This window comes from Pseudomonas fluorescens group sp. (assembly GCF_020093335.1).
Classification (GTDB): Bacteria; Pseudomonadota; Gammaproteobacteria; order Pseudomonadales; family Pseudomonadaceae; genus Aquipseudomonas; species Aquipseudomonas petroselini.
On record NZ_JAIOKW010000047.1, the window covers coordinates 1 to 43926 of the forward strand.

Annotated in this window: 41 protein-coding genes; 27 read left to right on the forward strand and 14 right to left on the reverse strand. The window is 61.6% G+C overall.

All coding sequences use genetic code 11. The annotated features are described in order from the left end of the window. Window positions 1–355: 355 nt before the first annotated feature. Window positions 356–1849, reverse strand: coding sequence for a CoA-acylating methylmalonate-semialdehyde dehydrogenase (locus tag K7431_RS27680; protein WP_012722054.1), 1494 nt, complete (start codon window positions 1847–1849; stop codon window positions 356–358). A gap of 39 nt (window positions 1850–1888) precedes the next feature. Then, a complete protein-coding gene (locus K7431_RS27685) occupies window positions 1889–3238 on the reverse strand; it encodes an aspartate aminotransferase family protein (protein WP_012722053.1) in 1350 nt (449 codons plus the stop codon). Between the two features lie 126 nt (window positions 3239–3364). On the opposite strand from K7431_RS27685, the gene K7431_RS27690 reads away from it, so the two are divergent. The 6 genes from K7431_RS27690 (at window position 3365) to K7431_RS27715 (ending at window position 9397) form a co-directional block, all read left to right on the forward strand. Continuing rightward, the gene (locus tag K7431_RS27690; protein WP_012722052.1) at window positions 3365–4285 is read left to right on the forward strand and encodes a LysR family transcriptional regulator; all 921 of its coding nucleotides are present in this window, start codon (window positions 3365–3367) and stop codon (window positions 4283–4285) included. Between the two features lie 88 nt (window positions 4286–4373). Continuing rightward, window positions 4374–5768 (forward strand): uracil-xanthine permease family protein, encoded by a 1395-nt coding sequence (locus K7431_RS27695; RefSeq protein WP_012722051.1) that lies wholly within the window; start codon window positions 4374–4376, stop codon window positions 5766–5768. Window positions 5769–5855: 87 nt separating this feature from the next. After that, window positions 5856–6515: a TetR/AcrR family transcriptional regulator gene (locus K7431_RS27700; protein WP_012722050.1), complete on the forward strand. Its 660-nt coding sequence runs from the start codon at window positions 5856–5858 to the stop codon at window positions 6513–6515. 12 nt (window positions 6516–6527) lie between these two features. Beyond that, on the forward strand, window positions 6528–7109 hold the full coding sequence (locus tag K7431_RS27705) for an IMPACT family protein (protein ID WP_012722049.1): 582 nt from the start codon (window positions 6528–6530) through the stop codon (window positions 7107–7109). A 49-nt stretch (window positions 7110–7158) separates the two neighbouring features. Next, a complete protein-coding gene (locus tag K7431_RS27710) occupies window positions 7159–7845 on the forward strand; it encodes an SDR family oxidoreductase (RefSeq protein ID WP_012722048.1) in 687 nt (228 codons plus the stop codon). A 193-nt stretch (window positions 7846–8038) separates the two neighbouring features. Beyond that, window positions 8039–9397 (forward strand): 8-oxoguanine deaminase, encoded by a 1359-nt coding sequence (locus tag K7431_RS27715; protein ID WP_012722047.1) that lies wholly within the window; start codon window positions 8039–8041, stop codon window positions 9395–9397. Between the two features lie 137 nt (window positions 9398–9534). Here the strand turns inward: K7431_RS27715 and K7431_RS27720 are convergent, their stop codons facing one another. Continuing rightward, window positions 9535–10626 (reverse strand): calcium:proton antiporter, encoded by a 1092-nt coding sequence (locus tag K7431_RS27720; RefSeq protein WP_012722046.1) that lies wholly within the window; start codon window positions 10624–10626, stop codon window positions 9535–9537. 194 nt (window positions 10627–10820) lie between these two features. On the opposite strand from K7431_RS27720, the gene K7431_RS27725 reads away from it, so the two are divergent. Further along, entirely contained in the window at window positions 10821–11774 is a 954-nt protein-coding gene (locus K7431_RS27725; protein WP_012722045.1) for an adenosine deaminase, read from the forward strand. Between the two features lie 102 nt (window positions 11775–11876). Here K7431_RS27725 and K7431_RS27730 read toward each other — a convergent pair whose 3' ends face one another. Both K7431_RS27730 and K7431_RS27735 read right to left on the reverse strand, forming a co-directional pair. Next, window positions 11877–12566, reverse strand: a complete 690-nt coding sequence (locus K7431_RS27730) for an ArsR/SmtB family transcription factor (RefSeq protein ID WP_012722044.1) — start codon at window positions 12564–12566, stop codon at window positions 11877–11879. 136 nt (window positions 12567–12702) lie between these two features. Beyond that, on the reverse strand, window positions 12703–13629 hold the full coding sequence (locus K7431_RS27735; RefSeq protein ID WP_012722043.1) for a LysR family transcriptional regulator: 927 nt from the start codon (window positions 13627–13629) through the stop codon (window positions 12703–12705). Between the two features lie 117 nt (window positions 13630–13746). Between K7431_RS27735 and K7431_RS27740 the strand changes: the two genes are divergently transcribed. From K7431_RS27740 to K7431_RS27750, 3 genes are all read left to right on the forward strand, one after another. Then, window positions 13747–14040: a putative quinol monooxygenase gene (locus K7431_RS27740; RefSeq protein WP_012722042.1), complete on the forward strand. Its 294-nt coding sequence runs from the start codon at window positions 13747–13749 to the stop codon at window positions 14038–14040. Between the two features lie 24 nt (window positions 14041–14064). Then, window positions 14065–15078 carry a zinc-binding alcohol dehydrogenase family protein gene (locus tag K7431_RS27745; protein ID WP_012722041.1) on the forward strand — a complete coding sequence of 338 codons (1014 nt, stop codon included), beginning with the start codon at window positions 14065–14067 and terminating at the stop codon, window positions 15076–15078. A gap of 146 nt (window positions 15079–15224) precedes the next feature. Then, the gene (locus K7431_RS27750; protein WP_010213424.1) at window positions 15225–15407 is read left to right on the forward strand and encodes a hypothetical protein; all 183 of its coding nucleotides are present in this window, start codon (window positions 15225–15227) and stop codon (window positions 15405–15407) included. A gap of 8 nt (window positions 15408–15415) precedes the next feature. Here the strand turns inward: K7431_RS27750 and K7431_RS27755 are convergent, their stop codons facing one another. Further along, entirely contained in the window at window positions 15416–16609 is a 1194-nt protein-coding gene (locus K7431_RS27755; RefSeq protein WP_012722040.1) for a multidrug effflux MFS transporter, read from the reverse strand. Between the two features lie 85 nt (window positions 16610–16694). After that, on the reverse strand, window positions 16695–16892 hold the full coding sequence (locus K7431_RS27760) for a heavy-metal-associated domain-containing protein (RefSeq protein WP_012722039.1): 198 nt from the start codon (window positions 16890–16892) through the stop codon (window positions 16695–16697). A 147-nt stretch (window positions 16893–17039) separates the two neighbouring features. Here K7431_RS27760 and K7431_RS27765 point away from each other — a divergent pair, with 147 nt between their 5' ends. The 3 genes from K7431_RS27765 to cueR all read left to right on the forward strand — a co-directional run bounded on the left by K7431_RS27765 (window position 17040) and on the right by cueR (window position 20086). Beyond that, complete coding sequence (locus K7431_RS27765) at window positions 17040–17420, forward strand: hypothetical protein (RefSeq protein ID WP_012722038.1); 381 nt, start codon at window positions 17040–17042, stop codon at window positions 17418–17420. A 66-nt stretch (window positions 17421–17486) separates the two neighbouring features. Further along, window positions 17487–19688, forward strand: a complete 2202-nt coding sequence (locus K7431_RS27770) for a heavy metal translocating P-type ATPase (RefSeq protein ID WP_012722037.1) — start codon at window positions 17487–17489, stop codon at window positions 19686–19688. Next, on the forward strand, window positions 19685–20086 hold the full coding sequence (gene cueR, locus K7431_RS27775; RefSeq protein ID WP_012722036.1) for a Cu(I)-responsive transcriptional regulator: 402 nt from the start codon (window positions 19685–19687) through the stop codon (window positions 20084–20086). Before K7431_RS27770 ends, cueR begins: the two co-directional genes overlap by 4 nt. 145 nt (window positions 20087–20231) lie before the next feature. On the opposite strand, the gene K7431_RS27780 is transcribed toward cueR, so the two are convergent. Then, complete coding sequence (locus tag K7431_RS27780) at window positions 20232–21131, reverse strand: PA4780 family RIO1-like protein kinase (RefSeq protein ID WP_012722035.1); 900 nt, start codon at window positions 21129–21131, stop codon at window positions 20232–20234. 134 nt (window positions 21132–21265) lie between these two features. Further along, window positions 21266–22543, reverse strand: coding sequence for an acetyl-CoA C-acetyltransferase (locus K7431_RS27785; protein ID WP_012722034.1), 1278 nt, complete (start codon window positions 22541–22543; stop codon window positions 21266–21268). A 114-nt stretch (window positions 22544–22657) separates the two neighbouring features. Here K7431_RS27785 and K7431_RS27790 point away from each other — a divergent pair, with 114 nt between their 5' ends. The 4 genes from K7431_RS27790 to K7431_RS27805 all read left to right on the forward strand — a co-directional run bounded on the left by K7431_RS27790 (window position 22658) and on the right by K7431_RS27805 (window position 28509). Next, window positions 22658–24001: a 3-oxoacyl-ACP reductase gene (locus tag K7431_RS27790; RefSeq protein ID WP_012722033.1), complete on the forward strand. Its 1344-nt coding sequence runs from the start codon at window positions 22658–22660 to the stop codon at window positions 23999–24001. A 2-nt stretch (window positions 24002–24003) separates the two neighbouring features. Next, window positions 24004–24852 carry a MaoC family dehydratase gene (locus K7431_RS27795; RefSeq protein ID WP_012722032.1) on the forward strand — a complete coding sequence of 283 codons (849 nt, stop codon included), beginning with the start codon at window positions 24004–24006 and terminating at the stop codon, window positions 24850–24852. A gap of 303 nt (window positions 24853–25155) precedes the next feature. Then, the gene (locus K7431_RS27800; protein WP_012722031.1) at window positions 25156–26640 is read left to right on the forward strand and encodes a collagen-like triple helix repeat-containing protein; all 1485 of its coding nucleotides are present in this window, start codon (window positions 25156–25158) and stop codon (window positions 26638–26640) included. 186 nt (window positions 26641–26826) lie between these two features. Further along, a complete protein-coding gene (locus K7431_RS27805) occupies window positions 26827–28509 on the forward strand; it encodes a ShlB/FhaC/HecB family hemolysin secretion/activation protein (RefSeq protein ID WP_043204732.1) in 1683 nt (560 codons plus the stop codon). Window positions 28510–28729: 220 nt separating this feature from the next. On the opposite strand, the gene K7431_RS27810 is transcribed toward K7431_RS27805, so the two are convergent. Together K7431_RS27810 and K7431_RS27815 are read right to left on the reverse strand one after the other, a co-directional pair. Continuing rightward, window positions 28730–29146: a response regulator gene (locus K7431_RS27810; protein WP_012722029.1), complete on the reverse strand. Its 417-nt coding sequence runs from the start codon at window positions 29144–29146 to the stop codon at window positions 28730–28732. A gap of 58 nt (window positions 29147–29204) precedes the next feature. Next, complete coding sequence (locus tag K7431_RS27815) at window positions 29205–29396, reverse strand: Flp family type IVb pilin (protein WP_012722028.1); 192 nt, start codon at window positions 29394–29396, stop codon at window positions 29205–29207. A 342-nt stretch (window positions 29397–29738) separates the two neighbouring features. On the opposite strand from K7431_RS27815, the gene cpaB reads away from it, so the two are divergent. From cpaB to K7431_RS27855, 8 genes are read left to right on the forward strand one after another with little or no spacing between them, the layout of a single operon-like run. Next, on the forward strand, window positions 29739–30680 hold the full coding sequence (cpaB, locus tag K7431_RS27820; RefSeq protein WP_012722027.1) for a Flp pilus assembly protein CpaB: 942 nt from the start codon (window positions 29739–29741) through the stop codon (window positions 30678–30680). Window positions 30681–30699: 19 nt separating this feature from the next. Then, a complete protein-coding gene (locus K7431_RS27825; protein WP_012722026.1) occupies window positions 30700–31917 on the forward strand; it encodes a type II and III secretion system protein family protein in 1218 nt (405 codons plus the stop codon). Beyond that, window positions 31914–33107 (forward strand): hypothetical protein, encoded by a 1194-nt coding sequence (locus K7431_RS27830; protein ID WP_012722025.1) that lies wholly within the window; start codon window positions 31914–31916, stop codon window positions 33105–33107. Before K7431_RS27825 ends, K7431_RS27830 begins: the two co-directional genes overlap by 4 nt. Further along, the gene (locus tag K7431_RS27835) at window positions 33104–34375 is read left to right on the forward strand and encodes a CpaF family protein (protein ID WP_012722024.1); all 1272 of its coding nucleotides are present in this window, start codon (window positions 33104–33106) and stop codon (window positions 34373–34375) included. The genes K7431_RS27830 and K7431_RS27835 overlap by 4 nt, the downstream gene beginning before the upstream one ends. 10 nt (window positions 34376–34385) lie before the next feature. Further along, window positions 34386–35267: a type II secretion system F family protein gene (locus K7431_RS27840; RefSeq protein WP_043204730.1), complete on the forward strand. Its 882-nt coding sequence runs from the start codon at window positions 34386–34388 to the stop codon at window positions 35265–35267. Between the two features lies 1 nt (window position 35268). Then, a complete protein-coding gene (locus tag K7431_RS27845) occupies window positions 35269–36156 on the forward strand; it encodes a type II secretion system F family protein (protein ID WP_043204728.1) in 888 nt (295 codons plus the stop codon). A gap of 10 nt (window positions 36157–36166) precedes the next feature. Continuing rightward, on the forward strand, window positions 36167–36907 hold the full coding sequence (locus tag K7431_RS27850) for a tetratricopeptide repeat protein (protein WP_043204726.1): 741 nt from the start codon (window positions 36167–36169) through the stop codon (window positions 36905–36907). A gap of 3 nt (window positions 36908–36910) precedes the next feature. Next, window positions 36911–37180 carry a DUF3613 domain-containing protein gene (locus K7431_RS27855; protein ID WP_012722020.1) on the forward strand — a complete coding sequence of 90 codons (270 nt, stop codon included), beginning with the start codon at window positions 36911–36913 and terminating at the stop codon, window positions 37178–37180. A gap of 12 nt (window positions 37181–37192) precedes the next feature. Here the strand turns inward: K7431_RS27855 and K7431_RS27860 are convergent, their stop codons facing one another. Both K7431_RS27860 and K7431_RS27865 read right to left on the reverse strand, forming a co-directional pair. Beyond that, window positions 37193–37981, reverse strand: coding sequence for a response regulator transcription factor (locus K7431_RS27860; RefSeq protein WP_012722019.1), 789 nt, complete (start codon window positions 37979–37981; stop codon window positions 37193–37195). A gap of 126 nt (window positions 37982–38107) precedes the next feature. Further along, a complete protein-coding gene (locus K7431_RS27865; RefSeq protein WP_012722018.1) occupies window positions 38108–38557 on the reverse strand; it encodes a prepilin peptidase in 450 nt (149 codons plus the stop codon). Window positions 38558–38629: 72 nt separating this feature from the next. Between K7431_RS27865 and K7431_RS27870 the strand changes: the two genes are divergently transcribed. Together K7431_RS27870 and K7431_RS27875 are read left to right on the forward strand one after the other, a co-directional pair. Next, window positions 38630–39073: a TadE/TadG family type IV pilus assembly protein gene (locus K7431_RS27870; RefSeq protein WP_012722017.1), complete on the forward strand. Its 444-nt coding sequence runs from the start codon at window positions 38630–38632 to the stop codon at window positions 39071–39073. After that, window positions 39070–41808, forward strand: coding sequence for a PAS domain-containing sensor histidine kinase (locus K7431_RS27875; RefSeq protein ID WP_012722016.1), 2739 nt, complete (start codon window positions 39070–39072; stop codon window positions 41806–41808). The genes K7431_RS27870 and K7431_RS27875 overlap by 4 nt, the downstream gene beginning before the upstream one ends. Here the strand turns inward: K7431_RS27875 and K7431_RS27880 are convergent. After that, window positions 41793–43748, reverse strand: coding sequence for a pilus assembly protein TadG-related protein (locus K7431_RS27880; protein ID WP_012722015.1), 1956 nt, complete (start codon window positions 43746–43748; stop codon window positions 41793–41795). The genes K7431_RS27875 and K7431_RS27880 overlap by 16 nt on opposite strands. Window positions 43749–43926: the final 178 nt, after the last annotated feature.

A 43926-nucleotide genomic window follows, 5' to 3' on the forward strand; every position in this document is an offset into this window, starting at 1 on the left:
CACTTGCGCTTCCGATCTCTCGTTAGCGGGAGGCGAATTCTACAGCGTTACACGCTGCTGTCAACACCTCTTTTTCTCCGCTTTCGACCGAGAGGATCGAAACGTTAATAGAGCCAAACAACACTGCCCTACCAACTCCTTCTGGGCTTCGATGAACTGAAGCAACTCGCTGTCGAATCCTGCGTAACTCTTTGTTTACCAAGGAGTTTTCCGTTTCGACTGCGCCGGAAGTGGGGCGAATTATAGACTTCCAGAATCTGCCGTCAACACCTTTTTTCACATTTCTGTCATATCGGTCAAAAAGCGCTCAAAAACGCAAAAGCCGGCCCCCAAGGGGCCGGCTTTCTAGCTCACCTTATAGGCTAGGGAAGGCAAACTGCGACGCTTCATGGCTGGCCCGTTGCGGCCAACGCTGGGTAATCGCCTTGCGACGGGTATAGAAACGCACCCCATCCGGCCCATAGGCATGCAGGTCGCCGAACAGCGAACGCTTCCAGCCACCAAAGCTGTGATACGCCACCGGCACCGGTAGTGGAACGTTAACGCCCACCATGCCCACTTCAATCTCATCGCAGAATAGACGCGCCGCTTCACCATCACGGGTGAAGATACACGTACCGTTACCGTATTCATGGTCGTTGATCAGTTGCATCGCCGCTTCCAGGCTAGCCACCCGCACCACGCACAGCACCGGCCCAAAGATCTCTTCTTTGTAGATACGCATTTCAGGCGTCACATGATCAAACAGACTGCCCCCCAGGAAGAACCCCTCTTCATGGCCCGCAACACTCAGCCCACGGCCATCCACCACCAACTTGGCGCCCGAAGAAACACCGTCTTCTATATAGCCACTGACTTTGTCACGCGCCTGACCGGTCACCAGCGGCCCCATATCCAGGCCACAAGAGGTGCCCGCACCGATCTTCAACGCCTTGACCTGCGGCACCAGCTTGGCGATTAACGCGTCCGCCACCTGGTCACCCACGCACACGGCCACCGAGATCGCCATGCAACGCTCGCCGCAGGAACCGTACGCCGCGCCCATCAAAGCACTGACGGCGTTATCCAGGTCCGCATCCGGCATCAGTACCGCGTGGTTCTTCGCGCCACCCAGTGCCTGTACGCGCTTACCGCGTTTGGTCGCTTCGGAATAGATGTACTCGGCAATCGGCGTCGAGCCCACGAAGCTCAGCGCTTTCACTTCCGGCGCTTCGATCAGCGCATCCACAGCGCCCTTGTCACCGTGTACCACGCTCAGCACGCCTTTAGGCAGACCCGCCTCCTGCAGCAGCTGTGCGATCAAGAGCGTCGAACTCGGATCACGCTCCGAGGGTTTCAGGATGAAACAGTTACCGCAGACAATGGCCAGCGGGTACATCCACAACGGCACCATCGCCGGGAAGTTGAACGGCGTGATACCAGCCACTACCCCCAGCGGCTGGAAATCCGACCACGCATCAATGTTCGGCCCTACGTTACGGCTGTACTCGCCCTTCAGAATCTCCGGCGCCGAGCACGCGTACTCAACGTTTTCGATCCCACGCTTCAGCTCACCGGCGGCGTCTTCCAGCGTCTTACCATGCTCTTCGCTGATCAACTGCGAGATACGCGCTTCGTTCTGCTCCAGCAATTGCTTGAAACGGAACATCACCTGAGCACGTTTGGCGGGCGGGGTATTACGCCAAGCCGGGAACGCCGCCTTGGCCGAGTCGATCGCCTGTTGAATGGTTTCACGGCTGGCCAACGGCACCTGGTGGATCACCTGCCCGGTGGACGGGTTATACACGTCGGCACTGCGACCGCTGTCGTTGACCAACTCGCCGTTGATCAAATGCTGGATAAGGCTCATGCAGGGCTCCTGAAAAGTTGTTCTATATAGAAGGAGAAATCAGTCGATCTTGTTCAGCACTTCGCCGACCGCATCGAACAGGCGATCCAGGTCCTGCGGCTTGCTGTTGAAGGTTGGCCCGAACTGCAGGGTGTCGCCACCAAAACGCACGTAGAAACCGGCTTTCCACAAGGCCATGCCGGCCTCAAAGGGGCGCACGATCGCATCACCGTCACGCGGGGCAATCTGGATAGCGCCCGCAAGCCCGTAGTTGCGGATGTCGATGACGTTCTTGCTGCCCTTCAGGCCATGCAGCGCATTCTCAAAGTGCGGGGCGACTTCGGCGACGCTCTGCACCAGGTTTTCCTTCTGCAACAGCTCCAATGCAGCCAGGCCGGCGGCGCAGGCTACCGGGTGCGCCGAATAGGTGTAGCCGTGCGGAAACTCAACTGCGTACTCCGGCGTCGCCTGGTTCATGAACGTCTGATAGATCTCGCTGCTGGCGATCACCGCGCCCATCGGGATGGCGCCGTTGGTGACTTGCTTGGCGATGCACATCAGGTCCGGGGTCACGCCGAAGCTGTCGGCACCGAACATCGAGCCAGTACGGCCGAAACCGGTGATCACTTCATCGAACACCAGCAGGATGTTGTGTTGATCGCAGATCTCACGCAGGCGCTTGAGGTAACCCTGAGGCGGCACCAGCACGCCAGCGGAACCCGCCATCGGCTCGACAAACACCGCAGCGATGTTCGACGCATCGTGCAATTCAATCAGCTTGAGCAGCTCATCGGCCAACGCGATACCGCCCTGCTCCGGCATGCCGCGGGAGAAGGCATTGCTTGCCAGCAACGTGTGCGGCAGATGGTCAACGTCCATCAAGCCCTGGCCAAATAACTTACGGTTACCGTTGACGCCACCCAGGCTGGTACCGGCGATGTTCACACCGTGATAACCACGGGCGCGACCGATCATCTTGGTCTTGGTGGCCTGGCCTTTGAGGCGCCAGTACGCACGCACCATTTTCACCGCGGTATCGGCGCACTCGGAGCCGGAATCGGTGAAGAACACATGATTCAGGTTGCCAGGGGTCAGGTCGGTGATCTTTTCCGCCAATTGGAAGGACAACGGATGACCGTACTGGAAGCCCGGCGAGTAGTCCAAAGTCCCCAGTTGCTTGGCGACCGCTTCCTGGATCTCCTTACGCGTGTGCCCGGCGCCGCAGGTCCACAGGCCCGACAACGAGTCATACACCTTGCGCCCCTTGTCATCAATCAACCAACTACCTTCAGCCGCCACGATCAGGCGCGGGTCTCGCTGAAAGTTACGGTTGGCCGTGTACGGCATCCAGTGAGCGTCCAGCTTCAATTGGCTGGCCAGGGACGATGGGGCGTTTTCGGGCATGTTCATCAGCAAAACCTCGCAAGGCAAAAGGCAGCGTCGGGATTGAAAAAGCGTTGTTGCAGCTAAATTGCCACGGCGATAAAGTCGGTGAAATCCAACTCTTCTAACCTTCAGTCAGGCCTTTACTAAACTATGAGCAGCCGTCGACCCGATCCCCTGGCGCAAGTCAGCGACTTTGATATCCGCCTGCTGCGCATCTTTCGCAGCGTGGTGGAGTGCGGGGGCTTTTCGGCGGCGGAAACCGTGCTGGGCATCGGGCGTTCGGCGATCAGCCAGCAAATGAGCGATCTTGAGCAACGGCTCGGATTAAGACTGTGCCAACGCGGCCGCGCCGGGTTTTCCCTGACCGAAGAGGGTCGCGAGGTCTACCAATCGGCCCTGCAACTATTAAGTGCCTTGGAAAGCTTTCGCACCGAGGTCAACGGCCTGCACCAGCATCTGCGCGGGGAACTGATCATCGGCCTCACCGACAACCTCGTCACTCTGCCCCATATGCGCATCACCCACGCGCTCGCGCAATTGAAGGAGCGCGGCCCGGACGTGCAGATCCAGATCCGTATGATCGCCCCCAACGAAGTTGAACAAGGCGTACTCGACGGCCGCCTGCATGTCGGCGTGGTGCCCCAGGCCAGCGCCCTGTCGGGGTTGGAATACCAGCCGCTGTACAGCGAGCGTTCACTGCTCTACTGCGCGGTGGGCCATCCGTTGTTCTATGCCGAAGACAAGCAGCTGGACGATGCACGCATCGATGCCCAGGACGCCATCGCCCCGACCTTCCGCCTGCCCGCCGAGATCCAGGCCCATTACCAAGTCCTCAACTGCACCGCCAGCGCCTCCGACCGCGAAGGCATGGCCTTCCTGATCCTCACCGGTCGCTACATCGGCTACTTGCCCGATCACTACGCCAGCCTGTGGGTACAACAAGGCCGACTGCGTGCGCTGAAACCGGCTACACGTTTTTACGATTTGAGCCTCGCATCGGTCACGCGCAAGGGCCGTCGCCCCCATTTGGTGCTGGAAAGCTTCCTCGAAAGCCTGGCCGCAACGCGCTAACCCAGGTCTTTTGTGAAAAGCTGAGCAACTGGACAGCTTTTTGCAAGCGCACAAGGACCTAGAACCGTCCGACTCGAGTTTGCCCGCCATGCCACCAGAAACCTCCAGCCCCAGCGACCTTATCTACGGCCTCAACGACCGGCCGAAACCTGCCCCGGCCTTCCTCGCTGCACTGCAACACGTGCTCGCCGCCTTTGTTGGCATCATCACCCCACCGCTGATTATCGGTTCTACCTTGGGACTCACCGCGCATTTACCGTACCTGATCAGCATGGCGTTGATGGTTTCCGGTGTGGGCACCTTCATCCAGGCGCGTAGGCCATTTGGTATCGGCGCCGGGATGATCTGCCTGCAAGGCACCAGCTTCGCCTTCCTCGGCGCAGTGCTGTCGGCGGGCTTCCTGGTGAAGCAACGCGGCGGCAGCCCGGAAGACATCATGGCGATGATCTTTGGCGTGTGCTTTTTCGGCGCCGCGGTGCAGATCGTGCTGAGCCAATTCATCGGTCAACTGCGTCGGGTCATCACGCCGCTGGTGACCGGGATTGTCATCACCCTGATCGGCATCAGCTTGATCAAGGTCGGCATCACTGACCTTGGCGGCGGTTTCAACGCCCCCGACTTCGGCGCACCCACCAACCTGGCGCTGGGTCTGTTCGTGGTGTTGACGATCATACTGCTCAACCGCTCCAACACGCCGTGGGTACGCCTCTCGGCCATCATCATCGGCCTGGCCCTAGGCAGCCTGGCCGCCTGGTTCAGCGGCAAACTCGTGCCCCAAGCCCTGCCCGACCTGCCGCTGGTGAGCCTGCCGATTCCGTTTCGCTTCGGTTTCAACTTCGACTGGAGCGCTTTCCTGCCGATCGCGCTGATTTATCTGATCAGCAGCATCGAAACCGTCGGCGACCTCACCGCCAACTGCATGATCGCCCGCCAGCCCATCAGCGGCCCTTCCTATATAAGCCGGCTCAAGGGCGGCGTACTCGGCGATGGCGTGAGCTGCATGATCGCCGCCACCTTCAGCGCCTTCCCCAACACCACCTTCGCGCAAAACAACGGCGTGATCCAACTCACCGGCGTGGCCAGCCGTTACGTCGGCTTATATATCGGCGTGGTGTTGTTTGGCCTGGGCCTGTTTCCGTTGATCGGCGCAGTGCTGCAGCAAATCCCCAAACCGGTACTGGGCGGCGCAACCCTGGTGATGTTCGGCAGTGTGGCCGCCGCCGGCGTGCGCATCCTCGCCCAGGCACCGCTGGACCGGCGCAGCATGCTGATCATCGCCACGTCGTTTGGTGTCGGCCTGGGCATCGCCGCCCAACCGAACCTGCTGCACTTGATGCCCATGCTGGTGCAGAACCTGTTCGATTCGGCCATCACCAGCGGCGGGCTCACAGCCATCGTGTTGTGCCTGTTATTGCCGGAAGCCAAAGCCGCCCGTGCTGACGCAAACCACACAACGGAAAGCGACACACTGGAACCGCTTTGACGGTTTTATTGCATCAGGACTTGTCTGAGGCTTGAGGGTGGGTTATCTGTGCACACGTCGTCTCTATCGATCAGCACGGAAACCTCCATGAGCCTCGAAGTTCCTGCCCACAGCAACCAAGCCGGTAAACCCGCCAGCCGCATTCGGCAAAAGAACGAACAAGCGATTCTCCAGGCTGCTGAAGACGAGTTCGCGCGCCATGGCTACAAAGGCACCAGCATGAACACCATCGCGGCCAGTGCCGGGCTGCCGAAGGCCAATCTGCACTACTACTTCACCAACAAGCTGGGCCTGTATATCGCAGTGCTCAGCAATATCCTCGAACTGTGGGACAGCACCTTCAACGCGCTGACCGCCGAGGATGATCCGGCCGTGGCCCTCACCCGCTACATCCGCACCAAGATGGAATTCTCACGGCGCCAACCCCAGGCTTCACGGATCTTCGCCATGGAGATCATCAGCGGCGGTGAATGCCTCACCGAATATTTCAGCCAGGATTACCGCGCCTGGTTCAGCGGCCGCGCGGCCGTGTTCCAAGCCTGGATCGACGCCGGCAAGATGGACCCGATAGACCCCGTGCACCTGATTTTCCTGCTGTGGGGCAGCACCCAGCACTACGCCGACTTCGCCACCCAGATCTGCCGCGTCACCGGTCGCACCAAGCTGACCAAGCAGGACATGGAAGACGCCGGCACCAACCTGATCCACATCATTCTCAAGGGCTGTGGCATCAAGCCCGCCTATTAAACGAAGCGACTTATGCCTTTCACGCTCACCGGCCTTTGCGAGTTTCGCGAAGAAATACGCAAAAGCCGCTTTATCACCCTCGCCGCCCCGATCACCAGCCCGCAAGACGCCCAGGCGTTTTTCGAGCAGTACAGCGACCTGAACGCCACGCACAATTGCTGGGCCTGGAAACTTGCCGACCAATACCGCAGCAATGACGACGGCGAACCCGGCGGCACCGCCGGACGGCCGATCCTGGCGGCCATCGAGGCACAGGGTTTTGATCAGGTTGCGGTGCTGGTGATTCGCTGGTACGGCGGCATCCAGCTGGGAACCGGCGGTCTCGCCCGTGCGTATGGCGGCGGCGCGAATAAATGCCTGCAAAATGCCGAACGCATCGAACTGATCAGCCGCGTCCCGCTGAGTTGCGCCTGTGGGTTCGCCGAGCTGAACCTGGTGAAATTGCGCGTTGCTGAACTGGGCGGGCTGGTGATTGAAGAAACCTTCACCGCCAACGGCGTCGAGTTGCAGCTCGCCTTGGGCGAAGCCCATATCGACACCCTGCAAACTCAACTCGCCGACCTCAGCCGTGGGCGTATCCTGCTACACCGCTGAAACTGCTAACGTTGCACTCCCTGAACCGCGACTCCAAAGGAAGCTTTTCATGTCTACGCCAAAAACCGCATTGATCATCGGCGCCTCGCGCGGGCTGGGCCTTGGCCTGGTCAAGCAACTGCTTCAGGACGGTTGGGACGTGACCGCCACCGTGCGTGATCCGAGCAAGGCCGATGCCCTGAAAGCCGTTGGCCCGGTCCAGATCGAAAAACTCGACATGGACGACCAGCAAGCCGTGATCGCCCTGGCCCAACGCCTCAAGGAACGCACCTTCGACCTGCTGTTCGTCAACGCCGGCGTCAAAGGCCCTGCCAATCAGGAGCCGGGGCACGCCACCCTGGCCGAAGTCGGCCAATTGTTTTTTACCAACGCCGTGGCGCCGATCAACCTGGCCCAGCGCTTTGTCGGGCAGATCCGCAAGGACAGCGGCGTACTGGCTTTCATGAGTTCGGTATTGGGCAGCGTGACCATCCCCGACGGCTCCGACCTGGCGCTGTACAAAGCCAGCAAGGCCGCGCTCAACTCCATGACCAACAGCTTTATCACCCAGCTGGGTGATCACAAGTTGACCGTACTGTCGTTGCACCCGGGCTGGGTGAAGACCGATATGGGCGGCGAAAACGCGCACATCGACGTGGACACCAGCGTGCGTGGCCTGGTTGACCAAGTGAACGCCTACACTGGCAAAGGCGGTCATCACTTCATCGATTACAAAGGCGACACCATCGCCTGGTAACCACCGAGGATGAACAGGTGGAAGGGAGGGGGGCTTGCTCCCTCCCACACTGAACGCGCTGTATTCCTACAGGTAGACCCGATCTCGAACTACACGTAATCTACCCACCTCGCCCTCCCCGGCGACCCTGGATCAGCAGACAGGGCAACACTGAGCTGGCAAACCTGAACCCATCATTCAGAGGAGCCGGCCAATGCCTGCGACCCGTATCTGGTTAAAAAACCCCCTCGCCATTTTCACTGCCAACGGCCTCGACGCCCGTGGCGGCCTGGTGCTGCAAGACGGTGTGATCAGCGAAGTGCTGGCCCAAGGCAAAGCACCCGCACAACCCTGCACCCAAGTGTTCGATGCGCGTGAGCATGTGGTCCTGCCAGGGCTGATCAACACTCACCATCACTTCTACCAAACCCTGACCCGCGCCTGGGCGCCGGTGGTCAATCAACCCTTGTTTCCCTGGTTGAAAACCCTGTACCCGGTATGGGCACGGCTGACCCCGGAAAAACTTGCCCTGGCGTCCAAGGTGGCACTCGCAGAATTGCTGCTCTCGGGCTGCACCACGGCGGCTGACCACCACTACCTGTTCCCCGACGGCCTGGAAAACGCCATCGACGTGCAAGTCGACAGCGTGCGCGAATTGGGCATGCGCGCCATGCTCACCCGCGGTTCCATGAGCCTGGGCGAAGCCGACGGTGGCCTACCGCCGCAACAGACCGTACAACAAGGTCAAGTCATCCTCGAAGACAGCCAGCGCCTGATCCGCGAATACCACCAACGCGGCGATGGCGCGCACATCCAGATTGCCCTGGCACCCTGCTCACCGTTTTCCGTCACCCCGGAAATCATGCAAGCCAGCGCCGAACTGGCAAACACCCTGGATGTGCGCCTGCACACTCACCTGGCGGAAACCCTCGACGAGGAAGACTTCTGCCTCCAACGTTTCGGGCTGCGCACCGTGGACTACCTCGACAGCGTCGGCTGGCTCGGCCCGCGGACCTGGCTGGCCCATGGCATTCACTTCAACCCGGATGAAATTGCGCGCCTGGGCGCCGCCGGCACCGGTATCTGCCACTGCCCAAGCTCGAACATGCGCCTGGCGTCCGGCATCTGCCCGACCCTGGACCTGCTCGCTGCGGGCGCGCCCATCGGCCTGGGCGTGGACGGTTCCGCCTCCAACGACGCGTCGAACATGATCCTCGAAACCCGCCAGGCCTTGTATATCCAGCGTCTACGTTATGGCGCGGAAAAAATCACCCCGGAAGGTGTACTTGGCTGGGCGACCAAAGGCTCGGCGCAGTTACTCGGGCGTACGGATATCGGTGAGTTGGCTGTCGGCAAACAGGCCGACCTGGCGCTGTTCAAGCTCGATGAGCTGCGCTTCTCCGGCAGCCACGATCCGATCTCGGCACTGCTGTTGTGCGGCGCTGATCGGGCAGATCGGGTAATGATCGGCGGCACGTGGCGCGTAATCGATGGCCAAGTCGAAGGACTGGATCTGAAAGGCCTGATCGCCGATCACAGCCAGGCAGCGAAACAACTGATCGCCGGAACCTAAGCCAAACACAGGTCAAAATGTGGGAGGGGGCTTGCCCCCGATAGCGGTAGTTCAGCCGATACATGTACTGGCTGACACTCCGTCATCGGGAGCAAGCCCCCTCCCACCTTCGTTTTTGTGGTGGTTTGAAGAACCGGTTACAACCCCAGCAGCGACAACATGATAAAGGTCGCAAACAACACAAAATGCGTCATCCCCTCAATGGCATTGGTTTCGCCATCGTTGAGGTTGATCGCGCTGACAATCAGCGTGATAAACACCATCACCGTTTGTACCGGCGTCATCGCCATCTGGAACGGCTGGCCGGTGTAGAGCGCCATGGCCTCCATCACCGGCACCGTCAAGATCACCGTCGACAACGATGCACCCAACGCGATATTCACCACCGACTGCATGCGGTTCGCCAACGCAGCGCGCAACGCGGTCAAAATCTCCGGCGCCGCCGAAATAGCCGCGACCACGATTGCCGTGATCACCGGCGGCGCCCCCGTACCTTCCAGGCCCAGGTCGAGCGTCTTGGACATCACTTCGGCCAGCGCGCCAATCACGATCACCCCGAACACCAGGGTGCCTATGGAGAACGCCAGGTTGACCGACGGTGCGTCCTGCTCTTGCGGCTGCTTCTTACGGCGTTTTTCCGGATAGCTGTAGCTGAAAAAATAACTGTGCGGCCCCACCTGCATGCGCAGGAACAGGGTGTAAAGCACCACCATCGCGCCAATGGTGAAGGCCGAGTAAATTTTCCAGTCGGCTTCGGGGATAAATTCCGGCACCACCATCGACACGCCCATGGCGGTGAGGATCATCACGCTGTAGGTGCGCGCCGAATCGTCATTGTAGGATTGTTCGCCATGCTTGATGCCGCCCATCAGCGCGGCCAGGCCGAGAATCCCGTTGATGTCGAGCATCACCGCCGAGTAGATGGTGTCGCGCACCAGGGTGGGCGACGGTTCATTACTCATCATGATCGCCAGGATCACCACTTCCACCAGCACCGCAGCGAGCGTGAGGATCATGGTGCCGTAGGGGTCGCCGACCTTTTCCGCCAGTTGCTCGGCGTGATGAGCCACGCGCATCGATGCCACGACGATAAAGCCGATCAGCGCCACGCCGGCCAGCAGCGCCACCATTTGCCCGCTATGGAGCATCCAGTGCTCCAAAGGGTAGGCGGCGATGGCGGCAATCAGCGCCAGCAGCATGAATTTTTCTTGCTTGAGGGATGTGAGCATTACGGGCCTTTTAGTACGGCAAATCAGTCATTGATGGGGTACAGACTGCGCCAAGCCGCTAACGTTTCGTTACACCTTAGTTCACACGGCCCTTGCGTAAATAAAAGCAAAACTCTCCTGCTGGTCAGGTTTTGCCGATTATTTCGGCCATGGCCTGTAGAATGCCGCCATTGCACCTGATGAGAATTTAGAAAATGTACGATTGGCTCAACGCCCTGCCCAAGGCTGAACTGCACCTGCACCTGGAAGGCTCGCTGGAGCCGGAGCTGCTGTTCGCCCTGGCCGAGCGCAACAAGATCGCGCTGCCGTGGAACGACGTCGAAACCCTGCGCAAGGCCTACGCCTTCAACAACCTGCAAGAGTTTCTCGACCTGTACTACAAGGGCGCCGATGTGCTGCGCACCTCCCAGGACTTCTACGACCTCACCTGGGCCTACCTGCTGCGTTGCAAAGAGCAGAACGTGATCCACACCGAACCGTTCTTCGACCCGCAAACCCACACCGACCGTGGTATTCCGTTCGAAGTGGTGCTGAACGGCATCGCCGCTGCGCTGAAAGATGGCGAGCAGCAGTTGGGTATCACCAGCGGTTTGATCCTCAGCTTCCTGCGCCACCTGAGCGAAGCCGAAGCCGAGAAAACCCTCGACCAGGCCTTGCCGTTCCGTGATGCGTTCGTGGCCGTGGGCCTGGACAGTTCGGAAATGGGTCACCCGCCGAGCAAGTTCCAGCGTGTGTTCGACCGTGCCCGCCACGAAGGCTTCCTCACCGTGGCCCACGCCGGCGAAGAGGGCCCGCCCGAATACATCTGGGAAGCCATCGACCTGCTGAAAATCCAGCGCATCGACCATGGCGTACGCGCCATCGAAGACGAGCGCCTGATGCAGCGCATCATCGACGAACAGATTCCGCTGACCGTGTGCCCACTGTCCAATACCAAACTGTGCGTGTTCGACGACATGGCCCAACACAACATCCTCGACATGCTCGAGCGCGGCGTGAAGGTCACGGTGAACTCGGATGACCCGGCCTACTTCGGCGGTTATGTCACCGAGAACTTCCACGCGTTGTACACCTCGCTGGGCATGACCCAGGACCAAGCCAAACGCCTGGCGCAGAACAGCCTGGATGCGCGTCTGGTCAAGCCATAAGCCTCACTCACTGAGTGAATGCAGGCTAACTGTGGGAGCGAGCACGTCGCACCGCCGCTCCCACAACGGCTAAGCATTGCCCTCTGCCGCCACCGCGCAGGATCACGCAGGCATGGCCAATCGGGTGATTTCCAACTGCTCGAGATCATTGACCTGCAACGCCTGTGACTCGTTGATCACGCTGATCCAATTCGACTGTAAAAACAGTTGCAACAACCCCGCCCCCAACGCACCGCCCAAGTGCGGCTGCTGCTGGCTCCAATCGAAACAGTTACACACCAGCGGCGACGCCAGCGCCTGGGTGAAAATACCCAGGCCTGCCAAATGCTGCGCGCCCTTTACCGTGACATCGGTACGTTGCTCGTAGCGCTCGATCCACCCCGCCTCCAGCATATGTTGATACAGCTGCGCTCCCAGCTCGCCGCCTAGGTGCCCATGGCACAGCCGGGCATGGCGCAACGACGGCGGGGCCGCCAGCGGTTGCGGTAACGTGTCCGGCGCACTGCGTACGGCGCAGGCCATGGTGGTCCTGGCCATTGCATTGATGGCGGCGCTGACATCAGGCGCGGCCACGCGAAACAAGCGCTTGCCACGCCGGGCCTCCACCCGCAACAAACCACCCGCGGTCAGTCGCGCCAGATGCGCATTGGCGGAGGTCGCCGACAACCCGGTGAGCGTCGCCAACTCTACCGGCGACTTGGCCGAGCCATCCATCAAGGCCCACAGCATGGCGGTGCGTTTGGGCTCGGCGAGCAAGCTGGCGATCTGACTGATACAAGGCGCTGCTTCCATCTTTCACTCCCTGTCGATTTATTGTTCTGATGAGGTTGGCGCCAAAGTATAGGGGCGCCCACCCGCAGTTCCACCGCGTCTGACAGCGTGGATAGGGACGGGATCTGAGTGAAATTTCCTACTGTGATGGAAGCCGTTACCTCGCGTGCCATCGCTCCGACAACTGGGCGGTCAACGTCGCACAACGGGACACGAGCATTTCCCGCAACAGGTTGATGGGCTTGCTCAGTTGCGCACGGTGAGCGCACAGCAGGTTGAGCGGCGTGCGCTCGCCACGCAGTTCAGGCAGGATCACGCGCAATCGCCCAGCCAGCACGTCGGTGCTGACATCGAGCCAGGACTTGTAGGCAATGCCCACACCCGCCACCGCCCAACGGCGGACGACGTCGGCATCGTCACTGAAACGGTCTCCGCTGACCGTCAGGCTGACTTCACGTTTGCCATCGTGAAAGCTCCAGTGATCGTGGACCCGGCTGCCGAGCATATACAGCAGGCAATTGTGTTGGGCCAATTGCTCCAGATGCCGAGGTTCACCCTGCCGAGCGAGGTAACTGGGGGAGGCACACAGCACGCGAACGTTATTCGGTGCGACAGGCAGCGCGACAAGGCTGGAATCCTCGGGCTCACCGTAACGCAGGGCGATATCCACCGGTTGACGGAACAGATCGGCAATACGATCGCCCAACAGCAGGCGCACGGTGAGCTGCGGGTACTCACGCTGGAACTCGTCCAGCCACGGCAGCAGTTGGTTACGCCCGAAATCCGAAGGGGCCGAGAGTTGCAGCACCCCGCTGACATGGTCCTGGCCGCTGGCCAACAAGCGTCGTCCTTCATCCAGCGAGCTCAACGCCGCGCGGGCGTATTCCAGGAAACCCTCGCCTTCGGCGGTCAGGCGCAGGCTGCGCGTGGAGCGTGCCAGCAAACGCGCGCCCAGTTGCTGCTCGATACGCTTGAGCGCCGCACTGGCCACCGCAGGCGACAGGTCCATTACCCGTGCCGCAGCGGAAAGGCTGCCCAAGTCCGCCGCCCGCACGAACAACTGCAAATCATCAAAACGCAGCATGCATCCCGCCCATTATCAAAATTTTATTGAAACAGACTGCTGTTTTAGCCGCTTTTATCGCGGCGGGAAATAGCCAATTATCTGTGCATCCCGCTTATCACGTGTCTGGAGTTGAATATGTCCACAGCCTTTAACGTCATCGCCACGCTGATCGCCAAGCCCGGCCAACAGGCCACCTTGGAAACCTTGCTGCGTGGCCTGCTGGAACCCACGCGCCTGGAAGCCGGTTGCGAGCAGTACGACCTGCACCAGGACCTGCAACACCCCGAAACCTTCTACATGCTCGAACGCTGGAGCGATGACGCCGCGCTGGCCGACCATGACCAGAGCGCGCACATCCTGAGCTTTCGCGCCAAGGCGGCTGATGTGCTCGAACACTTCGAACTCAAGCGCCTGAAATTCCTCGCCTGATCACCGCCCTTTTCCGGAGCCATCATGAAAGCTATTGCCTACTACGCCTCACTGCCGATCAACGATCCAAACGCCCTGCAAGACATCGAGTTGCCGGCACCCGTCGCCGGCCCGCGCGACCTGCTGGTGGAAGTCAAAGCCATCTCGGTCAACCCGGTGGACACCAAGGTGCGCCAGAACGTCGCCCCGGAAAACGGCACCGCCAAAGTGCTGGGCTGGGACGTGGCCGGCGTGGTCAGGGCCGTCGGCAGCGAAGTGACGTTGTTCAAGGCCGGTGACAAGGTGTTCTACGCCGGTTCCCTGGTGCGCCCGGGCGGCAACAGCGAACTGCACGCCGTGGATGAGCGCATCGTCGGCCACATGCCGAAAAGCCTTGGTTTCAGCGACGCCGCTGCGCTGCCGCTGACCGCCATTACCGCCTGGGAATTGTTGTTCGAACGCCTGCAAGTGCGTGAAGGCAAAAAGGATGAAGGCCAGAGCCTGCTGATCGTCGGCGCTGCCGGTGGCGTGGGGTCGATCCTGACGCAATTGGCCAGCCAGCTCACCGCCTTGACCGTGATCGGCACGGCGTCGCGCCCGGAAACCCAGGAATGGGCCAAGTCACTCGGTGCGGACCTGGTGATCGACCACAGCCAACCGCTGAGCGAAGCGCTGAAAACCGCCGGACACCCGCAAGTGACCCACGTCGCCAGCCTCACCCAGACGGATCATCACCTGGACCAACTGGTGGAAGCCCTGCACCCCCAGGGCAAGCTGGCACTGATCGACGATCCCAAGGCACTGGACGTCAGCAAGCTCAAGCGCAAGAGCCTGTCGCTGCACTGGGAGTTCATGTACACGCGTTCGATGTTCGAGACACCGGACATGATCGAACAGCACAACCTGCTCAATCGCGTGGCCGACCTGATCGACGCCGGCACCCTGAAAACCACGGTGGGCGAGCACTTCGGTGTGATCAATGCAGAGAATCTGCGACGCGCCCATGCGCTGCTGGAAAGCGGCAAGGCCAAAGGCAAGATCGTGCTGGAAGGGTTCTGAAAAAACGGCTGTCAGGGTCGTCCATTATTCATGTGAGTAATGGACGACACCACTAGTCCGAGAGTTGATCTTTGTCATATTTGTGAGCGTATTCGGGTTTATATTGGCCGCCTTTGCCACGATTCTTTTACGTGAGGAAGTCAGCAATGAAGATCCTGATAAAAGCGTTAGCAAAATCCGCAGGCAATAAATGGCAGGTCCGTCTCGACCAGGACGCGTTCACCTTCCGCACCGAGGCCGAGGCGCGTGCCTTTGCCGACACCCTGCAAGCCCGTATCCAGGCGCCCCACCGTTTTCCAAACAGCCAGCAACGCTCCGCCGCTGGCTGACCCACTGTTCAGATCTGCGCCTGCAAGGCCCGTTTGCGTTGCAGGCGCTGGGTCGACATCGCAATCGTCACGGCCAATACCCCGCACAAACTGATGACCATCGCCATTGGCATCGCCGTGCCGTCGTGCAACACGCCCACCAACGACGCAGCCCCCGCCGCCACGCCAAACTGGATGCAGCCGAGCAACGCCGAAGCGCTACCGGCCCTTGCACCCTGCCCGCTCATGGCGCACGCCGAGGTATTGGGCAAAATGCAGCCGAGGCTGGCGATACAGATAAACAACGGCACCAGCAATGGCCACAGCGCATCGGTGCGCAAGGCCGCGATGCCGAGCAACGTCAACGCCGCCAGCAGGTACACCCATACCGTGCGCGACAGCAAAAAAGCCGGGCCGCGCTTGGCCAGCAGCCGCGCGTTGACCTGCGCCACCAATATGAAGCCCGCCGCGTTGGAACCAAACAGCCAGCCGTAGTGCTCGGCGGGTACGCCGTACAGCTTGATAAACACGAACGGTGAACCGGCGATGTAGGCAAACATCCCGGCAATCGAAATACCACCGGTCAAGGCATAGCCGAGGTAAACCCGATCGGACAACAGCGCCCCATAGCGTCGCAGCGACCCGGACAGCGGCTGACGCGGCTGGTGGGCGGGAAAGGTTTCCGGCAAACCAACCGCCACGGCGATGGCCGCCATCACGCTGAATAGGGACAACGCCAGGAAAATCGACTGCCAGCCCCACACACCGACCATCAGCCCACCCGCCAACGGCGCGAGAATCGGCGCCAGGCCCGTCACCAGCATCAACTGTGAATAAACCTTGGCCGAGCCCACGGGATCACATTTGTCGCTGACCACCGCACGGGAAATCACCATGCCCGCGCAGCCCCCCAGGGCCTGCACAAAACGTGCTGCGATCAGCCACTCCAGCGAAGGTGCAAAGGCGCACGCAAAGGACGCCAAGGTAAACAAGGTGACGCCACTGAGCAGCGGGCCGCGTCGACCAAAGCGGTCCGCCAGCGGGCCATAGATCAATTGGCCGATGGCCAGGCCAGCGAAATACACCGCCAGGGTCAGCTGGATGTGTTTTTCATCGGTCGCGAAGGCCGTGGCCATGGCCGGGAAGCCCGGCAGGTAAAAATCGATCGCCAACGGCGCGAAGGCGCTCAAGGCCCCCAGAATCAGGATTATGCGAAGGTTCATCGGGCACCCAAGTGAGACGGCAGCCCGATAGTCTAGCCGCGCTTGGGTGCATTGAACACGATAGCTCGCTAACTATTTTTCCGCATCAGGCTAGCTTGGCGCTGTAACCCTCTTCGGTGATCGCCGCGATCACTTGCTCAGCAGACAAGCGGCTGTCGACGCCCACTTCCTTTGCCGCCAGGTCGACCTTCACGCTGGCCGCCGGGTCCTGGCTCTGCACCGCCTGGGTCACCGCACGAACGCAATGGCCGCAGGTCATTCCTTCAACGCTGAATACTTGCATGACATGACTCCTTTGATGAGGTTGAACCCAGTCTCGACCTTGCCACGATGGTAAGGTCAAGTTCCTGGAATAGCTGCCGGGCTGGTATTCGGCGGCATCGTCGGCCAAGCTTCACCCATCTTTGATTCACACCACGGAGCATTCGCCATGCGCTGGTCGTTTTTTGCCCTTCTCGGCCTGATGAGCCTGTCCGCCGCTGCGCCCCAAGCCATCGCCGCAGAAGACTATGCGGTGCTGATCATTTCCCGGGAACGCCTGGAAGTGCCGACCAACTGCGAAATCGGTCTGTACATCCAGGACCAACTAGCCGGGCGCCTGTTTCAAGAACAATCCACCTCGTTCAACCTGCCCGCGGGCGATGTATCGCTGCGCCTGAAACTGCTGCCGGGCCAAACCCCAGGCTGCCTGCCGGGACTGCTGGCACCGCCCGCGCAGAACATCACACTCAAGGCCGGTGACGTGCGCAAATTGCGCATCGCCCAGGGCCCGGACGGCATGTATCTCAAACCCGCCGCACTGGAATACTAAAGGCACTTGACCTTCCCCACAGGTCAAGGTTGATCCTACGGGCAACGTCTTCTGGAGGACTGCCCCATGAATGGATCAACCACCTTTGACCTGCCCATCAGCGGCATGACCTGCGCCAGCTGTGCCGGCCGGGTCGAACGCGCGCTGGGCAAGGTGCCGGGGGTGCAAAGCGTCAGCGTCAACCTGGCCAATGAGCGCGCCCACGTTGAAGTGCTGGGCCAGATGGACCCCGGCGTGCTCATCGCCGCCGTCGACAAGGCCGGCTACACCGCCAGCCTGCCCCAAAGCGAATCGACCACCGACGCCAACCAAGCCCAGCGCCTGCACCACGAGCGCTGGGCGCTGCTGCTGGCGATCCTGCTGGCATTGCCGTTGGTGCTGCCGATGCTGGTCGAGCCCTTCGGCCTGCACTGGATGCTGCCCGCCTGGGCACAATTCGCCCTGGCCACACCGGTGCAATTCATCTTCGGCGCGCGCTTCTATATCGCCGCCTGGAAAGCCGTGCGTGCCGGTGCCGGCAACATGGACCTGCTGGTGGCCATCGGCACCAGCGCCGGTTATGGCCTGAGTATTTATGAATGGCTCACCGCTCACCCCGGCATGGCGCCGCACCTGTACTTCGAAGCCTCGGCGGTGGTGATCGCCCTGGTGCTGCTGGGCAAATACCTGGAGAGCCGCGCCAAGCGCCAGACCGCGAGCGCCATCCGCGCCTTGGAAGCCCTGCGTCCTGAGCGGGCGATTCGAGTACTCGACGGTCGTGAAGAAGACGTCGCCATCAACGCCCTCAAGCTCAATGATCTGGTACTGGTAAAACCCGGCGAACGCTTCCCGGTGGACGGTGAAGTGGTGGAGGGTCAAAGCCACGCGGACGAAGCCTTGATCAGCGGCGAAAGCCTGCCCGTACCCAAACAACCTGGCGATAACGTCACCGGCGGCGCCATCAACGGCGAAGGCCGCCTGCTGGTACGCACCCTGGCCCTCGGTGCCGAAAGTGTGCTGGCGCGGATCATCCGCCTGGTCGAGGACGCCCAGTCCGCCAAGGCACCGATCCAGAAGCTGGTGGATAGAGTCAGCCAGGTCTTCGTCCCGACCGTGCTGGTGCTGGCGTTGGTCACGCTGGTGGGCTGGTGGCTGTATGGCGCGCCCCTGGAAACGGCGATCATCAATGCCGTCGCCGTACTGGTGATCGCCTGCCCCTGCGCCCTGGGCCTGGCCACACCGACCGCGATCATGGCCGGCACCGGCGTTGCCGCGCGCCACGGCATCCTGATCAAGGACGCCGAAGCCCTGGAACGAGCCCATGCAGTGAGCGCCGTGGTCTTCGACAAGACCGGCACTCTCACTTCCGGCACGCCTAGGATTGCCCACCTGGCCGCGGTGGATGGCAACGAAGCCTTACTGCTGCAACAAGCCGGCGCGCTGCAACGCGGCAGCGAACACCCGTTGGCCAAGGCCGTACTGGATGCCTGCAACGAAAAAGGCCTGACCGTGGCCGATGTGACGGCCAGCCAATCCCTGACCGGACGCGGCATCGCCGGCACGCTCGATGGCCGGCCGTTGGCCTTGGGTAACCGTCGCCTGCTGGAAGAAAGCGGCTTGAGCGCAGGCGACCTCGCCGACTCCGCCAAGTCCTGGGAAGCCGAGGGCCGCACGTTGTCCTGGCTGATCGAGCAAGGTGCGCAACCACGTGTGCTGGGGCTGTTCGCGTTTGGCGACACACTCAAGCCCGGTGCACTGGAGGCGGTGGAGCAACTCAAGGCCCAGCACATCAGCAGCCATTTGCTCACCGGCGATAATCGCGGCAGCGCCCGTGTGGTCGCCGAGGCGCTGGGCATCGACGATGTGCACGCCGAAGTGCTGCCCGCCGACAAAGCCGCCACCGTCGTCGCGTTGAAAAAAACCGGCGTGGTGGCCATGGTCGGCGACGGCATCAACGACGCCCCGGCCCTGGCCGCTGCCGATATCGGCATCGCCATGGGCGGCGGTACCGACGTGGCCATGCACGCGGCCGGTATCACCCTGATGCGCGGCGACCCGCGCCTGGTGCCTGCTGCGCTGGAGATCAGCCGCAAGACCTACGCCAAAATCCGCCAGAACCTGTTCTGGGCCTTTGTGTATAACCTGATCGGCATTCCCCTGGCGGCGTTCGGCCTGCTCAACCCGGTACTCGCGGGTGCAGCGATGGCCTTGTCCAGCGTCAGCGTGGTGAGCAATGCATTACTGTTGAAGACGTGGAAGCCTAAGAACTTGGAGGATCAACGCCCATGAACATCGGCCAAGCCGCACGCCAGAGCGGGCTCAGCGCCAAGATGATTCGCTACTACGAGTCCATCGGCCTGCTCAAGGCTGCCCACCGCACCGACAGTGGCTATCGCGTGTACGGCAGCGACGACTTGCACACCCTGGCGTTTATCAAGCGGTCGCGGGATTTGGGTTTTTCATTGGAAGAGGTCGGCAAGCTGCTGACCCTGTGGCAGGACCGGCAACGGGCGAGTGCCGATGTGAAGGCGTTGGCGCGCCAGCATATTGAGGCGCTGAACCAGAAGATCCTGGAACTGGGGCAATTGCGCGATACCTTGCAAGACCTGGTGGAGCACTGTCAGGGCGATGATCGGCCGGATTGTCCGATACTCAAGGAGTTGGCGTCCGGAAGCTGCTGCGCCTGAGCGGATCTAACTGGACACACACAAAACCAAATGTGGGAGGGGGCTTGCCCCCGATAGCGGTGGATCAGCCAGCTTATCTGTAGCTGACCCACTGCAATCGGGGGCAAGCCCCCTCCCACATTTTTGATCTCCACTTATCTGGACATCACTGCATCCAAGGCGGCGGCGGGGGCTCGTCCGGCACCTTGCTCGGAGGCGCATCATCGGCAGCACGAATCGCCTGGCGGCGCTCTTCATCCAGCCGCGCCGCTTCGATCTCGCGGATCACACCGCCGACGTCCGCCAACTCTTCCGGCTCGTCGAACTCGCCGGTCAAGACGCTGGCTGGGTGCAGGGTGCCGGCTTCGTACAGGGCCCACATTTCCTTGGCGTACTTGGTCGCCTTCAACTCTGGGGCAAAACGCCCGAAGTAGGAAGCCATGTTGCCCACGTCCCGCTCCAGCATGTTGAACGCGTGGTTATTGCCCGCCGCATCCACCGCCTGGGGCAGGTCGATGATCACCGGGCCCGTTGGCGTAAGCAGCACGTTGAACTCGGACAAGTCACCGTGCACCAGGCCGGTACACAGCATCAGCACGATCTGGGAAATCAGGAAGGCGTGGTATTCACGCGCCTGGTCCGGCTCCAGTGTCACGTCATTCAGACGCGGCGCCGCGTCACCGTACTCGTCGGCCACCAGTTCCATCAGCAGCACGCCTTCAAGGAAGTCGTACGGCTTGGGCACGCGAACGCCCGCACCGGCCAGGCGGAACAACGCCGCCACCTCAGCGTTCTGCCAGGCATCTTCGGTTTCTTTCTTACCGAATTTGGAGCCCTTGGCCATGGCCCGGGCCTGCCGGCTGTTACGGACCTTACGGCCTTCCTGGTATTCGGACGCTTGACGAAAACTTCGTTTGTTCGCCTCCTTGTAAACCTTGGCGCAACGCAATTCGTTGCCGCAGCGCACCACATAAACAGCTGCTTCTTTACCACTCATGAGTGGGCGCAGCACTTCGTCGACCAGACCGTCTTCGATCAGGGGTTCAATGCGTTTAGGAGTCTTCATCAGCTTTTATTGTGGGTCCTTTATTACCAAATACGCGTATGGCACTCGTTATACGGCAATCGGCTCGCCGGTGGGAGAGGCTACCGACCTCTGACCGCTCAAGAATGCATCCAATATGCCAATTTTCGCCGCAATCAACGCTCAATGATCGCCGTAACACCCTGGCCACCCGCCGCGCAGATCGAAATCAGGCCACGGCCCTTGCCCGCCGCATCCAGCAACTTGGCCAGGTTGGCGACGATACGCCCACCCGTGGCGGCAAACGGGTGCCCGGCGGCCAGGGAGCTGCCCTTCACATTCAGCCGGCTGCGGTCGATGGACCCCAAGGGTGCGTCCAGCCCAAGGCGCGTCTTGCAGTAGTCCGCATCTTCCCAGGCCTTGAGCGTGCACAAAACTTGGGCAGCGAACGCTTCGTGGATCTCGTAGTAATCGAAGTCCTGCAGCGTCAGGCCATTTCTCGCCAGCAGTCGCGGCACCGCGTACACCGGCGCCATCAGCAGGCCTTCGGCACCGTTGACGAAGTCCACCGCCGCCGCCTCGCCATCACGCAAATACGCGAGGATCGGCAAACCACGCGCCTGGGCCCAGGCCTCACTGCCCAGCAGCACCAACGACGCGCCATCGGTGAGCGGCGTGGAATTGCCGGCGGTGAGCGTGCCCTTTTCGCTGCGCTCGAAGGCGGGCTTGAGCGCGGCGAGTTTTTCCAGGGTCAGGTCGGGCCGCAAGTTGTTGTCGCGGGTCAGGCCCAGAAACGGTGTGAGCAAATCGTTGTGCCAGCCTTCGGCGTAGGCCGCGGCCATTTTCTGATGGCTTTCGAGAGCCAACTGGTCCTGCTCGGCGCGGGGGATCTGCCAGGTCTGCGCCATCAACTCGCAGTGCTGGCCCATGGACAAACCGGTACGGGGTTCGCCGTTACGCGGCAGTTCCGGCTTGAGGTGATGGGGACGAAGTTGTAACAGCAGTTTTAATTTATCCGCCATGGACTTGCTGCGGTTGGCGTGCAGCAGAAGCTTGCGCAGGCCTTCATTTACACCGATCGGCGCGTCGGAGGTGGTGTCCACCCCACCGGCAATCCCGCACTCAATCTGCCCCAGGGCGATCTTGTTGGCCACCAGCAACGCGGCTTCCAGGCCGGTGCCGCATGCCTGCTGAATATCATAGGCCGGGGTTTGCGGCGACAGACGCGAGCCCAGCACACATTCACGGGTGAGGTTGAAGTCCCGCGAATGCTTGAGCACCGCACCGGCAGCCACTTCGCCCATGCGCAGGCCGTGCAGGTTGTAGCGCTCGATCAGGCCTTCCAGGGCGGCGGTCAGCATCGCCTGGTTGCTCGCCGTGGCATAGGGGCCATTGGAGCGGGCGAAAGGAATGCGGTTACCGCCAATGATCGCTACACGGCGCAATTGAGTCATGAAAAGCTCCCTGATGGTTGTAGGTGGAATCACCAAGCCTAGCCTAGGCTCAATCGAACGACTGCCACCCCGGGGTGGTCCACCCTTTGAACCCCAGCCTTCGGAGAGCGTTCCATGTCTGACCGTTATATCGACTTCGCCAACTCAAGCCTCGGCCATCGCCTGGTCGCCGCCATTGGCCTGCCGTCACCGGTACGCCTGGAACGCTGGCAGGCCGGGCGCCTGCGTCCGGTGGAGGGCGCATTGCTGCTGGGCGGCGGTGCGCTGGCCACTCAGGTACAGGCATTTGCCAACCGGCTCACCGACGCCATTTACACCTACGGCGCCGAGACGTCGACGTGGATTCCCGGCCATGGCCCCACACTCAAGGCGGTCGTGTTCGACGCCAGCGAGTTGCAACACACTGATCAACTCAAACAGCTGCGCGAATTCTTCCAACCGCTGCTGAAAAACCTGGATAACAGCGCGCACCTGGTGATCCTCGGCCGTGCGCCGGAAAGCCTCAGCGACCCCTTCGCCGCCAGCGCCCAGCGCGCCCTGGAGGGTTTCAGCCGCTCTCTGGCGAAAGAGCTGCGCAATGGCGACGTGTTGCAATTGCTCTACGTCGGCGACGGTGCCGAGGACCAATTGGAAGGCGCACTGCGCTTTTTCCTCTCACCGAAAAGCGCCTACATCTCTGGCCAGGTGATTCGCCTGGAGGCCTGCGCCACGCCGGTCGAAGACTGGACGCGCCCCCTGGCCGGGCGCAAGGCGCTGGTCACCGGTGCCGCACGAGGCATTGGTGCATCCATCGCTGAAACCCTGGCCCGCGACGGCGCCGACGTGATCCTGCTCGACGTGTCTCAGGCCAAGGCCGACCTCGAAGCCCTGGCCGCGCGCCTGGGTGCACGCACCGTCACGCTGGATATCTGTGCTGAAGACGCCGCCCGTCAATTGATCGAGCACCTCCCCGATGGGCTGGACATCCTGGTGCACAACGCCGGTATCACCCGTGACAAAACCCTGGCGAACATGACCCCGGAGTACTGGGACGCGGTGCTCGCGGTCAACCTCAATGCGCCACAGGTACTGACCCAGGCGCTGCTCGACAGCGGCACCCTGCACGACAACGCCCGCGTGGTATTGCTGGCGTCGATCAGCGGCATCGCCGGTAACCGTGGGCAGACCAACTATGCGGCGAGCAAGGCGGGGTTGATCGGCCTCGCACAGGCTTGGGCGCCGCTGCTTAAAGAGCGCGGCATCACCATCAACGCCGTGGCGCCGGGTTTTATCGAAACCCAGATGACCGCACATATTCCGTTCGCCTTGCGTGAAGCCGGGCGACGCATGAGTTCGCTGGGCCAGGGCGGCCTGCCGCAGGACGTCGCCGAAGCGGTGGCGTGGCTGGGCCAACCGGGTTCCGGTGCGGTCAGCGGGCAAGCGCTGCGGGTATGTGGGCAAAGTCTCTTGGGAGCGTAAGCATGCAATGGAAGACGCTGGGCACTACGCCATTTCTGCCGCCGCTGTATTGGCGCGCGGCGCTCAAACGCAAGATCACCGGCAGCACCTTGCCTGAACACGGATTGCGCTGCCGGGTGAGCATCAACCCCAAGCAGGTGGCGGCCTATCGCAAGGTCTGCGGTTTTGCCGACAGCCCTCTCTTGCCGGCGACTTATCCGCACGTCCTGGCGTTCGGCCTGCAGATGCAGTTACTCACCGATAAAAGCTTTCCCTTCCCGCTGCTGGGGCTGATTCACCTGAGTAACCGCATCCGCGTCCATCGCCCGCTCGGTGGTGTCAGCGAATTGTCTGTCGGCGTACACACGCAGAACCTCAAGCCTCATCCCAAGGGTGCGACCTTTGACCTGGTGACCACGGTCGAAGATTCCCTGGGCCTGCTGTGGGAAGCCGAGAGCCGCATGCTCTGCCGTGGGGTGAAATTGGAAGGTGAGGCAGAGGATATCGCCCAACCCTCCCCCGCCCAGGTCAGCGAACTGTCCCGCAGGAAGGCGCCCGCCGATATCGGCCGCCGTTATGCGCGGGTCTCCGGCGACTACAACCCGATCCACCTCAGCGCCCTGACCGCCAAGCTGTTCGGCTTTCCCCAGGCCATCGCCCACGGGCTGTGGAACAAGGCGCACACCCTCGCCGCCCTCGGCGAACACCTGCCCGCCGCCAATATGGAGATACACGTCGAGTTCAGGAAACCCGTGCGCCTGCCCAGTGAAGTGACGTTATTAGCGAGTGCCGCCGGTTCCAGCGGAGCGTTGTGGCTAAAAGGCGCGGGCGAGATTGAACATATGGTAGGCAAGTGGCAGCCGATTGCCTGAAATAAGACTGATGAATTGTATATATACACCCTAGGTAATAGCGGACTTTTTGAAGTCCGCTTTTTTCTTCTAAGTCATTGTAAAAAAACAGATATACATCTTGATACATCCTCACCTTATACCGTTGGCATTAGTCACTTAAACGGTACATCCCGGTTCTATATAAATCGTTAATACCAACTAGAGCATTGAGAGAACGCACCTCCGGGACTGTTATAGCCACACGGACAAACGCATCGCTAGCCCAAGAAATAGTGAGCGTTTGAAGACAACCAAGGTTGTACAGGTGCGAGGAACTCAATCATGAATACTCACGTCGTGTTTTGGAAAACAAGTACCGCGCTGGCCCTGGCAGTCACACTGGCACTCGGCGGCTGCAGCAGCGGGGGTGGCGGGCATCACAGTGGTGGCTCCTCGGATGCTGGCGCTGGCGGTGGCACGGGGGGAGGCGGCACTGACCCTGGCACCAACCCCGGCGGCACCGCCTCGCCGCTGGTCACCGCCACCGTGGTCGACACCGCCGGCAATACCGTGACCCGCCTCAGCCGCACCGTCCGTAGTCTGGGCACCACCCTCGGCAGCCTGCCGATCGTGGGCGAAACGGCTGGCGACTTGGTGACTGCGGCAGGCAACGCCGTCGACAGCATCGGCAACGGCCTTTCGGATGGCCTGGGTTCACTGGGCACTGACAGCAACGCCCTGGGCAAAACCGTTGCCGGCGTGGCCAACGGTGTTTCCGACCTGGGTGATGGCGTGACCGTTACCGGTGCCAACGTCGCCACATTGCTGGGGAAAGTGCCAGTGGTCAGCGGCGCCTCCCCCGTGGTCGGCAACGTGGTGGGCAAGGTTGGCAATGCCGTGACTATGCTCGGCGACACCTTAAGCACCGCCAGCACCACCGGCCCACTGGGGTCGGTCACCCACACCGTCGGCGCAAAAGTCTTGGTGCCTGTGGTGTCCCTGGTGGAAAACACCACCGGCAAAGTCGGCACCGCGACCGGTCTTGACTCGCCCGTGGGCGGCTTGCTGAAAAAAGTCGGCGATACCGTCGACGGCCTGGGTGATAAAGTCGCCGACGCCGGCGGCACCGGCAACCCGGTGACCGACGCGGTGGGCAATGTGCTCAATGGTGTCGGCACCGCGGTCGGCAAGGCCAGCGGTTATGTCGACCGGGATGCGGATAGCAGTGGCGGCGGCAATGGCGGTGGTACCGGCGGCGGCCTCGGCAAACTCGGCCTGGCCGAACTCATCGGTGGCGTGATCGCCGGAGCCGGCAGCGGCCTGGATGCGGGCAGCACCAATGGCGTGATCAGCGCGGCGGGCGTTACCGGCGTCAAGGCGGGCACCACCGTGGCGGCCCTCGGTGGCGGCACACCCAGCACTAAAACCAGCATTCCGGTCGCCGGGCTGACCGGCCCGATCGGCAATGCACTCAACCCTGTCACCAGCGGCGTACAGAGCCTGACTCAAAACATCGGCGGTGCCACTGGCCTCGGTGCTCCGGCCAACGGCCTGGTCACCCGTGTCGGCGGTGCGGTCAGCAACCTGGGCGGCAACATCAGCGGCACCAACGCCAACCCGGTCACCAACGCCCTGGGCGGTACCGTGACCGCCGTGGGTGGCACCGTGGCGTCGATCGGCGGCCTGGTCACTGGCGGCACCAATACCGGCGGCGGTTTGCTCGCGGGTGGCCTGAATGTAGGCGCTGGCGCCTCTGCCGGTGCTGGCGCAAGCGCAAGCGGTGGTCTTCTGGGCGGGCTGTTGGGTGGCCTGGGCGGCAAAAAATAGAATTGCACCTGGCCGATTAGACGGCCTCACCTACAGCGCCTACGCTTGGTTGAGACGAGAGACCCACTAAGTCTCTCGTCTTTTTTTATGGATCAATGATCGATCCGTAAAAGCCTCCGAACCGCGCCCCCAGAGCCCGGCGGGCATCTGCGAAACGCCGCTGCAGTATTGACCATGGAGTGTCCTATGCGCGCTTTGACGCCGTTGTTATTGCTCACCCTCAGTGCTTACGCCCACGCCGATACCCTGCCCAGCTTCCTCAATAGCAACGACACGATCCGCAACCTGCCGGTGCCCAACCTGCCCGCCGACGCCTACCGACCGGCCGCCACGCCTACCCAGGTGCCGGTGCCTGCGGCGACGGCCGAGCAGCCCTTGCTGATGGACACCAAAGTGACCATCCGTAAACTGCAGATCGACGGCGGCACGGTGTACCCGCTCAAAGAAGTCGCCCAGGTATTCGAACCCTTGATTGGTCATGAAACCAATCTGGCGCAATTGATCGAAGCCACCCGCAGCATCACCCGGCGCTATCAGGAAGACGGCTACCTGCTGTCCTACGCCTTCCTGCCGGAACAACGGTTCGAAGGCGGCCTGGTGCATGTGGTGCTGGTGGAGGGTTACATCCGTGATTACCAACTGCAAGGCGACATCGGTTCGGTCTCGTCCTACGTCGACAAACTGGCGGAAAAACTCAAGGCCGAACGCCCGCTCACGCGCAAGACGTTCGAGCGCTACACCACGCTGATGAGCGCCATCCCAGGCGTGACCGTGCAAGCCCAGGTGCCGCCTCCGAGCACCACCGATGGCGGCACCCACATGCAGATCAGTGCCAGCCGCAAGCCCTTCACCACCAGCATGAGCCTCAACGAGGCGAGCCGTGGCGGTACCCAGGCCTTGCTGACCGGCACCAGCAACTCGTGGACGTCGATGGGCGAACAACTGAGCGTCAGCGGCCTGTTCCCGCCGGGTGAGGACAAAGAACATTACTACCGCGCCTCCTACAGCCAGTTCATCAACGCTGAAGGCACCCAGCTTGCACTCTCGGGGGAACGCTACCGCGCGGACCCAAGCACCCGCCTGCAGTTAGGCGACGGCCTTGAACTCAAGCCGCACCAGCAGATCGACCGTTACTCCATAGGCGTCAGCCACCCCTTTATCGCCTCGCCCAGCGAGTCGCTGAGCCTCGGTACGCGCCTCTACGCCGTCGACCAGACCAACCGTTACACACTGGAAGGTTTCCCCCAGCGCTTTGAGCTGCAAACCAACCTGCGCGCCCTGGCCTTCGAAGGGGACTGGCGTAAAGCTGACACCACCCAACTGCGCATCATCAGCGGCGGCGTGTACCAAGGCATCAATGGCATGGGCGCCAAGACCCATACGGACTTCGGTGGCCTAAAGCCCGACCTCGACTTCTTCCGCCTGCGCCTGTCCGGCGTGCAGAGCAACAAACTCTTCGATAACTGGCAAGGCGTGCTGTCCGGCGCGCTCTACTGGAGCAACGACAACCTGCCCGACAGCGAGCGCGCGACCTTCGGCGGGCAAAGCTTCGGGCGCGGCTACCCCGATGACCAGGGCACGGGCGACAAAGGCTGGGGCGCGGCCTACGAGGTCAACTACAGCTACAACCGCGCGGGCGATTGGGTGAGGATCCTGCAACCCTACGTGGTGCTCGACCGCGCCAAGACCTGGTTCAACGACCTGCCGGTCAAGGGCAACGACATGTCATCGGCGGCGGTGGGGCTGCGCTTTGGCGATGCCAAGTACTACAACGTCGCGCTGGAAGTCGCCAAGCCGATGTCGGACGTGGCACTGGACAGCTTCGATCGACGGCCACGGTACTCATTGAGTTTCAGCTACCAACTCTGATGTGTAGTGAGCGGGCTTGTCGAATCGTCGCACCGCCCGCGCTGGGCGGCGAAGCCACCCCATCTCCTGGAGCACTGGGTCTCCTTGGTTAGAATTGAGTCGCCTGGTCTTAGGGCGGCTTCGCCGCCCCATCTCCTGGAGCACTGTGTTCTCCTTGGTTAGAACTGAGTCGCCTGGGTTTGGGGCGGCTTCGCCACCCAGCGCGGGACAAGCCCGCTCACTACAGAGTTCGCTTAAGGGTGGGGGTGGAGAGGGGAAACAGGCTGTTCAAGGTGTCGATGAGCCGTACCAGGTAGATCGGCTTGCGAAACAGGTCCAGCACCTGCAGGCGCAGCATGTCGCTTACGTCATCCATTTCGGCATGGCCGGACATCACAATCACCGGCAGGTGAGAACGCGAGGTGTGTTCGCGCAAGCGCTTGATCAAGGAGATGCCGCTTTCCTCGGGCATGCGCAGGTCGGTGATGACCAGGGCAATATCAGGATGGAGTGTCAATTCTTGCAGCGCGAAGGTGACGGAGGTGGCGGTAAAACAGACAAATCCCTCGTGTTCGAGGGATTCGGCGAGTTCGATCAGCGCGTCCTCTTCGTCGTCCACCAAAAGAATTTGTTGGCGGGAAGGCGGATAAACGCTCATGGCAGTACCTGAACTGGAGAAACTTTGATTAGGGGTTTCCACATTTTTCAGCGGACTATCAAGTTGTCATTTTGGTCGCAACGCTATCGAAAATGGATTTGATCTTAGTTCCAAGCCCTGAGCCGGCACCGACGATCACCAGTGCAACCATCGCTACGATAATCGCGTACTCGATCCCAGACGCCCCCTCTTTGCGCTGAAAGAATAGTTGTGTCTGAACATAAAGCTTCAACATCAGGTCAAGGAACATAAGACTTCTCCCTAAAACGCCACTAAGAGCCGGTACGGCTCTAGCACGATGTCCGCGGCGTGCCACTAGAGCATTGTCAACAAACCTCAGCCTCACAACTGTAAGAACGGATTAATCACAAAGTATTAGTCGAAAAGTCGACGCCAGGCATCCCGCCATTTAAAGGGGCACTTTTAGAGTCCGGATTATAGTTTCGATAAATTTTTCCCGGGGTAATGGCATTTCGTCCTAGCTGAGCTACCTTCAAATAGCCAAATCGTTAGATGTTCATCACAGCCAGGTTGCGGATTAACCCGTTGGGATTACACGGGCGTGCAGTGCAACGGGAAAGGGAGAGCCGTCATGAACAGTCGCATCAGCATGGTCCTGGCCGGCTTGTTGCTGATCGGGGCATTGATCGCCGGGTACTGGGGTTTAGTGTTGAGCCGCGCACCAGAGCCTGTCGCAGTCCCTGCCGCACCTGTCGTTTCCGTTGAAAAAACCATCGCTGCCGCCGAAGACCAGACCCGCCAACCGGTGGTGGTCCTGGTGCATGACGTGCCTGCCTACCGTGCGCTGACCGCTGCCGACCTGGTCGTGGAAAGACTGCGCACCGTGCCCGTCGGCAGCCTCACTCAGCTCGACCAGGCCATCGGCCGCATGCCGCTGCGCGCGCTTGGCGCAGGCACCTGGCTCACCGAAGACAGCTTTACCGGCGGCGGCCCGCTCGCTCGCATGATTCGCCCCGACGAGCGTGCACTGGCGGTGGCCGTGGATGAAGTGATCGGCGCCGCCGGCCAATTGACCCCCGGCGATTACGTGGATGTGCTGTTGTTCCTGCGCCAGGATGCCAGTAATGCCGAACAGTCGGCCCAGATCGTGCTTCCGGCCATGCGCCTGCTCAGCGTCGGCGACCAGATGGGCTTGGCCAACGATGGCCTGCCCGCGGTGCCACCACCGGTCACGGTTGAAGAACGCGCCCAGGCCGCCCAACGTCGAGCCGCCGCACGTACCGTGGTGCTCGCCGTACCGGAGCCACTGTTAAGCCGCCTGATGCTCGCGGCTCAAGCCGGCACCCTGCGCCTGGCCGTACGCAGCGCCGAGGAACACCTGCTCAGCCGCTACTGGGCCGGCGAGAGCGAAGCACCGCAGAAGATGGAAAGCGCCAACCGCGATCTCTACCAATTCACCCAGCTGGCCCTGACCGGCCCGCCCAAACGCATCGCGCCAGCCGGTGGCGAACCGAGCGTGCGCCGAGGCATTGAAGTGATTCGCGGTGCCCAAGGGGCGCCACAAACTCCGTGATCGAGCAAGGATGCCTTGAATGAGCCAGCGCTACGCACCCCTGTTCATGCACATGGCTTGGGCCCTGATGCTCTCGAGCCTGCCCGTCGGCATGGCCCTGGCTGCACCGGGCAACTGCAGCGCCCTGGGCCAGTTGCCGGCCGTGGTCGAGGTGGGAGAAGGCTTGCAACAGGAGCTGCAATCGCCGGTGGCAATCACCCGCCTGGCCATCGGTGACCCTAAAATCGCCGACGTGCGGGTCAACGGCGACCGTCATTTCCTGCTCACCGGGGTCGCGTCCGGCGCCACCAGCCTGATGGTATGGACCGCCTGCGCGAGCACGCCGCGTCAAAGCATGGTGTTCGTCAAGGGCAGGGCCACTTCGGCGCTGACCAGCCTGTCGCTGTCGCCGTCGGAAGATCCCCTGCTGCCCAGCCAGGTGCAGACCGACATCCGCTTTGTGGAAGTCAGCCGCACCAAGCTCAAGGAGGCGAGCACCCGACTGTTAGGCACCGGCAAAAACTTTTTCCTCGGCAGCCCCAACCTGCTGTCACCCTCGGAGGGGGTCTTCAAATTGCCGGTGAGCACTGACAGCTTCAACGTCGGTTTTGGCGGCGGCCGGGTCTCGGCCATGATCAACGCGTTGGAACGCAGCGGCTTTGCCTACACCCTGGCGCGCCCCAGCCTGGTGGCCATGAGCGGCCAGAGTGCCTCCTTCCTGGCCGGCGGCGAGGTGCCCGTCCCGGTGCCCAGCGCCGGCAGCGACACCATCTCCATTGAGTACAAGGAGTTCGGCATTCGCCTGACCCTGACCCCCACGGTGATTGACCGCAACCGCATCACCCTCAAGGTGGCGCCGGAAGTCAGCGAGCTGGACTACAGCAACGCCGTCATCATCCAGGGCATCCAGGTGCCGGCACTCACCGTGCGCCGCACCGACACTAGCGTGTCCCTGGCCGATGGCGAAAGTTTTGTGATCAGCGGCCTGATCAGCACCAACAACCGCTCCACGATCAGCAAGTTTCCAGGGCTGGGCGATATCCCGATCCTGGGGGCGTTTTTCCGCGATTCCAATATCAGCCGCGAAGAGAAAGAACTGCTGATGATCGTCACGCCGCACCTGGTGCAGCCGTTGGCCGCCAACGCCCAACTGCCCTCGTTGCCCGGCGAGAAACTGCGCAGTTACGACCCGAACTGGTTCCGGCTGTTCTTCTTGGAAAACGGTAATTTCGACCGTCGCAGTGGACTTTCCCAATGAGCGATAGCCTGAGCCAGACCTTCCTCGCCATCACCCGCAACGCCACCGACCTGGAGTGGCTGCAGGGCGCCCTGGCGCCCCTTGGCCAGGTCGTCAGCGTCGGCACCGGCAGCCTGGACGAGTTGCTGGCGCTGGTGGACGTGACGTTCGCCAGCCTGGTGTTTGTCGGCCTCGACCGGGAAAACGTGGTCACCCAGAGCGCGCTGATCGAAGGTGCCCTGGAGGCCAAACCGATGCTCGCGGTGGTCGCCCTCGGCGATGGCATGGACAACCAGCTTGTCCTGAACGCCATGCGGGCCGGCGCCCGCGACTTCGTGGCCTACGGCTCACGCTCCAGCGAAGTGGCGGGCCTGGTGCGCCGCCTGAGCAAGCGCCTGCCAACCGTCGCCCACAATGCGCAGCTGGGCGGTCTGACCGTGCTGTTTGGCACCCAGAGCAACGCCGATGGCGCCATGCTGGCGACGCACTTGGCACTGGTGGTGCAGAAAAGCGGGCAGCAAACCCTGCTGCTCGACCTGGGCCTGCCGCGCAGTGATAGCCTGGCCTTGCTGGGCCTGGAGAGCACGTTCAATTTCGGCGATGCGTTGCGGCATCTGCGTCGCCTCGATACCACGTTGATCAACAGCGCCTTCACCACGGCGCTGGATGGCCTGCGCATCCTGGCGTACGCCACCGGTGACGAGCCGCTCAAACTGACCAGCGCCGCCGAGTTGTTCATGTTGCTCAGCGCACTGCGCCAACACTTCCAGCACATCGTCGTGAACATCACCGGGCAGCCGGACAGCGAAGCGCTGCGCACCTTTGTCAGCCACTGCGACAAACTGCTGTGGTGCACCGACCAGAACGTGCTGGACTGTCGCCGCAACCTTGCGGTGCTCAGTCGCTGGCGCGATAAAGGCATGAAACTCGACCACGCCAAACTGGTGGTGGACCGCTACATCAAGGCCTGTGCCCCGGACACCGAGGCCCTGGAAAAAAGCTTCGGCCTCGAATGCGTCGCCGTGCTGCCCCTGAGTGCCGAACTGCGCCTGAACGTAAAGAATCAGGGCCAGACCTTGTTCGTCCTGGCCCCCCGTGAGCCCTTGACCCAAGCCGTGCGCGCCTTGGGCGAGCGCCTGGCAAAACGCTCCGAGGGCCTGGCAAAACCTTCCATGCGCTGGTTTGAACGCATCCTGGGGTCGGGACGATGAACGGCGAAAAACTGTTTGGCGGCCCGGCCCGCAGCGCCGGAGGCAACAGCGATCACGATGGCCTGAAACTGGTGCTGCATCGCTACATCATCGACGCCATCGAGGAGTCGGGTAAGAACCTGCTCGAAGGCACACGCCAGTCTCTGGCGCAATTTGTCATCGACAAGGTCTCCGAGTACATCACGCGCATGCGCCTGGCGATCTCGCGCTATGAAATGGAGCGCCTGGCCGAAGAGATCGTCGACGAACTCACCGGGTTCGGCCCGCTGGAAGTGCTGCTGCGTGACCCTTCTGTGACTGAGATCCTGGTCAACGGGCCGCACCGGGTGTTTATCGAGCGCGACGGCCTGCTGCACCAAAGTGACCTGCGCTTCATCGACGACCATCACGTGGAACGCGTGATGCAGCGCATCCTCGCGCCGCTGGGCCGCCGTCTGGATGAGTCGTCGCCGATGGTGGATGCACGGCTGCCCGACGGCAGCCGGGTCAACGCGATCATCCCGCCGATTGCCCTCGACGGGCCATGCCTGTCGATTCGAAAATTCCGCAAGGACATGCTCAAGAGCAGCGACCTGGTCGCCATGCAGACCATCGACCAGAGCATTTTCGAGTTCTTCCAGGAGGCCGTGGGCAAGCGCTGCAATATCCTGATCAGCGGCGGCACGGGTACCGGCAAGACCACGTTGCTGAATATCCTCAGCCAACTGATCAACCCCCACGAGCGCTTGGTGACCATCGAAGACGTCGCCGAGTTGCAATTGGGCCACCCCCACGTGGTCCGCCTGGAAACCCGCCCGCCGAATGCCGAAGGTCACGGCGAGGTCAGGTCCAGCGACCTGATCCGCAACGCCCTGCGGATGCGCCCGGACCGCATCATCCTCGGCGAAATCCGTGGCGTGGAAGTGCTCGATGTGATGACGGCGATGAACACTGGCCACGACGGCTCCATGAGCACCGTGCACGCCAACAATGCCCAGGATGCGTTGCTGCGCCTGGAAACCCTGGTCGGCCTGACCGGCCGTGTGATCGCGGAAAAAACCCTGCGCCAGATGATTTGCGCCGCGCTGGACGTGATTATTCAACTGACGCGTATGCCCGATGGCCGCCGCTGCGTAAGCGAGGTGGTGGAAGTGGTCGGCGTGCGCGATGACGTGTATGTCACCAATACGCTGTTCCGTCTGGATCGGCGCACCGGCTTCGGTTTCCTGCGCGAAGCGCTCAACCCGGCCGGCGACAAGCTGCGTCGCGAATCGGCGTTGCAGTCATAGGGGGCGCTTGATGACAGGACCTGTGTTGTTGCTTATCTGCCTGCTGCTGATTGGTCTGTCGTTCTGGCAGTTTCACCATGGCCTGCGCAAGGCCCAGACGGCCCGTGTGCTGGAGCGCCTCGGCAACGGCCAGCCCGAGGCACAGGAAACCACGACCACATGGACGGGCCTCGAGCGCATGTTCCAGCGTGCCGGGCTGGGCAAACCCACAGACCGCCTGGGCCTGTGGGCGAGCGCCTGGGTGATCGGTGCGCTGCTGGGTTGGCTGCTCGCCGACGGGCTGGGCCTGATCGCCATGATCGTGGGGCCGCCCCTGGCATTGCGCGTGTTTATCGCCTGGCGTTATCAACAACGCGTGCAGCGCATGGTCGAGCAACTGCCGCAGTTGTTGGACCATAGCGTGCGCAGCCTCAAGTCCGGCAGAACCCTGGCAGACGCCGTACTGGGCGGGGTCGAGAGCATTGAAAACCCACTCAGGGACGCCATGGGCCGCGTGCAACGCAATGTGCGCATGGGCGTCAGCCTGCCGGATTCGGTCAGCGACTTCGCCGAGTTCTACGAACAGGACGAGTTCCGCCTGTTCGCCCTTGGCCTGAAGGTCAACCACCGCTACGGCGGCAACGCCAGCGAGCTGCTGGAAAACCTGATCAAAATGATTCGCGAGCGGGAACAGGGTGCCCGTCAACTCAAGGCCATGACCGGCGAAACACGCATGACCGCCTATGTGCTGGGCGGTCTGCCGGTGCTGATCGTGGGCTACTTCCTGGTGGTCAACCCCGGCTACTTGATGAACATGTGGCACGACGGCACGGGGCGCATCATGCTCTTCGGCGCGCTGGCAATGGACCTCGGCGGCACCTTTATCATGTGGCGCATGCTGAGGAGTGTCTGAGATGGCGCTTCTGGCCTGCGCTTTGTTGTTGCTCGCCGCAGCGGTATTGGTGGGCGGGCAATTGCTCGAGCATCGCCGCCGCGAACGGCGGGTCGCTGAGCGCTTGCAAGGCAAGATGGTCAGCGATAACAGACTCGGCACGCTCATCCGCCAACTGGGCGCAAGCTCGCTGGCCCAGCGCTCGGTCAGCCTGGACAACGAGACCCAGGCCCTGCTCAATCGGGTTGGCTGGCGCAAGTCCAGCCAACGCTCGCTGTTTGCAGCCTTCCAGATCGGTACGCCCATCGTGTTATTGGGCTTGACCCTCCTCGGCCAGCAACTGTTGTTCCCGCATGCGGACCCCGCCTGGATTGCCCCGATGTTTGCCCTGGGCATCGGCTACCTGCTGCCAAAACGCGTGCTTGCGGCGGCCGCCAAACATCGCCAGCAAGCCATCGCCAAAGAAATTTCCACCTTCATTCCGCTGCTGCGCATTCTGTTCGAGTCAGGCATGGCGGTTGAGCAATCGCTGCGTGTATTGGGCAACGAGGCCCAGCGTTTACTCCCCCACCTCACGCACGAACTGCGCCTGATCCTGGCGCGGGTCGATTCCGGCCTGGAGCTGGGTGAGGAACTGGGCAAGACCGTCCACGTGCTGGAGGTGGATGAGTTCACCGACACCTGCATCATCCTCCAGCAATTGATCCAGCAGGGCGGCGGCGCGATGAAGTCCCTGCTGGCCCTCAAGCAACTGCTCGACGACCGACGCCTGACCCGCCTGCAGGAATACATTTCGAAGATGTCGGCAAAAATGTCGGTGGTGATGATGGTGTTCTTGTTCCCTGCTTTGCTGATCGTGCTCGGCGGCCCGGCCTTTATCGGCATCGCCCGCGCGTTGAGTCACTTTTAAGGAGTCGTTGATGAAAGCACTGATTGCCGGCCTGGCCCTGCTGATGCTCGGCGGCTGCGCCACCAATGGCCAATCACCCTGGGCGGCGTTGACCTCATCCAACAGTTGCACCAAGCCGAGTTCGGACCAGGAACTGGCACTCAACCTGTCCGATGACCTGGCCAACGAAGGCAAGCTGCACGCCAGCCTGGCCAACCTGCAAAGCCTGCCCGAGGCCTTTCCCCAGGTGCGCCAGCGCAAGGCCCGCAACTACCGCCTGCTCGGGCGCAGCGAGGCCGAGCCGTTGTACCGCAGCCTGCTCGGTACCTGCATGAACGCCGAAGGCGAGCACGGCCTGGGGCAATTGGCGGCAGCCAGGGGCGACAACGGCCAGGCCATGGCGCATATGCAACGGGCGGCGCAGTTGGCGCCCACCGACGAAAAAATCCGCAATGACCTGGGCGTGGTGTACCTCAACCAGTTGCGCATGGAAGACGCGCGCTTTGAATTCATGACCGCCATCGAGCTCAAGCAAAGCGACCCGCTGGCGGCCGTCAACCTGGTGACCTTGCTGATTTATCAGGACAACTGGGGGCAAGCGGCAAAGGTGGCCAGCCAATTGGGCCTGAGCCCCGAGCAGGTCACCGATGCCCAGGCCCGCGCGGAAAAACTCAAGGGTCCAAGCCCCAGCCCAAGCCCAAGCCCCAGTGCGCCGGCGCGCAAAATCGCCGTGGTCAGCGATGCCATACGGTGGCTATCAAGTGAGGAGTGATCGATGAAAGTACATTACCTTGTCGGCCTGGCGCTGCTCCCGCTGAGCGCACTGGCCATCGAACCGGGCCCGTCGTCACCGCAGCAAGCGGAAACTGAAAACTGGATGGCCTTGCAGATCAATGGCCGTGCCGCTTCACCCACGCCGCAAAGGACCACGCCCGCAGAACGCGAGCAGGCCTTGCAGCGCTGGCTGGACAGTCACAAACATCCGATCCCGGAGTTTTTTGAATCGCCGTCCGGTGGGTCGTCTAAAGGTGGGAACAGTCAATAACACCCTGGCGCGTCAGTGCGCCGTCACCCGTTGGCGCATCGCCGAGGTATTCGGCGACAGCGCCAGTGCCAACTGCGTGCGGTTATGCATATGGGTCAGGCGCAACACCTGGGACACGTAGAGCTTGACCGTGTTTTCGGTGATCCCCAGTTCACAGGCGATCTGGTAGTTGGTCTGGCCCTTGCCCACCAGGCGCGCAACGTCCAGCTGGCGCGGCGACAGCTGGTTGAAAATGGTCGGGATCTCCATCGGCCCGGCGTCTTCGGAAACCGGCTCGCCCTCATCCGCCACGCCGGCGCCGGGGCTACGGCGCACTTTGTCGAGGTCCTGGTACAGGTCATTGATGGATTCTGAGAGGTATTGCAGCTTCAGGTTCAGGTGCCCCAGCTGCAGCTCTTTTTGCCGCTCTTCCAACGCCGCTTCCTGGCGCTGCACGCCTTCGAGCAATTCATCAAGGTTGATCGGTTTCTGGTAGTAATCCGAGATCCCCGCGCGCAGGGCCTTGATCACGTCCTGTTTGTCGGAACGACCAGTGAGCATGATCGCCTCGAACGCCCGCTGCTTGCCGGCGACTTTTTGCATGGCCTGCACCAACTCGATGCCATCCATGTCCGGCATGTGCAGGTCGCACAGCACCAGGCCGATCTCGGCCTCTTCGCTGAAGCGCTGCAACGCATGTCGGCTGGACTCACACGGCACGCAACGGTAACCACTGCTTTCGAGAAATTCGCAGAGCTCTTCCACGATCAACGGCTGATCGTCGACCACGAGCACCTTTACCGCTGAGGTTAGCTTGTTCACGCGCTACTCCATGCCTGGCAAGCCAAAAGATTGACCGATCCCTTTTGACGAAGAATCCTAGACTCTCATTCAATAAACGTAGACCTACTTTTCGACTCTGTACACATCGATAGAGGCCTTGTGCGATTAGTGGATCCAAAACCAGTACAGCGCAAACCCTGTCAGTACAAACGGAGCAAACGGCTGTTTTTTTGACGCTTCAGTAACCGGGGTTAGCCGACGCGCGCTAAGCCTTTGACTGATAAGCCCCCAGCCGCCCAGGAACAGCGCGGCACCGATCAGCGACCACAACACCGCATCCAGCGTGCTGGCCAGGGCCAAGGCGGCCAACAGCTTCACGTCCCCCGCGCCAAAACGGCCCAGCGCATAACCGGGCAACGTCAGCAGCAGCGCCACGGCAAAGGCCCAGCCTCCTTCGCTGGCGGGCGCACCCAACCAGGTAGTGCCCATCCACGCCAAGTAGAGCAACGCCAGCAGCGCCACACCCAGCGTCAAGCCGTTGGAGATTTGCCGTTGACGCCCATCCTGCAACGCACAGAGCCCCAGCCAGAGCACTATCACCACGCCATGGATCACGTAAAAAACATCCCTTTCCGCTGAATGATTCTATGCTGATATCAAGTAGTAGCCGTCAGGGTAGACGCAGTCATGAAAACAAGCCTCCCCAGAAAACAAAAAGGAGCTGCGGCGATAGAGTTCGCCCTGGTCTTCGGGATCTTTTTTGCAGTGTTCTATGGGTTGATCAGCTATACCCTGCCGTTGCTGCTGATGCAGTCCTTCAACCAAGCGGCATTGGAGGCCGTGCGTCAGGCCATGGCGGTGGACCCGGTGGCCGCCGCAGACACCTATCCTACGAAAGTCACCGAGCGCGCCAAAGACACGGTCATGACCCAGTTGGACTGGATCCCCACCAGTTTTCAATTTTCACGTGATTTCGTCAGCGCGACTTACACCGGCACCACACTGAACGTCACGATCAGCTACCCCACCAACCTCCTCTATTCCGTGTTCCCGGTACTGGTGGTGCCGGGCATCGGCACAGTGCCGAATCTGCCGGCCAACCTGTCCGCGCGTTCGAGTCTTCAGTTTTGACCTCGGGGGATAACCTGTTCGGGCGCCTGCTCGGCCGCACCGGCGCCCCGCCCCTCGACACACCCGGCGTGTCCGTGCCAGGGCTGCACCTGCAACTGGACCCTCAAGGCCACGTGCTGAGTATCAGCGGTACCCTGCGCCCACAGCTCGCGACGCCCGGGATGGGTGAGACCCCGCCGCTGCTGCGTGAACTGCTGTGTGCCGGCAGCGCCTTGAGTGTCGAAGGCCGCCCCGCAGACTGGCAACACCAGAGCCTGGACCTGGACTTCCAGAGCACGACCGGCCAGGTGCTGCACACCCGTGGCTGGGTCGAACCCGAAGGTGATGGCTGGAGCCTGCGCCTGCTCGACGTGGGAGACTTGCTCGCCGACCGGCAATTGGCCCAGCACCGCGAGCAGAACCATCAACTCATCAGCCGGATGAGCGAGCAACTGCAGCTGTGCAGCCTCAGTCGCTTGCCCGAGGTGTTCAACGAGCACCTGCGCAACCTGGCCCAGCACTGGCAGATCCCCTGTGTGGCCCTGGCGTTGTTCGATGCAGAAGACCAAGGCTGGCGGATCTACAGCCACTACACCGCCCACGACGCGCCCGCCTTGTGGCAGACCGGCCAGCACCTGGGCACCCTGCTGGACAGCGCCAATGGCAGCGCGCCATTGAGCCTGGCCCAGGCGCGCCGCGAACACCCAAGCCTGAACGGTATTTTCGGCAACGCCGACGGGTTCCTGGTGCCCTATCGCGATAGTCAGGGCGTCGCCGCCTGGTTGCTCTGCGGCCTCTACAATGGCCAGCAACACACCCGCGACCGGGAATGGCTGAACCTGACTGCCGCCCTCGCCGCCCCGCTGCTGAGCCGCTTGCGCGAGCAACGCGATCACCAACAGCTCGACCGCATGGACGCCCTGCAAGGCCTGCTCGGCACCGGCTGGTGGGAACTGCTGCCCGCCACCCAGGAAATCCAGCTGGCCCCGCAGCTACAGCACAGCCTCAGCCTGGAGGACGGCCCGACTCGCCAGGCGCTGGGTGTATGGCTGGAACAGATTCACCCCGCCGATCGCCAGGCACTCACCAGCCGCCTGCACGACCTGCAAACCCTCGACAAACCACTGCTGACCAGCGTGCGCCTGCAACGCACCGACACCGAGCACAACCCCCTCTGGTACCGCCTGCAGGGCCACGTGCTGGGGATGGGCGATCAGCGACGCTGGGTCGGTTTCATGCTCGACATCAGCGACATCAAAAACCAGCAACTGCAAGCCGCTGCCGCCCATGCGCGCCTGGATAACCTCATCGCCAGTTCACCGGCGGTGATCTATGTGCAGCGCTATGTCAGCGGCGCCCTGCACCCGGCGTTTTTCAGTGACAGCCTGCTGCCGCTGTTGGGCTGGACGCTGGACGACTGCAACCACGACAGCCTGGCATCATTGATCCACCCCGAAGACCGCGACCTTTACTTTGAACGTACCCGCCGACTCCTGCGCGAAGGCGCCGTGCGCAGCCGCTACCGCCTGCGCGACAAACAGGGCCACTACCATTGGCTGCTGGATGAAGCCAAATTACTGCGCGACGACCTCGGGTTGCCGCTAGAAGCCGTCGGCCTGTGGCTGGATGTCACCGAGGCGACCCTGGCCGCCGAGCAGATCAAGCAGAGCGAAGAGCGCTACCGCATCTTGGTTGAAGACTCGCCGGCGATGATCTGCCGCTATCGCCCGGACCTGACCCTGACCTTCGGCAACACGCCGCTGGCCAACTACCTGGAGTGCCTGCCTGCACAACTGCCGGGGTTGAACCTGGGCCATTGGCTGTCGGATGAACAGCGCCAGGCCTTTGTGCAGCGCATCAGCCAGTTGACCCCGGAATTCCCGGTCAGCACCGCCGAGATCAGCCTGGAATTGCCCGGCCGCGAACATGCCTGGTGGGTGTGGTCGGACCGTGGCGTATTTGACGAACAAGGCGTGCTGGTGGAAGTGCAAGCGGTGGGCCGCGACAACACCGAAGTGCGTCGCTCCCAGCAGCAACTGACCCAGAGCGCCAAGATGGCCACCTTGGGCGAAATGGCCACGGGCCTGGCCCATGAAATCAACCAGCCACTCAACGTGATGCGCATGGCCATCGTCAATGTGCTCAAGCGCCTGGGCAACGGTGATGCGCAGACCGACTACCTCACCGAAAAACTGCAGCGCATCGACGCCCAGGTACAGCGGGCGGCGCGGGTGGTGGACCATATGCGCGTGTTTGGCCGCCGCTCGGAAATCGAACAACAGCCCTTCGACCCGTCACAGGCGGTGGAAGGCACGCTGTCGCTGCTGGGCGAAGGGCTGCGCGGTAAAGGTGTGGACGTGCGCGTCACCCCGGCGGACTTTACGGTGCAGGTCAAAGGTCATGTCGACCAGCTTGAGCAGGTGCTGATCAACCTGATGGTCAATGCCCGTGACGCGTTGTTGAGCAAACACGAAAAGGACCCGGCGTTCCGCCCGTGGATCGCACTGCATTGCGAACATGACAGCCGACATGTGCGGCTCTGGGTGGAAGACAACGGCGGCGGGATCGACCCCCGGTTGATCGAGCGGATTTTCGAGCCTTTCTTCACCACCAAACCGATCGGCGTGGGCACGGGGTTGGGGTTGTCGGTGAGTTACGGGATTGTGGAGAACATGGGCGGACGCTTGAGCGTCGTCAATGGGCCGGCAGGGGCACGCTTTTGTGTGGAGCTGCCGGTGGATCAGATCACCAGGTAGGCGCGACCCATATGGCAGCTGAGGTTGGCGCCGACTTCGGCGTTGCCAGCAGTGATACCGAGCGCCCCCAGTAATCCGTTCACAATCGGGTCCAGCACCGGCGACAGAACGTTTTTGACCGCCGTTATCAATGTATTGGTAATGGTCGCGAGCAAACTTGAGACGCCAGACAATGGCCCGCTCGCTGGATTTCCAGGAGGAGGAACGTACGTCACCTGAATGCCGCCCAATGTGTTGACTAGACTTCCAACCACGTTTGATGCGGGAGCCACTGATTGATAGGTGGGTGCCAGATTCATTTCGTTGACCGGTAAAAAAGTCATGCTTTGAGTGTTACCCCCGACCGTCGCGTGTACAACCGATAACAATAAGCTGCCACCGACCCCGGCCTTGCGCGGGGCACACCCGAAAATCCCCGTGCATGTCTGTACGCCAATATCAACGAGAGCGACTGGCTGAACAGTGGTCGCCACTGCCGAGGTGAATGCCTGCACCGGATCGACTTTTCCGACCGACACATCCACCAGCGCTGTACTCGCCTGAACGGTGAGAGATTTCGTTGCGCTGCTTGCACAACTGAAATCAGAGACATAAGCCTTCGCGCTGGCCACTTCAATGTTGATGTCCAAACCGCTCAGCAACTGCACATCCGTATGATCACAAGGCTTCAATACCAGGCACAGAAGTGGATCCAGCAGGCCCACAAGATTCAGGTGCAAAAGGTTATTGACCACCCCGGTTACCGGAGTAGTCAAGGCGGAAACCGCAGACGTCAAATCATTCAGCCCATTGAGCACGGGCAACTGAATAGACACCAGCGTACGGACTTGCGCCGTACGCACAAAAATCTGATCCGCCTGTGGGGTCTTCAACAAACCCGCTTTGGCCTTTGCAGGATTACCAATAGCCGACATTTGTGGGGGGGCAATCACTTTGGTCTGGACCGTCACGTTTCCTATCAATGGAATGCTCAACTGAGCGGCTGCACTCACCGCACTCTTGCTACTGGACAGTTGCGCCACGGTCTGCAGCAATTGAAACAACTGCACATTAGTATTCAAGGCGGCGGCCGGAGTGCCGGTGGCGACCTTCAGCAGATCTCCAACCGTCAACAACTGCGTATTCGCAGCGATGGCTTTCAATGTAATCACATCGTTGATGACCGCCGTGGCGACCGCACCATTTTTTTGCAGGACCTTCACTGCTGCGTCGATCAACTGGCTGGCGGATACGGCGGTGCTCAGCAGCGCATCATAGTCCCCCGCCTTGACGTTCAATTGAATCGCCAACTGGTCCAAGTAGCCGAGCAGGTTCACGTTCGTCCCAAGCAGACCATTCCACCCCGCAGCCGTCAGGGACAGACTACCGCCCAACAAATTACCGATGACCACGTTCAGCAGAGGGGAGTTGGCGGAGTTCACTGCCGCCAGGCTGCTGCGAATCGTCAGCTGCGCCACTGGCGGCGCATACGCGGCCACGGCGGTCGCACTCAGCATCATCTGGCTGGAAACCGGGGCGCCGCTGAACATGCTCCAGATACCCGTGGCAATGCTGGTCATCACGCTGCGCGTGGCAACCACGCGTACGGCATCGTTTTTGGTCGCGTCAGGGGTAAACACACGCACGCTGTTGGCATTGGTCGTTAATAGGCCGCAGGTCACGACCAGGCCACGACTGTTGTCGCCGGCGACCACGGTGAAGCCATTGCGCGTGGCGTTTTCCTTGGCGTAGTCGTTCGCGGTGGTGGTGGGGCTGCACAGGCCGCCACGACCGGCGGCTTCCAGGGCCGAAGTGTCGGCGATGGACTGCAACTTGCGCTTTTCCATGTACAGGCGGCCGCTGTCCACCACCAGTAGCATGAAGACCAGCGCCACCGCCAGGGTGCCCGCTGCCATCAAGCCAATCGCACCGCGCTGCCTGGAACGAAGTCGGGGAGACATCAGGCACTCCTTAGCGCTTACTCTCCGTAGTTGCTTGGAGTGTAGACAAAGGCTGGCCAGTCGCCACAGGAACGATTAAAGGGGTTGAAGGCTGGCAGAGAACCCATGTGGGAGGGGGCTTGCTCCCGATAGCGGAGTGTCAGCCAGCTCAGCTGTTACTGATACACCGCTATCGGGG

Bases quoted from the DNA above. Each gene is read 5' to 3' on its own strand.
- K7431_RS27740 (WP_012722042.1), top strand. From the start codon at position 13,747: ATGTCCACAGCCTTTAACGTCATCGCCACGCTGATCGCCAAGCCCGGC.
- K7431_RS27690 (WP_012722052.1), top strand. From the start codon at position 3,365: ATGAGCAGCCGTCGACCCGATCCCCTGGCGCAAGTCAGCGACTTTGAT.
- K7431_RS27780 (WP_012722035.1), bottom strand. From the start codon at position 21,131: ATGAAGACTCCTAAACGCATTGAACCCCTGATCGAAGACGGTCTGGTC.
- K7431_RS27840 (WP_043204730.1), top strand. From the start codon at position 34,386: ATGACAGGACCTGTGTTGTTGCTTATCTGCCTGCTGCTGATTGGTCTG.
- K7431_RS27715 (WP_012722047.1), top strand. From the start codon at position 8,039: ATGCCTGCGACCCGTATCTGGTTAAAAAACCCCCTCGCCATTTTCACT.
- K7431_RS27845 (WP_043204728.1), top strand. From the start codon at position 35,269: ATGGCGCTTCTGGCCTGCGCTTTGTTGTTGCTCGCCGCAGCGGTATTG.
- K7431_RS27870 (WP_012722017.1), top strand. From the start codon at position 38,630: ATGAAAACAAGCCTCCCCAGAAAACAAAAAGGAGCTGCGGCGATAGAG.
- K7431_RS27785 (WP_012722034.1), bottom strand. From the start codon at position 22,543: ATGACTCAATTGCGCCGTGTAGCGATCATTGGCGGTAACCGCATTCCT.
- K7431_RS27850 (WP_043204726.1), top strand. From the start codon at position 36,167: ATGAAAGCACTGATTGCCGGCCTGGCCCTGCTGATGCTCGGCGGCTGC.
- K7431_RS27720 (WP_012722046.1), bottom strand. From the start codon at position 10,626: ATGCTCACATCCCTCAAGCAAGAAAAATTCATGCTGCTGGCGCTGATT.
- K7431_RS27705 (WP_012722049.1), top strand. From the start codon at position 6,528: ATGCCTTTCACGCTCACCGGCCTTTGCGAGTTTCGCGAAGAAATACGC.
- cueR (WP_012722036.1), top strand. From the start codon at position 19,685: ATGAACATCGGCCAAGCCGCACGCCAGAGCGGGCTCAGCGCCAAGATG.
- K7431_RS27815 (WP_012722028.1), bottom strand. From the start codon at position 29,396: ATGTTCCTTGACCTGATGTTGAAGCTTTATGTTCAGACACAACTATTC.
- K7431_RS27680 (WP_012722054.1), bottom strand. From the start codon at position 1,849: ATGAGCCTTATCCAGCATTTGATCAACGGCGAGTTGGTCAACGACAGC.
- K7431_RS27685 (WP_012722053.1), bottom strand. From the start codon at position 3,238: ATGAACATGCCCGAAAACGCCCCATCGTCCCTGGCCAGCCAATTGAAG.
- cpaB (WP_012722027.1), top strand. From the start codon at position 29,739: ATGAACAGTCGCATCAGCATGGTCCTGGCCGGCTTGTTGCTGATCGGG.
- K7431_RS27830 (WP_012722025.1), top strand. From the start codon at position 31,914: ATGAGCGATAGCCTGAGCCAGACCTTCCTCGCCATCACCCGCAACGCC.
- K7431_RS27750 (WP_010213424.1), top strand. From the start codon at position 15,225: ATGAAGATCCTGATAAAAGCGTTAGCAAAATCCGCAGGCAATAAATGG.
- K7431_RS27745 (WP_012722041.1), top strand. From the start codon at position 14,065: ATGAAAGCTATTGCCTACTACGCCTCACTGCCGATCAACGATCCAAAC.
- K7431_RS27805 (WP_043204732.1), top strand. From the start codon at position 26,827: ATGCGCGCTTTGACGCCGTTGTTATTGCTCACCCTCAGTGCTTACGCC.
- K7431_RS27790 (WP_012722033.1), top strand. From the start codon at position 22,658: ATGTCTGACCGTTATATCGACTTCGCCAACTCAAGCCTCGGCCATCGC.
- K7431_RS27730 (WP_012722044.1), bottom strand. From the start codon at position 12,566: ATGGAAGCAGCGCCTTGTATCAGTCAGATCGCCAGCTTGCTCGCCGAG.
- K7431_RS27835 (WP_012722024.1), top strand. From the start codon at position 33,104: ATGAACGGCGAAAAACTGTTTGGCGGCCCGGCCCGCAGCGCCGGAGGC.
- K7431_RS27825 (WP_012722026.1), top strand. From the start codon at position 30,700: ATGAGCCAGCGCTACGCACCCCTGTTCATGCACATGGCTTGGGCCCTG.
- K7431_RS27700 (WP_012722050.1), top strand. From the start codon at position 5,856: ATGAGCCTCGAAGTTCCTGCCCACAGCAACCAAGCCGGTAAACCCGCC.
- K7431_RS27800 (WP_012722031.1), top strand. From the start codon at position 25,156: ATGAATACTCACGTCGTGTTTTGGAAAACAAGTACCGCGCTGGCCCTG.
- K7431_RS27880 (WP_012722015.1), bottom strand. From the start codon at position 43,748: ATGTCTCCCCGACTTCGTTCCAGGCAGCGCGGTGCGATTGGCTTGATG.
- K7431_RS27810 (WP_012722029.1), bottom strand. From the start codon at position 29,146: ATGAGCGTTTATCCGCCTTCCCGCCAACAAATTCTTTTGGTGGACGAC.
- K7431_RS27760 (WP_012722039.1), bottom strand. From the start codon at position 16,892: ATGCAAGTATTCAGCGTTGAAGGAATGACCTGCGGCCATTGCGTTCGT.
- K7431_RS27735 (WP_012722043.1), bottom strand. From the start codon at position 13,629: ATGCTGCGTTTTGATGATTTGCAGTTGTTCGTGCGGGCGGCGGACTTG.
- K7431_RS27770 (WP_012722037.1), top strand. From the start codon at position 17,487: ATGAATGGATCAACCACCTTTGACCTGCCCATCAGCGGCATGACCTGC.
- K7431_RS27755 (WP_012722040.1), bottom strand. From the start codon at position 16,609: ATGAACCTTCGCATAATCCTGATTCTGGGGGCCTTGAGCGCCTTCGCG.
- K7431_RS27795 (WP_012722032.1), top strand. From the start codon at position 24,004: ATGCAATGGAAGACGCTGGGCACTACGCCATTTCTGCCGCCGCTGTAT.
- K7431_RS27710 (WP_012722048.1), top strand. From the start codon at position 7,159: ATGTCTACGCCAAAAACCGCATTGATCATCGGCGCCTCGCGCGGGCTG.
- K7431_RS27765 (WP_012722038.1), top strand. From the start codon at position 17,040: ATGCGCTGGTCGTTTTTTGCCCTTCTCGGCCTGATGAGCCTGTCCGCC.
- K7431_RS27695 (WP_012722051.1), top strand. From the start codon at position 4,374: ATGCCACCAGAAACCTCCAGCCCCAGCGACCTTATCTACGGCCTCAAC.
- K7431_RS27725 (WP_012722045.1), top strand. From the start codon at position 10,821: ATGTACGATTGGCTCAACGCCCTGCCCAAGGCTGAACTGCACCTGCAC.
- K7431_RS27855 (WP_012722020.1), top strand. From the start codon at position 36,911: ATGAAAGTACATTACCTTGTCGGCCTGGCGCTGCTCCCGCTGAGCGCA.